This is a genomic window from Rhodobacteraceae bacterium S2214, from assembly GCA_025141675.1.
Classification (GTDB): domain Bacteria; phylum Pseudomonadota; class Alphaproteobacteria; order Rhodobacterales; family Rhodobacteraceae; genus Yoonia.
Map to the genome: position 1 here is coordinate 2496502 of CP081161.1, position 57671 is coordinate 2554172.

Sequence of the window (57671 nt, forward strand, 5' to 3'; positions counted from 1 at the left end):
GCGCACGAACTTGGGGCTATTCGGCTCGTCGACAAATCGACGGTCGAACAGGTCGCGGCGGAATTTCTCGAAGAACTGGATTCAATCGGTCTTGTCGCACCCGGCAGCACGCTGCAAGCGCTTGATGCGCTTGGTGACCAGATCAGCCCTGATCTGGCCGAACGGTTGCGCGCAGAAATCATTGCTGCCCAAAATGGTGATCCATGGCCAATGGTGACGGCCCTGTCAGAAGACGATCTTGTCACGTTGATGGAAGCCGAAAGCACGCACATCGGCGCAATTGTTCTATCCAAACTGCCGGTCGCGAAGGCCGCTGAAGTTTTAGGAAAACTGCCGGGTGAACGCGCGCGGCGGATCAGTTTTGGTATGTCCCAAACATCGTCCGTTTCCCCTGGTGCAGTCCTGAAGATTGGTAAGGCGTTGATGCGCGATCATTGTGAAAAAACGACGATCGCATTCAATCGTGGGCCGGATGCACGCCTTGGCGCGATCTTGAACACCAGCCCTGCCGCCACCCGCGAAGATGTGCTGACATCGTTGAATGGCGATGATCCCAAGTTTGCAGATGATGTCCGCAAGAACATTTTCACATTTGCAGACATCGCGACACGGATCAAAGGAACCGATATCCCTGTCTGTATTCGCGCCGTTGATGCGGACGAACTGAATGTCGCAATTTCAGCGGCACTTGCAGGGTCCGACGACGAAGCCGCGGGGGCCGAATACATTCTGGCGAACATGTCCCAAAGGATGGCAGGATCAATTCGCGAAGCGGTTGACGAAATGGGCCCTGTGAAACGCAAAACTGGCGAAGCGGCGATGAATGTCGTCACGACCGCGATCCGTACATTGGCCGAAGACGGCGGGATTACCTATCAATCCACGGACGATGAAGACGACGAATAGACCCTGACGCGGGATCGGTGATGGACAGTCTGCGCTATCCTCAGGTATCGTCGCCAAATGACAGATAAGACACCACAAATCGGCAGACGTTGGCACGACATGGGCGGCGATGCCGCTGGTCCGGTTCCAGATGCGTCACATGACTTCGCAATCTGGGAAAAGCGCGTTGATGCGTTGATGGTCTTGTGCTCCACCAAGGGGCATTTCACGGTGGATGGTCTGCGCCGTGTCCTTGAAGACATGCCCGTCGAGAGCTTTGATCAGATGACGTATTATGAGCGCTGGATCATGTCGATCAATCAAAACTTGATCGAAGGCGGTGTCTATACGACGGCAGAACTTGCGCAAAAGATGTCGGAAGTTGCATCGCGTGGTACCACCTACGGGGACGCGGCAAGTGAGTAGCTTCAGCGTTCAGGAACATGTGCGGGTAAAGACAGACATCCCACCTGGTCACGTCCGCACCCCCTATTATCTGCGCGGCAAAAGTGGCGTCGTTGAACGCACACTCGGGCCATTTGCAAACCCCGAAGACCTTGCCTACGGGATCGCGGCGCAACCGGGCCAATTGTTGCGCGTGCGTTTTGACATGGCCGAGGTTTGGGGCGACGCTGCCGAAAACCCGACGGACATTCTTGAAGCGGAAATCTACGCACATTGGCTCGAAAGGATCACTGACGATGCCACATGATCATCACGACCATGACCACCTATCGCCTTCAGGCCATCCTTATCGTCCAGATCAGGACACGACGCTCACCTACTGGCAACAGATGGAAATCGCGATCCGTGAGATTTTGATCGACAAGGGTGTGACAACACCCGCAGAGATCGCCACACAAATCGAAGCGATGGATGCGCGTAGTCCGGCAGACGGCGCGGCCGTTGTTGCCCGCGCGTGGGTCGATCCCGCCTTTCGTGAAAGGCTGCTTGCGGATGGGTCGAGAGCCGCAAGCGAGATGGGCTTCGATATCGGTCCGATGAAATTGATCGCCGTGGAAAACACGTCTGACGTCCACAATATCGTCGTTTGCACGCTATGTTCGTGTTACCCGCGAAACCTGCTGGGCCTTCCGCCGGATTGGTATAAATCGCGGGCATACCGGTCCCGCACCGTCCGCGAACCGCGCTCTGTCTTGGCTGAATTTGGCGTGACTTTGCCGGATGATGTGACTGTTCGGGTCCACGATAGCACCGCAGATATGCGCTACGTCGTGATCCCTGCCCGCCCCGCTGGCACAGATGACATGTCTGAGGCGGCGCTTGCTGCACTTGTCACCCGCGACAGCATGATCGGCACAGGTATCGCGCGGAGCCCGCGTTAACCCCAATGGCAGACCGCGCCCCTTCACATGCAGATTGGCTGACAGATCGCGTGTTGCGCGGCCTGTTGGGCACGGTCATGCAACTGCCCTATGAAAAGCGCGTCCGTGCGATGGGTCGTATCATGGCGAACGGGATTGGGCCGCTGACCAGCTACCGCACCCGCGCTGAAACAAACCTTGCGAGAATCTACCCTGATCAGTCACCTGCAGACCGTCGGGCGATGGCCACCGCCGTTTGCGACAACTTTGGCCGCACGCTGATTGAAAACTATTCTTGGCGGGAATTCGGGCAGCGGCTGTCGGATACGGTTCCGGTTGGCGAAGGTCTCGATGCGCTGGCACAGGCCCGCGAATCCGAGACACCTGTCATCTTTGTCACTGGCCATATCGGCAATCACGAAGCGCCCCGTCACGTGCTGACGCAAACCGGCCTGACCATCGGCGGGCTTTATCGTCCAATGGCAAATCCCTATTTCAACGCCCACTACGCCAAAACCATGTCGTCATGGGGCGGGCCTGTTTTTGCGCAGGGTCGCCAAGGCACCATCGGCTTCGCCAAACATCTGAAATCAGGCGGTATGGCGACGCTATTGTTCGACGTGGCCAATAGCGGCGGCATCAACCTGCCGTTTCTGGGGCATCCAGCGCGTACTGCGACCTCTGCCGCTGACCTTGCTTTGCGGCTGGGGGCAATCGTGATTCCCTATTTCGGTATTCGAAAAGACGACGGCCTGAGCTTTGACGTTCATGTCGAAGCGCCGATCGCGCCGGACACGCCAGAGATCATGATGACGGAAATGACTAAACGCTTGGAAGCACGGGTCACTGCGACGCCTGCACAATGGTTCTGGGTTCACAGACGTTGGAAGCAGCCGAAGGGTAAGCCTGCTGCTAGTTAATCAGTTTGGCTGCACCTGCGACCGGACCGTTTGTGCCACGTTGCACGATAACTGCGACTTGATCAGCGTCGGTCACATCGGCTTCGAAACTGATGGGTTCCACGCCGTCCCACTGTCCAAGAACAGTGATCGACTGCACGACGTTGGAATACTGGATTGTTTTTCCAGCGTTTTCACCACGTTGAATGTCGATAGATTGGACCGGCAAAATCTGCGCCAGTTGCACAACATAGCCATCTGGAGCCGGCGCATCGTCCATCTGGGCCGTAATGCTCAGCGTGTCTTCGGTCCACGTCAGGTCCACATCAACGGGCTGGTCTTCGATCCGGCGTGCGGCGATCAGATCAGCCACATCCATGCCACGTGCGCCGATAACGATGTCCTGCCCTGCAATCACGAACTGTGGCGTATAGATCGTCGTTTCACCTGCCGCGCGGGCATAATCCTGTTGGCGCTGGGTGTAAGCGGGATTGGCGAATTCATCGACCCAACCAATGTAATCCCAGTAATCAACATGTAACGCCAATGCGATAACGTCGTCACGTGCGGCCAATTCGGTCAGCATCTCATCTGCCGGCGGACAAGAGGAGCAGCCTTGCGACGTATAAAGTTCAACCACAACAGGCGACATATCGGCCAAAGCCGGTGCTGCAAAGCAGGTCGTCATCAAGGCGGCAGTCCGCAAAAGGTGGCGCATAGGGATTCTCTTCTTTTGGCTACGGACACACATCTAAGGATTAACTGGCACACAGGCCAATCAACCAATCGCGAGCAACATGTCATACTTGCCAGTGGCGACCCGAATGCCACGGTTTTTACAACCGTCGCGCGTCATTGTGTGCAACGGTATACAAATTAACCCTTGATCCTCCGCACCCCTTGGTGCAAAAGCCAATCAAGCCAAATCTTCCTCATTTGAAAGGGACAGCCATGACTGTAACCGTTGGCACAGATACAGCCAAAACCCGTAAAACCCTGACCGTTGGTGGCAAGTCCATCGACTATTATTCTATCGAAGCTGCAGAAGCCGCAGGCCTTGGCGATTTTTCCAAGCTGCCAGCCGCGTTGAAAGTGGTCCTTGAAAACCTGCTGCGTTTCGAAGACGGCGGTTTCTCTGTATCAACAGACGACATCAAGGCGTTTTCTGATTGGGCTGTCAAAGGCGGCAAGAACCCGATTGAAATCGCGTACCGCCCTGCCCGCGTTCTGATGCAGGATTTCACCGGCGTTCCAGCTGTTGTTGACCTTGCTGCGATGCGCGACGGTATTGTGGCGCTTGGCGGTGACGCTCAGCAGATCAACCCGCTGAACCCAGTTGATCTGGTCATCGACCACTCTGTGATGATCGACGAATTCGGCAACCCACGTGCGTTCCAGATGAACGTGGACCGTGAATACGAACGGAACCTCGAACGCTACACATTCCTGAAATGGGGTCAGAAAGCGTTTAACAACTTCCGTGTTGTTCCTCCGGGCACAGGTATCTGTCACCAGGTGAACCTCGAATATCTCGCGCAGACGGTTTGGACAGACACTGACCAAAACGGCGTTGAAGTGGCTTACCCTGACACGCTCGTCGGAACTGATTCCCACACAACAATGGTCAACGGTTTGGCCGTTCTGGGTTGGGGCGTTGGCGGTATCGAAGCTGAAGCTGCGATGCTTGGTCAGCCCGTGTCCATGCTGATCCCAGAAGTTGTTGGCTTTGAGCTGACAGGCGAAATGGTCGAAGGCACAACAGGCACCGACCTCGTGCTGAAAGTTGTCGAAATGCTCCGCGAAATGGGCGTTGTCGGCAAATTCGTTGAATTCTACGGCGAAGGTCTGGACCGTCTGCCACTGGCAGACCGTGCAACCATCGCAAACATGGCACCAGAATACGGTGCGACATGTGGCTTCTTCCCAATTGATGGCGAAACACTGCGTTACCTGCGGAACACTGGCCGCGACGAAGACCGGATCGCTTTGGTCGAAGCCTACGCAAAAGCCAACGGTTTCTGGCGCGATGCGGACTACGCACCAGTCTACACAGCAACATTGTCGCTTGATATGGGCACAATCGTTCCAGCGATTTCAGGTCCAAAGCGTCCACAAGATTACGTTGCACTGACTGGCGCGAAATCTGCATTCGCCAAAGAAATGGAAGAGACCTTCAAACGTCCAATGGGCAAAGAAGTAACTGTCGCCGGCGAAGACTACACAATGGAATCAGGCAAAGTTGTTATCGCTTCCATCACGTCCTGCACCAACACATCCAACCCATACGTCATGATCGGCGCTGGCCTTGTTGCACGTAAAGCGGCGGCACTGGGTCTGGACCGGAAACCTTGGGTCAAAACATCGCTCGCACCTGGTTCACAGGTTGTGTCCGAATACCTTGAAGCAGCTGGCCTGCAAGAAGATCTCGACAAAATCGGGTTCAACTTGGTTGGCTACGGTTGCACCACATGTATCGGTAACTCTGGCCCGATCCAGAAAGAACTGTCCGACGCCATTGCCGAAGGCGATCTGGTCGCGACATCCGTTCTGTCCGGTAACCGGAACTTCGAAGGCCGGATTTCACCAGACGTGCGCGCGAACTACCTCGCGTCCCCGCCTCTGGTCGTGGCCTACGCGCTGGCTGGCACAATGGACATCAACTTGTCCACTGATGCCATCGGTCAGGACAAAGACGGCAACGACGTCTTCCTGAAAGATATCTGGCCAACCAACCAAGAGATCAACGATCTGGTTGAACAGACAGTGACCCGCGAAGCGTTTATCAAGAAATACGCTGACGTCTTCAAAGGCGACGAAAAATGGCAGGCCGTTCAGACACCGGATTCTGAAACATACGACTGGCCAGCCGCGTCAACCTACATCCAAAACCCGCCCTACTTCCAAGGTATGTCCAAGGATCCAGGCAAAATCAGCAACCTGTCCGGCGCGAAAGTCATGGCGATCTTGGGTGATATGGTCACAACTGACCACATCTCTCCTGCTGGGTCATTCAAGGACACAACACCTGCGGGTCAGTACCTGATCGAACGTCAGGTGCCTGTGCGTGAATTTAACTCCTACGGCTCACGTCGCGGGAACCACGAGGTCATGATGCGCGGCACCTTCGCCAACATCCGCATCAAGAACGAAATGCTCGATGGTGTTGAAGGCGGCTACACAAAAGGTCCAGATGGCAACCAAGCAGCGATCTTTGACGCGGCAATGGCGCATCAGGAAGCAGGCACGCCGCTGGTCGTCTTCGCAGGCGAACAATACGGTGCTGGCTCTTCACGTGACTGGGCAGCCAAAGGCACAGCCCTGCTGGGCGTGAAAGCGGTGATCGCTGAAAACTTTGAACGTATCCACCGGTCCAACCTCGTTGGCATGGGTGTCATTCCGTTCGAATTCACTGGCGGCGACACACGTAAATCACTTGGCCTGACAGGTGACGAAACAGTTGCGATCTCTGGTCTCGACACAATCGAGCCTTTGCAAAACGTACCGGCGACCATCACGATGGGCGACGGCACCGTGAAAGAGATCACAGTCAAATGCCGCATCGATACAGCGGTCGAGATTGAATACATCGAAAACGGCGGTGTGCTGCACTACGTGCTGCGTAACCTCGCCAAAGCGGCCTAAACCCCGCTCTCTCGAAAAACGAAAAGGCCCGCGTCTGACGCGGGCCTTTTGCATTTCTTTTGGTCCTAAATATCCCCGCCGGAGGCATCAAACGCTGCGGCACACAACACAATCTAATGCGGACCGCACCACTGCAACCCGCGCGTCATAATCATGAAATCCTCAGCCTTGCTGAGGTCAATCAGGTCAAACCTATTCGGCCAGCGCGGCTTCTAGCGCAGGCAAGAACTGCTGTTCAACAACCGACCCGACCAGCGGGCCGACGTGCCGATGCAGGACAGTCCCATCGCCACCGATGATGAACGTCTCGGGCGGTGCTGTGACGCCCCAATCAATCGCGGACCGACCACGCGGATCAAAGCCCGTGGCAAAGAACGGATTACCATCGTCTTCCAAATATTCAGTCGCTTGATCCTGCAAATCGCGGAAATTGATCCCCGCGACGCGGTAACCAGCCGCATCGAGTTCCAGCAAATACGGGTGTTCAGCACGGCAAGGCGGGCACCAACTGGCCCAGAAATTCACGATTGTGACTTCGCCCGATTGCAGGTCGTCTACCGTCAACAATGGCTCGCCGTTGATCGCCTCTGCCGGCAATGCGGGCGCAGTTTGCCCGACAAATTGCGACGGCAATTGACCCGGATTTTCGCGGAACATCCCGCTGAGAAACAACCCTGCCAACCCTGCAAAAATCACAGGCGGTAGCACGAGCATCGGTGACACTTTAGCCATTCTTTTCAATCCGTTCCAACGCCGCCTTCACGCGACGGCCTTGCCATATAGATAGGCCGATCAAGCCCCCTAACAAGCCCAGCGAAATCCCGTAGGACATCAAAATCTCGAACGCATAGGCACCCAAATCCGGCATCATGCCCTCCTTGCCCGCGCTTCTAGCGCTTTGATCCGGCGCAACCGCACCTCCATGCGTGTCCGCAGCAAAACCAACGCCACAAACAGCAGCCCGAAGCCGATCATCGTGATCACCAGCGGTTGCCAGAACACGTCCGACACGTTCTCTTCTTTATCCAACGACAGCGACGCGCCTTGGTGCAGACCTTGGCTCCAGAATTGTGCGGCGTAGCGTGACAGGATCGCGAAAATTGACCCGACAAGGCACAGGATCGATGTCAGATCTGCCGCCGTGTCCGAATCCTCGATCGCGGACCACAGTGCCATGTAGCCGAGGTAGAACAGAAACAGGATCAGGAATGACGTTAGTCGCGGATCCCATTCCCAATATGTCCCCCAAATCGGTGATCCCCACAGTGCACCTGTAACCAAAGCGATCAGCGTCATCGTGATCCCGACAGGTGCCGCTGCCTTGGCTGCCAGTGCCGACACGTGATGCCGACGCACGATCCAGATCAACGACGCTACTAGCATCATCAACCACGCATTGATCGCCATTAGCGCTGCGGGGACATGCAAGTAGATGATCTTGACCGTCGACCCCTGCCGGAAATCATCAGGCGTGAAAAAGAACCCCCAGATCAATCCAACCGCTAGACATAGCGCCGCCGCCCCTGCCACCCAAGGCAGCACAGGTCGCGTCCAATCCATGAATTTCTTTGGATTTGCGTATTCCCACAATGACATCAGTACCATCAACTCCCTAGGCCATGGGCCTGTCTAACGCAGATTAACCCGCAATGCAGCAGCCGTAGCGAAGGGTAGCACTGCAATTGACCCTAATGTGATCACGCCGAGCAACATCAGCGGTGTCGTGGCCTGCATCCCGTCCGCCCCGCGCCTGACCGCATCCGCCCCCATGATCAGCGTCGGGACATAAAGCGGCAAAACCAGCAATGATAGCAACAGGCCACCGCGTCGCAGCCCCACGGTCAGCGCCGCCCCAAAAGTGCCGATCATCGACAGACCGGGCGTGCCGATCAGCAGTGAGATTACGAGGAACCAGTAGGCATCTGTCGGTAGGTGCAACAGAAACCCTAATACGGGCGCTGCAAAGCAAAGTGGCAGTCCGGTGGTGATCCAATGCGCCAGCGCCTTGATCAAGCTGACACCTTCCAAAGGCAGCGGTGATGTGGCGAGTAACGCCAGTGATCCGTCTTCAAAATCGAGTGCAAAAATCCGGTCGAGCGACAAAAGTGCTGCCAACAGTGCCGCGACCCATAGAATGCCCGGTGCGATCTTGCTCAGCAGCCCCGCCTCTGGCCCAACCCCAAATGGCACGAGCACCACCACGATCAGAAAAAACGCGAGCCCAAGGCCAAAGCCACCGCCTGCCCGAATGGCCAGTCGCAAGTCTCGCATCAGAAGCGCGATCACAAGCCCGCCCTCATAAAAACGCCTCGTCCGACGCCCCGTCGTTGTCGGTCTCAACGGCTTTGAACGGTGTCAGATCCAGTTCCGGCAGGTCCAGCCCGAGGTCGATGTGGGTGGCGATCACGGCCGCACCGCCTAGTGCCAAATGCTGCTCCGCCAAGAATTTCGCGAACATCTTGACGGAAAACCCGTCAAGCGACACCGTCGGTTCGTCCAGCAACAAAACGGGTCGCCCGACCACGGCCAAACGCGACAGGCCCAACCGGCGCTTTTGCCCCGCCGATAATGTCCCCGCGATCCGGTCTTTCAGGTCTGCGATTTCAAAGTGGTCGAAGGCTGCGTCGTCCAACTTTCCGCCGTGGACTTCAGCCCAGAACGCAAGGTTTTCGCGCACTGTCAGCGCATCTTTCACGCCGTCGGCGTGGCTTGCGTAGGCCGTTGTTTCGGGTTCCGCGATCACGTCGCCTTTCAGCGCAGGTTGCAGTCCCGCGATCGTCCGCAGTAACGTCGTCTTCCCGATCCCGTTGGGCCCGCGCAGCACCAATGCTTCGCCCACCTTCACCGCAAATCCAACATTTGCAAGCACAGCGATACCGCCGCGCGTACAGGTCAGATCACGGACCTCCAGCATTAAACCGGAATAAGGGCCACCGCGATGCGGCGCCCTTCGGACAACAAGACGTTATAGGTCCGGCACGCGGCAGGTGATGCCATCGCTTCGACACCCAATCCGGCCTCTTCCAATGCGTCGCGGAAATCGGTCGGCAGATGCGCAATTTCCGCCCCTGTCCCGATAAACACCACATCGATGTCGTCCTTGCGGGTCAGGATCGTTTCTACGTCGTCGTATCCGCCCCACGGGGCCACGCCACCAGAAAACGCACAGATTGCCCCTTCGAACATCTGTCCGCCGATCCGAAAGAAACCCGGTCCGTAGCTGTCGACTGGTTTGCTATCATCATACTGGATTTCGTTCAGGCGCATCTGCGATCCCCCTTAAGCGTCGATGTTGGCGTATTGGTTGCCGACAGTTGGCGCCTTCTTGGACCAGTCACGTTTGACGCCAAGCATCAACAGGGCTGCGGTCGCCACGAACACGGATGAATACGTCCCGATAAACACGCCCCACATCATCGCAAAGACGAAGCCACGGATTACGTCACCGCCAAGGATGAACAACGCAAGAAGCGCCAGCATCGTGGTGACGGAGGTCATCAAGGTCCGGCTCAGCGTTTCGTTGATCGAGATGTTCAGCACCTCTTTCAGCGGCTTTTGTTTGTACTTGCGCAGGTTTTCCCGCACGCGGTCAAACACAATCACCGTATCGTTGATCGAATAGCCAACGATGGTCAAAAGCGCCGCGATAATGGCTAGATCGAACTTGATCTGCAGTTCCGAGAAAATCCCAATGGTCAGCACCACATCGTGGACAAGTGCCAGAACAGCACCCACCGCGAACTGCCATTCGAACCGCAGCCAAATGTAGAGCAGGATCGCGCCCACAGCCATCGCCACGGCGATGAACGCGGTCTTGATCAATTCGCCAGACACCTTTGGACCAACGGATTCGACTGACGGGAATGTCACAGTGCTATCAATCGCCAGCAACGCGCCTTTGACCGCATCAATGGTTTCAACCGCGACACTTTCCTGACCGTCTTGAGCTTGGATGCGGATCATTGCGACGTTTTGGTCATCGGCAAAGTTTGGATCGAAGACTTCGGTAATCGACACATCGCCAAGGTCCAGCGGCGCAATCGCGGCACGGTATTCACCGACGTCGATTGTTTGCTCTGATTGGGTCCGGATGGATGTCCCGCCTTGGAAATCAATGCCGTAGTTCAGGCCCTGATACATGAAGGAACCAAAGGCCACGACAACCAGAACCGCCGACATTCCCAGCCACAATTTAGCACGGCTAAAGAAGTCGAATGCAGTGTTGTCCTTGACCAACTTCAAGAAGCCCTTGATCGGCAGGACCTTCGGTTTCTTACGGCCATACCAGATCACGATGATCGCACGGGTCACAAAGATAGCGGTGAAGACGGATGTGATGATCCCCAGCCCCAAGGTGATCGCAAAGCCCCTTACAGGACCGGACCCTGCAAGGAAAAGGATCAACGCCGTGATGAAGGTCGTGACGTTCGCATCCAGAATGGAAGACAGCGCCTTTTCATAGCCCAGCTCAATCGCGCGGGCCGATCCTTTGGCGGTTTTCATTTCTTCTTTGATCCGCTCAAAGATGATGACGTTCGCATCCACCGCCATACCGATCGTCAACACGATCCCCGCGATACCCGGCAAGGTCAGCGTGGCACCAATCATCGACAACAGGCCAAAGATCAGGCCGACGTTGATGATCAGGGCGACGTTCGCAAAGATGCCGAACAGACCGTAGGACAACGCCATGTAGATCAGAATACCCAAGCCCGCGATGATACAGGCGATTTTACCTGCATCGATGCTGTCTTGGCCCAGCTCTGGCCCGATCGTCCGTTCTTCGAGGAACGTCAGTTCCGCAGGCAATGCCCCTGCCCGCAAAAGAACAGCAAGGTTTGTGGATTCGGCGACGCTAAAGTCACCTGTAATGATGCCGGACCCGCCTGGAATGTGGCTTTGGATCGTTGGGGCGCTGATCACTTCGTTATCCAAAACAATCGCAAAAGGCGCGCCAATGTTTTCTAGCGTATAGTCACCGAATTTACGGGCACCCGTTGGGTTGAACCGGAAATTCACGGCAGGACGGCTGTTCTGATCGAACGCAGGCTGCGCGTCGGTGAGTTCCTCACCGGTCACCACAGGTGTCCGTTCGAGGATGTAATACACACCCGGTTCATCCAAGGACGGCACGATTTCGTTGCCTGAACCCGGCGCTTCGCCCGGATCGCTGACACGGCCTACGACGGGCTGGAATGTCAGTTGCGCGGTCGTGCCGATCAGTTCTTTGACTTCTTCGGCGGACCCGATGCCCGGGACTTGGATCAAGATACGCGATGTACCCTGACGCTGAATTGTCGGTTCGCGTGTGCCCACTTCGTCGATCCGGCGGCGAATAATCTCAAGCGATTGCAGGATCGTGCGTTCGTCTACCGCCTGCTTTTCGGCCTCGGACAGAGTTACGGTGAAGATATTGCCGTTGGCCGTCACTTCGATGTTGCTGGCACCTGCACCTGTCAGGCTGACAATTGGCTGGGCCAAACCGCGGACCAGTTCCAACGCACGGGCAACACCCGTTTCTTCGGAGATCGAGAACCGCAGCACATCTTCGGGTGCGTCTAGATCGCGTTGGACAAACCCAATCGCGTCACGTTCGGCGACCAACGTATCGCGGACTTCTGGCCACATGCCATCCATCACGGACGCGTAAACCTGTTCGACCTGCACTTCGGCAAGCAGATGCGCACCGCCGCGCAGATCAAGGCCAAGATTAACCAGACCGGACGGCAAGAAGTCAGGCCAAAGGCCGTAATCAGCCTCTAGCTCTTCGTTTGTTTGACCACCGTCGATCAGGACCGCCGCATCATTGTGCTTTTCCACGTTCGTGTAAAAGCCGTTGGGCAAAGCCAGCAAAAGGCCAACCGCGCAGGTCAGCCAGATCATGGTTTGCTTGAATGCAGAAATCTGGAGCATGTCAGGTGGCCTCCCCGGCCAAACGTATCGTCGTCGGTCGTATAGTCAGGCTTATTTGGCTGGTTCGGTCTTGTTCACAACAGTCGCGATTGTGGACCGTACAACGCGCACGTTCACGCCTTGTGCGATTTCAACTTCAACTTCGTTGCTGTCGTCTTTAACCTTTGTCACTTTGCCCATCACGCCACCTTGGGTGATCACCTGATCGCCGCGACGCAATGCAGATACCATTGCCTGATGTTCCTTCAGCTTCTTTTGCTGTGGACGGATCAAAAGGAAGTACATGATCCCGAAAATGAGAAGCAATGGAACGAGTGATTCAATACCCTGCATGGAGGTCCCCAGTCTGTTGAGCCGCCGCAGCGGTCGTCTGTTTATCTGTTGTCCGGACACACATTGCCCGAAGTCGCAGCACATTAGGTTGGAGGGCTAGGAATGGCAACGCGGATCGCTTGGTTTTCTTAACGCTTTTCACGGTTCACAGCCCCCTTTGTTTGAGGCATATGGGGGCACGATTTCAAATCTTCCAGACAAGGACAGAACAAATGCATGATATCCGCATGATCCGTGACAATCCCGCCGCTTTCGATGCGGCCCTGTCTCGCCGTGGAGATGCGCCCTTGTCGTCCGAGATTTTGGCGATTGATACAGCACGCCGCGAGAAAATTCAGGCCGCTGAAACGGCGCAAGCTGACGCGAACAAAGCCGCCAAAGAAGTCGGTGCCGCCAAGGGCCGTGGCGACGAGGATGAATTCCAGCGTCTGCGTGCGCTTGTGTCTGAAAAGAAGGCGCAAATCGCCACGCTGAACGACGAAGCCAAAGCCGAAGACCAGCGTTTGACTGACCTTTTGGCGACGATCCCGAACCTGCCGTATGACGACGTTCCCGAAGGCGCAGATGAAGACGACAACGTCGAAGTCAAGAAATGGGGCGAACCGCGCGAGATGAGCTTTGCGAAGGAACACTTTGAAATTCCAGCAGCAATTCCGGGTCTTGATTTCGCGACGGCTGGCAAATTGTCCGGTTCCCGCTTTGTGAACATGAAAGGCGCTGTCGCCCGCGTTCACCGCGCCTTGGGTCAATTCATGATCGATGTGCATGTCGAAGAAAACGGGTTGGAAGAGATTTCGACGCCAGTTCTGGTCCGTGACGAAGCCATGTATGGCACCGACAAATTGCCGAAATTTGGTGACGACAGCTACCAGACAACAAATGGCTGGTGGTTGATCCCGACGTCCGAAGTGACCCTGACCTATTCCGTCGCAGGTGACGTGCTGGAAGCCGCCGACCTGCCCCGCCGCATGACCGCCCACACGTTGTGCTTCCGGTCTGAAGCTGGTTCAGCGGGCCGCGATACGTCCGGTATGTTGCGTCAGCACCAGTTCGAAAAAGTCGAGATGGTGACAGTTTGTCACCCCGACACATCCGACGACGAACAAAAACGTATGCTGCGCTGCGCCGAGGATATTCTTGAACGCCTCGAAGTTCCATATCGCACGGTTCTGCTTTGCACCGGCGACATGGGCTTTGGCGCGCGTCGCACCTACGACATTGAAGCATGGCTGCCCGGTCAGAACACCTACCGCGAGATATCAAGCGTCTCTACCACGGGTGATTTCCAAGCACGTCGCATGAATGCACGGTTTAAACCCGAAGGCGGCGGCAAACCCGAATTCGTCCATACGCTGAACGGCTCTGGCCTTGCAGTTGGGCGTGCGTTGATTGCAGTGCTCGAAAACGGACAGCAGGAAAACGGTTCAATCAATCTGCCAACTGCCCTGCACCCGTACCTGCGTGGCAAAACGGCCATCACAGCCGACGGCACTCTCGTTTAATCAGGTGGTAGCAGCGGATCCTTTCCAAGGGTTCGCTGCACCGCATCCATGACTTTTGCCAATGTGCTAGGCCGATAATTGGCGTCACAGGCAATCCGCGCCTTCGTCACATCGGCCACTGTGATTGGGTCTGAAGGTCCTGCCCTGTCTTGGGACAAGAATCCTAACATACCGCTGAGCATGCCGGCTTTCTTGCTCATCACGGATTCACGCACGTTATAGCCTGCGGCGATTTTCTCGATGACCTCGGTCCGCATGTCCAATCCGGCAGTCCGCGCACCTTCCGCGATCCAACCAAAACTGGCGGCCGCCAAACCACCCTTTGCAACGCCGCCGCCAATCGTTCCGTGATCGCCCGGAAACCACTCCTGACGATACGGCCAATCGCCGACGGTTGCGGGGTCGAGGGTCACGTCGTCCTCGCCAGCCAACGCAAGTTTGTTCAGGCGGTCCAGATTATCCCATAGCGATGGCGGGAACGTCCGGCGGCGTTCGTCAATGGCAACCGCATGGCGGGCAGATGCGACACTGCGCGACAGATCGGTATCGTGAAACTGATATTTCCTGTTGAACAGCTTTGCTGCCGCCAAAAACCCCGGAACACCTAACGCACCAACCGTGTCCCAGACCCCCAAATAGGCAAGGTTCAGTTTAACACAAAGCCCCGCTTTGGTTTGCACACGCCAGTTAAACTCGGCCTCGCTGGTGGCGGTGTAGGGCGAAAAATCACGGCGGAATAAGAAACTTTCGGGATCGTCCGGCTTGGTTTCAGGATCGCGGGATCGGTATCGCGCCAACGCTTCTGGTATCCGCCCGACCGCATCGCGCGGCGGAATGCCACAAGACCGGATCATACCTGCCAGCGACCGCGCCGTATATGCGCCCCGTGAAAAGCCGAAGATGTAGACTTCGTCCCCCGGTTCATAGCAAAACACCAAGGCGCGGTAGACCTCTTCGATATTCTCGGTCAGCCCCCAACCAAGCGCCCCGCCCCCGAATTTATCCAGCGTTTTTGCAATCTTATTGCCGCCGCGCCCCGACCCCACGCCGATCTGGTAGATCACGTGCTGGGTCATTCCATCTTCGGCCGTGAGCCGCACCGCCTGCGCCATACGCACCACGTTCGTGGGATGTGGCGCATCATGCGTGTTCCACGTGCCGTCACAAAAAATCGCAATCCGTTTCATGATACGCTCCCTCTGGTTGCGTCAACGATCTGCGATTACCCCTAGGTCAACAAGTCCGAATTTCCTGACTTTTAAGTGAACCAAACAGCGGGCCGAGAGTATCTAGGGTATGATATATGCAATCCTCACAGTTCTTTTCACCGCGAGTTTCGTGATCTCGCCTGCTTTCACAACCTTTACAGGGTTTGAATCCAACCAACTGCCGATTCCGCAGATTGACCCACCGATTCAGCCTGCCGGTTATGCATTCAGCATCTGGGGCCTGATTTACGCGTGGTTGGTTGTGTCGGCCGTTTTTGGCGTCTGGAAACGCAGCGACGATCCCGCGTGGGACAAAGCACGCCCCTATCTGATCGCGTCGCTCGTTATCGGGACGCCGTGGTTATTTGTGGCAACGCAAAGCGCAATTCTGGCGACGGTGATGATTATCGCGATGGCGGTCACAGCGATCATTGCACTGCTGCGGGCGCCCGCGCTTGACCAGTGGTGGTTCCGCGTGCCTGTGGGCATCTATGCAGGTTGGCTGACAGCGGCGAGTTTTGTGTCCATCGGCAGCACGATGGCCGGTTATGGCGTTGTGTTCGGCAGCCTTGGCTGGGCGTACATCGGGATTATCGGTGCGTTGGTCGTGGGGCTAACTGTTTACAGTCAACGCCCCGCGCTCGAATACCTACTGACCATTGTTTGGGCGCTGGTCGGGATCATCGTTGCCAACCAAGGCGGTGAACAAACTGTGCTGTGGTTAGCCCAAGGCGGGATCGCCGCCTTGGTGATCGTTATGATTTGGAGCGGCCTTTCCGCTCGGTCGTCCCAGGCGTCGCCATATGCTTAGACAGGCGTGACGGCTGGTAGGACTTCTTGTCTTTATACGGGTTCTTGTCGCCCTGATCGCGCAGGTACAGTCGGATCGGCGTACCGGGCATGTCGAAATCATTCCGCAGCCCGTTGACCAGATACCGACGATAGCTTTCGGGCACGAGGTCGGGGAACGACGACATGACCACAAAGGCAGGCGGACGTGTCTTCACCTGTGTCGCATAACGCATCTTGATGCGGCGACCACCTGGTGCGGGCGGCGGGTGCTGTTCGAGCATACCGGTCAGCCAGCGGTTCAACTGCGCGGTGGTCGCACGGCGGTTCCATACTTCATGTGCACGCATGATCGCTTGTTGGAGACGATCAAGCCCTTTGCCCGTCTTCGCAGAGACCGTCACCAAAGGTGCGCCCTTTAGCTGCGGCAGCAGGCGTGCAAATTCTTCTTTCAGCTCTTTCAGCTTTTCTTGCTTGTTCGCCTCGATGTCCCACTTGTTGACAGCGATCACAACGGCGCGGCCTTCGCGTTCCGCCAAATCGGCGATCCGCAAATCCTGTTGTTCAAACGGGATGTCGGCGTCGAGCAGAACCACAACGACTTCGGCAAATTTTACGGCGCGCAGCCCGTCGGAGACAGACAGCTTTTCGATCTTCTCTTGGACTTTCGCCTTTTTGCGCATTCCAGCGGTGTCAAAAATCCGCATCGGCACACCGTCCCAGTCCTGCTGGACGGAAATCGCGTCGCGCGTGATACCCGCTTCGGGACCAGTCAGCAGACGCTCTTCACCGATGATTTGGTTGATCAGCGTTGATTTACCCGCGTTCGGGCGACCGACAACGGCAATTTGCAATGGCTTTTCACGGGTTGGAATGCGGACTTCGTCATCGTCGTCGTCAGACACATCCACGTCAACATCCGGCGCATCAGCGGCGGCACGTTCGGCGTTCGCATCATGGATCGGACGCAATACGTCCATCAGTTCGCCCATGCCTTCACCGTGTTCGGCAGACATCCGGATCGGTTCGCCAAGACCGAGCGAATAGGCCTCGAGGATCGTCGCGTCAGCGGCTTTGCCTTCGCCCTTGTTCGCGGCCAGAATAACGTTGGCGTTTTTCTTACGCAGGATTTCAGCGAAAACCATATCGGCAGGCAAAACCCCTGCCCGTGCGTCGATCATGAAAAGACACACATCGGCCATTTCAACAGCGCGTTCGGTCAGGCGACGCATACGTCCCTGAAGGCTGTCATCGGTCGCATCTTCCAATCCGGCAGAATCAATCACCGTGAATTTGAGGTCGGCAATCCGGCCAGCCCCTTCACGCAAATCACGCGTTACCCCGGGTTGGTCATCGACCAAAGCCAGTTTTTTCCCAACCAAGCGGTTGAAAAGAGTGGATTTCCCGACATTGGGACGGCCCACGATCGCGAGGGTAAAGCTCATTTCATTTCTCCTAGCCGGAGCGGCAACAGATGTCGCTTACCGGAAAGCGTGCAATTGCCCTGTTTTCGAGACGACGTAAAGGGTCTGTCCTGCAACAACCGGGTTTGACGCAGCACCACCTTCAAGCGGGATAGCCCCAACAAGCGCGCCAGACACCGGATCAAACTGCCGGATCACCCCGTCGGACGACGCGACGATCAGACGTCCGCCCGCTAGGACGGGGCCGTAATGCGCCACAACTTCGTTGGAACTGCCGAAAGTGCCAGCCTCTAGCAATCCGGGCAGTTGGACCTTCCAGACGGGTGTCCCGTCGCTGTCGTTCAAACGGACAAGTTCGTTCAGGTCGTTGACCGCAAAGACCGCATTGCCAACAGGCCAGACAGGGCTGACTGCGCCTTCTTGGGCTGTCCAAATCCGGTCGCCGTTGGACACGTCCAGTTTCACGATCTGACCCGCAAAGTTACCGACGTAAACGTCATTGCCTTTGATCACGGGATCACCCGCAATATCGCTGATCGTCGCCGCAGCACTGCCCGTCCGCGCACCGCTGACAACAGTTGACCACCGACGCAAACCGCCTTCTGGGAATGTCGCGACGACTTCGCCAGACGGGAACGGGAACACGGCAATGCCGCTATCAACTGCAACGCCTGCACCGCCACCAAACACGCCAAGCGCCGGTGTCGCCGAAAGCTGCCAACGGATGCGGCCGCTGTCCACTTCCAACGCCCAGCCAGTCCCGTCGCGGCCTACGATATAGGCCAGATCGCCAAAGACAGTCGGTGCAGATACGCCGGGTGCGTCAAGGTCTTGCGTCCAGACTTCGCCACCAGTGGCAGCATCTAGCATCACAACTTCGCCAAAGCCCGTGGTCACAAACACACGGCCTGCCGCAATCGCCACACCACCGCCAGACGCATCACGCGCCCCGTCACTGCCCGGTGTCAGGTTCACTGACCAAAGCCGCGTCCCGCTGGTGGCAGTCGCTGTCACATTTGCACGCGCATCAAGCGTGTAGATCACACCGTTAGAGACAACGGGGTCCGCTGTAATACGGGCCCGCCGGCTGTCGCCTTCGCCGATGGAAGTCGCAAACACCTGACGCGGTGCGCCAGACAAAGCGGGATGGGTGAGCTGATGCGAAGCGTTACCGTTGCGATGTGTCCATGACGCATTCGCGACTTGACCGGGCAACGAAATCGGCAATGCCTGATTGACGATATTCTGCTGCGGGCGAATGTCGAAACGTTCTCCCGGAAGGATCACGTCTGTTTCTCCACAGCCAAGCAGGACTGCAAAGGCGCACACCGCGCTAAATCGGAAATACCCTGTCACGACGATTGCCCCTTCGCGATCTTATTCTTAGTCACCCGCAGCTTATTCAGCGGCGGCTGGTTCTACTTCTTCGCCAAGCGCCACCATCAAGGTTTGCGCACGATCACGCAAGCCCCGAGACACTGCCGCGTCTTCCAAAATCGCACGCAATCCGTTAGCCGCAGCGTCGGTGTCGCCTGCCGCGACATCCATCATCGCGATTTGCTCCAGCGCGAGCAAACGATACGGCATTCCGGGTGTTGCGAGGGATTGCAGCATTTGGCGACGCGCTGCTGGATCTTCGCCTTCGATCGCAATCGTGGCGGATTTAAACGTTGCTACATCGCGGTAAGCCTGCGGGATCACGTCGCTTGCCGCCAACGCATCAAGCGTGGCCTTGGCCGCAACCAGATCACCGGAACTTTGCTGCGCTGCAGCCGTTAGCAATCCTGTGACGGCTTCTGCTGGTCCATCTGTCGTGACCGCAGCCAATGCTGTTGCCCGTTCAGCGACATCGTCATTTGCAAGTGCTTCGATCAGCGCATCACCTGCCGCTTGTGCAGCCGCACGATCCTGCGCTTTTGTCCATTCAGAATAAGCAGCCCCGCCAACCAAAACGAGGATCAGCGCAATCGCGATCCACCCGTATTTCTTGACGTATCCAAACAACTGGTCGTTACGGACTTCTTCCGAAACTTCGTTGATAAAACTATCGGTATCGCTCACGGTATCCCCCTCAGTGCGCCGCATCTTTGCGCGGGCGCAAACTGCCTTGTGCGGGGTACATATCGCGAAGGCTGGCGGATTGCCAAGGCCCCACAGACCCATCGGCGAATTTGTGACGACACAAAGGGTTGCGGCGGCGCAGAAAACGACCTTGCGGCAACTTGGCAAACACCCTAAAACTGAACTAATTAGTTTAGTGCTCTTTTATGAAACCAAAACGCCCCTACTTACGTAGAGTTAATTAGATACGGCAATACACACAGTTGCGTCCAAAATTACGAAAGCCCGACTATGAAGATCATTCCATTCATCACCGCAATTCTGGTGGCGGGCATCCTTGGATTGCTCATCCTTGAACGGGACCGTGTCATCGCATTTGCCCAAGGGCCAGCAACTGAAACAACTCAGGTCGTGGAGACCACGGAGGAAGCAACCGAAGAAGAACCGGTCGCAGATGCGCCCCGCGATCAAATTGTCCGTGTTGTGGCCTTAGCGTCTGAAGCCCAAAACATTGACAGCGCCGTGATTTTGCGTGGCCGGACCGAAGCCGCACGGCAGGTCAACGTGGCTGCCGAAACATCCGGTCTTGTGGTATCCGAACCCCTAAATAAGGGCGGCTATGTCAACATGGGCGACGTTTTGTGCGAACTTGATCCGGGCACACGCAGCGCCAGTCTTGCCGAAGCAGAAGCCCGCTTGGCAGAGGCACGTGGCCGTGTTCCTGAAGCACAAGCATCAATCGCCGAAGCAGAGGCGCGCGTGCGCGAGGCCAACCTGAACGTCGAAAATGCACGCCGTCTGAATGAACGCGGTGTCAGTTCCGAAACCCAATTGATCAGCGCCGAAGCCGCAGCAGAAGCCGCGACCGCAGGCCTGCAACGCGCCCAATCCGGTATCGCATCTGCACAAGCAGGTATCGAAGCCGCCCAAGCGGGTGTCGCGTCCGCAGAGGCGGAAATCGACCGTCTGACGATTGTGGCCCCGTTCAGCGGGTTGTTGGAAACCGATACCGCAGAGCTTGGCACCTTGATGCAGCCCGGTGCCGCCTGCGCGACTATCGTGCAACTTGATCCGATCAAACTGGTCGGTTTTGTCCCCGAAATTGACGTGACCAAAGTCACCGTTGGTGCACGTGCTGGTGCAAAGATCGCGACGGGCGCGGATGTTGCAGGTGAGGTGACGTTCCTGTCCCGCTCTGCCGATGAAACGACCCGCACGTTCCGCGTCGAGGTTGAAGTGCCAAATACCGACAATGCCATCAGTGCAGGCCAAACCGTCGAAATCGTCGTGGCCTCGGACGGGCGTCAGGCCCATCTTGTGCCGCAGTCATCCTTAACTTTGAACGATGACGGTGCCCTTGGTGTCCGGACCATCGCCGAAGACAACAAGGCGCTGTTTATGCCCGTGACCTTGCTGCGTGATACAGCCGAAGGCGTCTGGGTCACCGACCTGCCTAACGCTGTGAACATCATCACCGTCGGTCAAGAATTTGTCATCGACGGCGTGACCGTCGACCCCACTTTTGCGGAGGTTGAAGGATGAACGGATTAGTCGATTGGGCTGCATCCCGCGCCCGCATGGTTCTTGCCTTCATTGCCCTCTCGCTTTTGGCGGGGGGTTTTGCGTATGTGGGCCTGCCCAAAGAAGGTGAACCCGACATTGAGATCCCCGCGATCTTTGTCTCCGTCCCCTTCCCCGGCATTTCGGCAGCAGATTCGGAAACGCTGCTGGTCAAACCGATGGAAACCGAACTGTCCGATCTGGACGGATTGAAATCCATGTCCGGCACCGCCTCTGAAGGCTACGCAGGTGTCGCACTTGAATTTGAATTCGGCTGGGACAAGACCAAGGTCTTGGCAGACATCCGCGACGCGATGAACAAAGCCGAAAGCGCTTTTCCAACTGGTGCTGACAACTATTCAATCAACGAAATCAACTTCTCTGAATTCCCCATTGTCATCGTGAACCTGACGGGCGACGTCCCTGAACGGACGCTGCTGAGGGTCGCAAAAGACCTGCAAGACCGTCTTGAAAGCATGGACGGCGTGTTAGAAGCCGGGCTTGCTGGCCAGCGCGACGAAATGCTGGAAGTCGTGATCGATCCGCTGCGTCTAGAAGCCTACAACGTCACCGCGGGCGAACTGATCAACGTGGTGTCCAACAACAACCTGCTGATCGCCGCGGGTGAAGTTGAAACGGCCCAAGGCACGTTTGCGGTCAAAATCCCATCGTCGTTTGATGACCCGCAGGATGTCTATAACCTGCCCGTCAAGACGAATGGCGACCGCGTCATCACGCTTGGTGATCTGGCGCTGATCCGCCTGACCTTTGAAGACCGCGCAGGCACCGCCCGCTTTAACGGCGTGAACACAGTTGCCTTGCAGGTTGTAAAACGCAAAGGGTTCAACCTGATCGACACGGCGGCGGAAGTCGCCGTGGTTGTTGAAGAAGAACGCGCAAGCTGGACCCCCGAACTGCAAGCTGCCATCGACGTAGGCACATCCAACGATCAGTCGCGCGCTGTTGCGTCCATGGTCAGCCAGCTCGAAGGGTCGGTACTGACCGCCATCGCGTTGGTGATGATCGTGGTTCTGGCGGCTTTGGGTACCCGCCCTGCAATGCTCGTTGGCTTTGCGATCCCGACCTCTTTCCTATTGTGTTTCGCCCTATTGGCCGTGATGGGGATCACCATTTCCAACATCGTGATGTTCGGTCTGATCTTGGCGGTGGGGATGCTCGTTGATGGGGCGATTGTTGTCGTGGAATACGCAGACAAACGGATGCGTGATGGCGCAGGCCCGATGGACGCCTACACAGAGGCCGCAAAGCGGATGTTCTGGCCCATCGTGTCATCCACTGCGACCACGCTTTGTGCGTTCCTGCCAATGCTGTTCTGGCCGGGTGTGCCGGGGCAATTCATGGGTATGTTGCCCGTCACACTGATCTTCGTTCTGTGCGCGTCTCTTGTCGTGGCGCTGATCTACTTGCCTGTGATGGGCGGGGTCACAGGCCGGATGAGCCGCATGTTCGGCTGGGCGTCTGACTGGATGCGTGCGCACCTTTGGTGGGTCGTGCGTGCAGCCCTTGTGCCTGTCGCAATGATGGTCACGTTTACCGGCGCTATGCTGACACTGAACCCTGCGTATTTGTCAGGCGAGGCTGTGCAAACCTCAGGCTTTTTCGCGTCCTTACCGGGCATGTTACTGTTCGTCCTTGGCGCGATCCTGACATCCATCACGCTCGGTTCTGCCACGTTCACCCGCAAACAGCGGATGATCAAAGCGGGCTATCGCCGGTCGCTGTTCGGGCGTTTCATCCATTTCATCGCGGGTAATCCGATCATGCCGATTGTGGCTGTCGGGGCTGTTGGTTTCTTTGTGATGTCCACATTCACGTACTTTGGGGCCAACAATAATGGCGTTGAATTCTTTGTGGAATCCGAACCGGAACAGGCCATCGTCTACGTCCGTGCACGGGGTAACCTGTCGCTGGAAGAAAAAGACCACCTCGTCCAACAAGCGGAAGCCGTTGTCCTTGGCCACCCCGGCGTGCTGAACGCGTTTTCATTCGCGGGCGAAGGCGGGCTGAATTCGAACACGGGTGGTGCTGAGGGCCCACGTGACACGATTGGCCAGATCCAGCTGGAAACGATCCCGTGGGAAGACCGCGCTGACCGCCCTGATCTGGACGGGGATATCGTGCTCGCAGAGCTTCAAGAAGAATTGAACCTGATCCCCGGCATTCAAACCGAAATTTTGGCCCAAGCCCGTGGCCCTGCCGCTGGGAAGCCAGTGCACCTGCGGATCAAAGGCGAAAACCTTGATGACCTGAAAACCGCCACGGCCCTTGCCCGTGCGCAGTTTGAAGGAACACCGGGTCTGACCCAGATCGAAGACACACTCCCCCTGCCCGGCATCGACTGGCAGATCGACGTGGACGTTGAAAAAGCAGGCCGTTACGGGGCTGATGTGGCGTCGGTTGGTGCGATGGTGCAGATGGTCACGCGGGGTATCCTGCTTGATACGATGCGCGTGGATAGCTCGGATGAGGAAATCGAAATCCGCGTCCGTCTTCCTGAAAACGATCGCGTCTTGTCCACGCTTGATAGTTTGCGCGTGCGGACTAATGCGGGACTTGTTCCGCTGTCAAACTTCATCACACGGACGCCTGTCGCGAAGCTGGCGCAAATCGACCGTGTGGATCAGAAACGGTATTTTGACCTGAAGGCAGGCGTTGAGTCTGGCTTGACACAAGTTACTGATACGACTTCAGGCGATCCGATTGCCGTTCTTCAAAAAGTTGAAACGAACACTAATACAACGGTCTTAATTGATGATGAGCATTATGAGATCATATCGCTTTCTCCAGGCGTTTCACAAAACCTTAGCGATCTGGTGACGATAACAGTAGTCGATGGCGAAGAACGCGAAAACATGTTGGCCTACGACGGCGCGATTAAAGCAACACCAATCACCGCGAACGAACGGATCGCGGGGCTATCCGAATGGCTCGACACCAATCCCCTGCCCGCGGGCGTCGATTGGGAATGGACCGGCGACCAAGAAGACCAAGCCGAATCCGGTGCATTCCTTATGAACGCTTTCATGGGCGCGTTGGGTCTGATGTTCATCATTCTGCTCGCGCAGTTCAACTCAATCTACAACTCGATCCTAGTGCTGTTGGCCGTGGTCATGTCCACTGCTGGCACGCTGATCGGGATGTTGGTCATGGATCAGGCGTTTTCGATCATCATGACTGGTACGGGGATCGTCGCCTTGGCGGGGATCGTGGTAAACAACAACATCATCCTGATCGACACCTATCAGGAATACAGCCAATACATGCCGCGATCAGAGGCGATCACACGCACCGCCGAGGATCGGATTCGTCCGGTTCTACTGACCACCATCACGACCATGGCGGGTCTGGCACCGATGATGTTCGGGCTCAGCCTCGACTTCATGAACGGCGGCTATTCTGTCGATAGTCCGACGGCGCTGTGGTGGAAACAGCTGGCAACGGCGGTGGTATTTGGCCTTGGTATCGCGACGATCCTGACGCTGGTCTTCACACCGTCCATGCTGGCCTTGCGAGTTTGGGCCACGACCTACGCGCTGTGGTTCGCACGCCTGTTGGCCCGCCTGTCGATGGGTCGCGGCAGCAGCTACGCACGCGATTGGGCACTGCGCCGCGAGGCAAAGCGCATCAAAGCGCCAGAGGTCATCTGGACCGAAGATGAAGACGTCGTTGCGCCGGAACAAGAAGCTGAAACGCCGGACGAAAAGCCGAACGTTGTGTTGGCGCCGGTTCAAGCCGCTGAATGAATAATTCAAATGGGCCGCATCACGCGGCCCTTTTGCTATCCAAAGATGCTGGAATAGACGAAGAACGGCATCGACAAGGCCCCGCCGACAAGGGGCAATCCGAACAGCACAAACAGCCCATCGCGGCCGATAACCCCCAGCATTGTCAGCGCGATCCCCGCACCTGCGATGCTTGACGAAAACGGTACGAATTCGAGTACGGGCAAAAAGACGCCCGCAACGGCACAGATCCCAAACAAGACGTGCTGCCCCGCCCTGCCCACAACACCGCGCAGGCGGGCCCGACGGAATTTGTCAAAGAAAGTACCAAATCGTTGCAACGTCGATTGCAGCTTTGCGACGCGATCTGCGGTCACAGTTTTCCGCATTAGAAATTCTGGCAACCATACGGTCTGGGTTCCAATCGCAGCCTGCCCTGCAATCACGAAAATCAGCATACCAAACACAGTCGATGCAAAAGGCACCCCGCTGAGCGGTGACGCAAGCACAAGCGCGGACATCAGCAGCACAGTCGAAAACGCGGTGCGCCCGAACTTTGATATGACGTCCCCGAAGGTCGCGTCACCATTCTGCGTCACTTCGTCGAGTTGAGACGCGATGTCGTCGATTGGATGTGCGGCGGCGTCATTTGCCATGGAATGCCTCTAATAAAGTCTGCTTTATGCAGGAACTTCTTCATCCGCCTGTCGGTTCCAAAGATGTGCATAACGGCCATCGGTTGCCAGCAATGCATCATGCGTGCCCCGTTCAACGATCACGCCGTTTTCCAGCACGACAATCTGATCTGCATCCGCAATCGTCGACAGGCGGTGGGCAATCGTCACAACAGTGCGCCCGTGCGACATGGCCTTCAGTTCAGCCTGAATTTCCATTTCGGTTTCCGTATCAAGCGCTGACGTGGCTTCATCCAACAAAAGGATCGGCGGGTTCTTGAGCAACGTTCGCGCAATCCCGACACGTTGCTTTTCACCGCCCGACAGCTTTAGCCCCCGTTCGCCAACAGTCGTCTCGTAGCCGTCAGGCAGCGACATGATGAAATCGTGGATCTTCGCAGCCTTCGCTGCCGCAATGATGTCGTCCTCGGACGCGTCTGGCCGCCCGTAAGCGATGTTGTAATGCACGGTGTCGTTGAACAGGACGGTATCCTGCGGGACCACGCCAATCTGCGCGTGCAGACTGGTCTGCGTCACATCGCGCACGTCTTGCCCGTCGATTTTGAACGCGCCTGCGTTAACGTCGTAAAACCGGAACAGCAAACGGCCAATGGTGGATTTTCCGGATCCGGACGACCCGACAATCGCAATCGTCTGGCCCGGTTCAACGTCAAGGCTGACGCCTTTCAGGATCGGGCGTTCAGCGTCGTATCCGAATTCAACCGCATCAAGACTGATCGCCCCACCTGTCACAACCAATGGCTTGGCATCGGGTTTGTCATTCACCTCGGCTGGCTGTTCGAGCAGGTCAAACATGTCGCCCATGTCGATCAAAGCTTGGCGGATCTCGCGATACACAGTGCCGAGGAAGTTCAGCGGCATCGTAATCTGGATCATGTAGGCGTTCACCAGCACGAAATCACCGACCGTCAGCGTCCCGTTTTCAACCCCAATCGCCGCCATCACCATCACGCCGACAAGACCACCCGTGATGATCAACGACTGACCAAAGTTCAAAAACGCGAGCGTGTAGTTCGTTTTCACTGCCGCTTCGGCGTATTTGCGCATCGCGCTGTCGTAACGCGCCGCTTCCCACTGCTCCGCGCCAAAATATTTGACGGTTTCAAAGTTCAACAGGCTGTCGATGGCTTTTTGGTTCGCGTCCGTGTCTTGGTCATTCATGACCTTGCGGATTTTGACGCGCCATTCAGTGACGGCAAAGGTGAACCAGACGTACAGACCAATCGTGACGACCACGACCACCAGATACCACACGTCGAATGTCACAAACAAAACGCCTGCAATCATCAGCAGTTGCAACACCAGCGGCCCGACAGAGAACAGCAGGAACCGCAACAGGAATTCGACACCCTTCACACCGCGTTCGATAATCCGGCTTAACCCGCCGGTTTTGCGAGTGATGTGATACCGCATGGAGAGCCGGTGGATATGTGTGAAGGTTTCCAGCGCCAATTGACGCAACGCCCGTTGGCCGACACGCGTAAAGATCACGTCGCGCAACTGCTGAAAACCAACGCTCAAGAGCCGCGACAGACCGTAAGCCAACGTCAGCCCGACTGCGCCCAATCCCAAATAGGTGGCGACACCGGGGTCTTCAGGGGCCATGACATCCACGGCTTGGCTGAAAAACTGCGGGGTCAGAACGGCAATGATCTGCGAGGCGAACAATGCCACCATCGCGGCCACAACGCGGACCTTTACTTCGGTGTTTCCAGCTGGCCAAAGATACGGGACAACCCGTTTGATCACGTTCCAACCCTGAATCTTGGCGTTATTCAAGTTGGCGTCTGTCTTCGTCAATTGGCGCATAAGCTGGTCTCCGAATAGCTACCAAGACTTAACAGGCAGGGCGGGAATGACCAGTGCTTACTCAGCGCTTTCGGGAATGCGGAACACTTGTCCGGGATAAATAAGATCAGGATCGCGGATCAGGTCGCGGTTGGCTTCAAACACCGACACATAAAGGATCCCGTCGCCCCATTGTTCTTCGGCAATCGCCCACAGCGTGGCCCCTGGCTGCACCGTTTTCACCGCAATATCGAAACCGTCGGCTGATGTTTCCTCGGCCAAGATTGCGGCCACGGCTGCCGGTTCTTCTTTCTTGAACGGCGTTTCAATTCGAGACTGCACAACGCCATCGGCGTCAACTTCGTCAACCCGCAATGTGTAGATTCCGGTGTCGACCTCGGGCAAATCCGTCCGCCAATCACCTTCAACCGAAATGCGCGACACCGTGACGGGCTGGTTATCCAGATAGATGCGGACAAACCCACCAGCAGACGCACCGCGCCCTGCAAGCAGAACCTCGCCTTCGGGATCATAAGTGATTGTGTCGAGGGCGATGTTTTCCGTCAGGTTTGGTTGATCCGGCGCCGCCCCCACATCGGATGGCAGAACCCGCACACCTTCTGCGTCGGCGATCAGTGTTGGCGGTGCTGTAATCGCGCCGCGCGGTTCCTCTGCCCCCGCAGAGATCGCAGGGGCCACGCCAGCGTCAGGCGTCACACCTGCGACAACCGTAGACCCAATCGCGATTTGATCGTTTGTTGAGGACGCAATTTCAGGGGCCGTGTCAGAGGTATCATTTTGATCCAACGTGGCGACTTGATCCGCAGCAACAACCGTATTCTCTTCGGACACGCCGGCTGCAACCGCGATTTCGGCGGGCGGCACGATGATGCTTTCCGCCGACGGCGTCGCGGCACCGCCTGGATCAGCGACAAGCCGTAGTCTGCGGGGTTGATCAGATGCGGCGATCAGAAGCACCGCACCAAATGCCCCATCAGCGCCTGCTGTCACTGTCTCAACCACGTCGTTGCCGAGCATAATCGCGACAACTTGGTTCGGCTCCGCCTGCCCTGCCACGACGGCGGTATCGTCAGGACTGCGAAAAAACGTATCGATCGTCGGGGCCATGACGATGGCGGGATCCAGTGCGGCGGCCGTTTCCGGCGCGGTATCAGGCAAGACCGCGTCATCCTCTATCGCATCAATCGCCGCGTCCGGTTCGGCGACGATAGCAGCAGCCTGCGGTTCATTTCCGGATGGCCGCACGGGTGGCGCAAACCAAACGGCAGCGGCCCCGATAGCACCTGCGGCAACGACGCCGCCCGCGATTGCAAATGCGTTTGATGATCCAGCAGCCAAGTCTTTGTTCCTTTTCACCCCAAACGCCCCCCATGACGTCTGATTGGTTGAGAGAGCCTAGCAACAGAGTTATGACCGGTCAAAGGCCCTGACATGACGAAAGCTTGAATTATGACATCGAACTCACATTCTGTTTGCGTTTACTGCGGCTCGCGCGACGGTGCAGACACCGCATATGCAACTGCGGCGGAAGACACGGGCGCAATGCTCGCGGCAAACGATTGGCGGCTGGTTTACGGTGCGGGTGACGTCGGGCTGATGGGGCGCGTGGCCAATGCAACGCAGGCGTCCGGTGGGCGGACATTTGGCGTTATCCCGACGCATTTGCTGGACTGGGAAGTCGGCAAGCGCGATCTCGACACGTTCATCATTACTGAGACGATGCACGAGCGCAAAAAAGTGATGTTCATGAACTGCGACGCGGTAGTTGTCTTGCCAGGTGGTGCCGGATCGCTGGACGAATTTTTTGAAGCGTTGACTTGGCGGCAGCTCGGGCTGCACGAAAAACCGATCTACCTGTTGAATATCAACGGGTTCTGGAACCCGCTCAAGGCGCTTTTGGACAATGTCGTAGGACAGGGGTTTGCGGAAAGCAGTATTCTCGACTTCGTGTCCATCGTTGATGATGTGCCTAGTTTGGAAGACCAGCTAAAGACCGCGTTCCGCGCCTAAGAAAAAAGGCTGGCGCGCAATGTTGCGGCCAGCCTTTCGATCTTATTTGTCTTTATCGACATCTTCGCTCGGATTGATCCGTTCCGGACCGCGGCGCGTCGCAGAGGCACCTGTCGCACCCGTGTGATCGTTGTCTGCGTTGCCATGGGCACCCGCGACATTGCCTTTTTCATCGGCATCGACATCGGCACGTGTGATTGGCGATTTCTGTGTATCGGACATATCAGGCTCCTTTATTCAATAGCGTTGCATGAACAACGGCCCTGCCCGCATTCCGTTCCACAAAAAAACCCGCCGCATTGCTGCGACGGGTTCTGATTGTCACTGTGGATCAGATCACATGCGGGATGCGACGTTTTCCCAGTTCACGAGGTTATCGAGGAAGTTCGTCAAGTACTTCGGACGCGCGTTGCGGAAGTCGATGTAGTAGGAATGTTCCCACACATCACAGCCCAAAAGCGCTGTCTGGTTGAAGCAAAGCGGGTTCACACCGTTTTCTGTTTTCGTGATTTTCAGGCCGCCGTCTGCGTCCTTCACCAACCACGCCCAACCAGAGCCGAACTGACCAGCACCAGCTGCAGAGAACTGGGATTTGAATTCGTCAACGGAACCGAAGCTGTCTTTCAACGCGGCTTCCAGTTCGGATGGCATTGCGGATTTACCCGGCCCCATCATTTCCCAGAACTGGTTGTGGTTCCAAAGCTGGGAGATGTTGTTGAAGATGCCGTTTTGGGCAACTGCGTTCGCGTCGTATGTGCCTTTGATGATCTCTTCGAGAGATTTGTCAGCCCATTCTGTGCCTTCAATCGCCTTGTTGCCGTTGGTGACATAAGCGTTGTGGTGCAGGTCGTGGTGATACTCGAGCGTCTCTTTGGACATGCCAAGGTCAGCCAAAGCGTCGTGTGCGTAAGGAAGATCAGGAAGTTCGAAAGCCATATTGGAGCCTCATTAAGCTAGATTTTCGTTACCCCGTAACAAAGCGCAAAACGGCGCGGCGTCAACCCGTCGCACCGTAATCAGCCAAACTTAGCGTAGATAACCGACGGGTCCCGCCGCTGCAGATGCCGCGAGCAGGTCGAACGCATAATCCGCGACCGACCTGAAACAGATGACGTGGATCGTGGTTTCGTCTGCCTTCCAGAAAGCCGCAGCCACCTGCCCCAGTCGCGAACGACGAAAGTCACCAACCGCGAAAGTGTCGGGATGCATGTCCACCGGTGCGAGCTTCGCAATCACCTCGTCGGCGTAAGTGCCCGACACCACGATCCGCGCGCGTGCGTCGGATACGTTTGAGGCCAGAAAATGCTTTCCGGCCATGGCTGTGTTCAGCGTTTCCAGCCCTTGCTCAACATGAAGATACGGCACCAGCAACAACGCCTCATCCGGTGACATCCAGCCGAACCCGTTGGCACCTTTGACGGCCATCTGACCCATTGCAGGTGCGTCTGATCCGGTCACCGATTTGCAGGCCTTGACCAAAGCCTTGTCTGCCAGATCACCACGGACGGAAATCATCCCCTGCAGGCCCGCATCCTTGACCGTCACGGCCCCATCGGCCCTGCGGCCATTCAAAGCGCTGATTGCATTAGACATCCTGCTTTTCCCCCGCTTTGTCATAGAAGACCTGATCGACGATTTTCGCTGCGATCGGTTCGCCACCGATATTGGTAAACTTGATCGTTTCGCCCATCCGGTCCGGCCCTTTGTGGACCAATCCCATCGCGATACCGCGTTTCAGTGTGGGCGAATAATAGGTCGATGTAACGCGCCCTTCGGTGTTTTGCTGGCCGTTTTCATTCGTACCATCCGCAATCGCGTAGGCCCCATCAGGCAGCACAGACCCGTCGAGCGTTTCCAATCCAACCAATTTCCACCGGTTCGGATCAGCCATGTGCGACCTCTGCTGCGCGCGCTTGCCAAGGTAGTCGGTTTTCTTTTTCGACAACGCCCATTGCAGGTTCAGATCCTGCGGGATCACGGTCCCGTCAGTTTCGTCCCCGATCATGATAAAGCCCTTTTCGGCCCGCATGATGTGCAACGCTTCTGTCCCGTAAGGCATGACGTTGAATTCAGCACCGGCATCTAACAGCGCATCCCAGAACGCGCGACCCTGCCCCGCATCGACCGCGATCTCATAGGACAATTCTCCTGAGAAACTAATGCGATAGACGCGGACCTTAAAGTCCGACAGCGTGCCGTCTTTCCATTGCATAAACGGCAGTGCGTCTTTGGACACGTCCATACCCCCGAGCTTTTCGAGAACCTTGCGCGCGTTTGGACCTACAACAGCGACTTGCGCCAATTGCTCGGTCACGTTGGACACATAGACCTGCCAGTCCCACCATTCGCACTGCAGCCAGTCTTCCATCCACGCGTGAATGCGTTCGGCCCCGCCCGTCGTTGTGTGGCACAGCCATGTCTGTTCATCGATCCGCGCGACCACGCCGTCATCCGACAGGAACCCGTTTTCAGTACACATCAGACCGTAGCGACATTTGCCCACAGGCAGCGACGACATCAGGTTCGTGTACATCATATCAAGGAATTTGCCGGCATCTGGACCACTGACAACCAGCTTGCCAAGCGTGGATGCGTCCAACAGGCCAAGGCTTTCGCGTGTTTGCGTGACCTCGCGGTTCACCGCGTCATGCACAGTTTCGCCGTCCCGCACATAGGCGTAGGGACGTTGCCATTGGCCGACCGGCTCAAAATCCGCGCCATTTTCGGCGTGCCAATCATACATCGGCGTTTTGCGGATCGGTTGGAACAGTTCGTCCCGCGCGACACCGGCGATAGATCCCATCGAAATCGGTGTATAGGGCGGGCGGAATGTGGTCGTGCCGACATCGGGAATATCGCTATTCAGCGCTTTAGAAAGCACGGCGAGACCGTTGATATTGCTCAACTTCCCTTGATCCGTCGCCATACCTAGCGTCGTGTAACGCTTTGCATGTTCGACGCTTTCGAACCCTTCTTGCGCCGCCAATTGTACGTCGGACACCTTCACATCGTTCTGGAAATCCAACCACGCTTTTGACCGCAACGCGTGGCTGGCCCCTTGCGGCATCAACCAAACGGGCAATATCGGTTCCTGCGCTTCGTCGTAGCCTTCAGGTGCTTGGCCTGCGCGCCCTTCAGCGCCCGCCGCCATCGCGGCGGCACGTCCTGCCGCAAAGCCATCTGCCAGCACCTCTGCTGTGAACAAATGCCCGTTTGCCACACCTGCTGGTGTCACAAAACCTGAACCATTTCCGTCGGTTGGCGGACGATCTGCGTCCGGACGGAACATCGCGTTATCCGCGTCCCATGTCAGTTTACCACCGCAATGCGACCACAGATGCACGACAGGCGACCAGCCGCCGGACATCGCTACGCAATCGCAGTCGATCTCTTCCAGAACGGCGCCTTCACCTGCCTGGCCGCAAATCGCGACGCCGGTGACGCGCTTGCCGCCTTTCACCTTTGCAATGCCCTTGCCTGTCTCGACGCGGATGCCTGCTTCACGAGCCGCACGGGCCAAAGGGCCATCGGCGTCGGGCCGTGCGTCGATGATCGCGGGCACGTCCAGACCTGCGTCTTTCAACACGAGCGCTGTCCGGTACGCGTCATCGTTGTTCGTCACGATGACCGTGCGATCCCCGATGGAGACGCCAAAGTTCACGACGTAATCGCGCACAGCCCCAGCAAGAAGAACGCCCGGCAAATCATTGCCCGCAAACGATAAAGGCCGCTCAATCGCGCCAGTTGCCGTGACAACCTGCTTGGCCCGTACCCGCCACAAACGATGCCGCGGCGCGTCGGTGCCGCCTTCGTTCAGGTGTTCGTATCCCAGAATATAGCCGTGATCATAGACGCCCGCGCCCATACAATTCAGGCGCATCGTGACGTTTGGCATCGCGGACAATTCAGCCACGATCTGGTCAATCCAAGCCGTTGCAGCCATGCCTTCGATCTGCGGTTCGTCCACTGCAGCGCGTCCGCCCCAAGCGGCGGTTTGTTCCATCACCAGCACCCGCGCACCTTTGCGCGCGGCAGCTAAAGCACTGGAAAGACCCGCGATTCCGCCACCGATGACCATTACGTCCGTATGAGCGTGGAAGTGTTCGTAGGTGTCGCCATCTTTGCCGATGGGCGCTTTGCCCAGACCCGCTGATTTACGGATGATCGGTTCATAGACATGCTTCCAGAACGGACGCGGGTAGATGAACATTTTGTAGTAGAAACCGGCTGGGAGGAACCGCGACAGTTTGGTGTTGATCGCGCCCACGTCGAATTCCAGAGACGGCCAATGGTTCTGCGATTGTGCTTTCAGACCTTCAAACAACAGCGTCGTTGTGGCGCGTTGGTTGGGTTCAAAATGCGCCCCATCGCCCATATTCATCAACGCGTTCGGTTCTTCAGCGCCCGATGCGACGATGCCGCGTGGGCGGTGATATTTGAACGACCGCCCGACCAGCATTTGGTCGTTGGCAAGAAGTGCCGAGGCGAGCGTGTCGCCTTCAAATCCCTTTAAGTGCTTGCCGTTAAACGTAAAAGACAGCGCCTTGGATGTATCAACAAGGCGGCCTGCAGTTGCCAGACGTGTGCTCATGATAAGTCTCCCCATGACCAACCGGGTCGTTTGGCTGTGATCGCGGCGCGGATATCAGCGGGTGGTTCCGTGGTTTGGGCGGAATAGGTCCCGAACACTTCAAGCGTTGCTGTGCAGCGTGCAGCCAAAAACCATTTGCCGCAGCCGTAGACATGCCGCCAGCGTTCGAAATGCACGCCTTTGGGGTTCTGGCGCACGAACAGGTAGCCTTCGAAGTCTTCGTCGGACGATTCTGGTCCGTAGCGCTTCACATGCGCTTCGCCGCCGCCGTGCAGATCTGTTTCATCGGCATCAACGCCGCAATATGGGCAATGCAAAGTCAGCATGGCGAGACCTCAAGATGTGGGGTGTGATTTGCGTGCACAATACGTGCACAAGGCGTGCACCGCGTGGTCGCGCGAAAAAGAGCGGATGCGTAATTGCATCCGCCCTTCAGAGGTAAGGTGACGTGAGTGGTCGTAGGGCGAACCCTAGTCTGGGGCTTGTGCGATCTGCGATTGGGGCGCGGAGGCACGGTCACCATGGGGTGGTCGGATCGTGTTTTCGACAAACGCGTAGCCAACCAATCCAACGATAGACAGAGCGATGATGAAAAGGCTGTTGGTACGGCCTTTGCTAGATCGATTCTTGGGTGTGCTAAAATCAACCATGACGTGCGCTCCTCTATCTGAGTAACACCTTGCGCTGTATTCACTGTCGTAATCAACTGCGTATTCGCAAAACGCGTTTTGCGGCACCTTTCAGCCGATCGATTATAAAAACGTGCGCGGCGCGCTGCCGAGATAGCGACATTTCGGTTGGATTGCATGCGCATCAGTGAGCCACCCCTGCTGCGACAGATTCATCAATGAATTTGCCTTCACGGAAACGGTACATGGAAAATTCGTCGGTCAGCGGCGATGCGCCCTTTGCCATCAATTCCGCCATGGCCCAGCCGGACCCCGGAATCGCCTTGAACCCACCAGTCCCCCAGCCGCAGTTCACAAAGATACCGTCAACAGGCGTCGCGGACAGGATCGGCGACCGATCCCCTGTCACGTCTACGATTCCGCCCCACTGCCGCAGCATCTTAAGCCGCGAGATCATCGGGAAGGTTTCGACAAGCGCCCGCACGGTTTCTTCGATATGGTGGAATGATCCGCGTTGGGTGTAGTTGTTGTAGCCGTCGGTGCCGCCACCAATCACCATTTCGCCTTTGTCCGATTGCGACAGGTAGCCGTGCACGGTGTTGGCCATGATCACAACGTCCATGCAGGGTTTGATCGGCTCGGAGACCAACGCCTGCAGCGCCACCGATTCGATGGGCAGACGGAACCCTGCCTTTTCAGCCAGCACAGATGCGTGGCCAGCCACCACCATGCCAAGTTTGTTGCAGCCAATGTCGCCTTGTGTCGTTTCAACGCCCGTGACTTTGCCGTTTTCACGTTTGACGCCTGTGACTTCGCATTGCTGGATGATGTCCATGCCCATGTCGGAACAGGCCCGTGCGTAGCCCCATGCGACCGCGTCGTGCCGCGCTGTGCCGCCGCGTGCCTGCCATAGCCCACCCAGAACCGGATAACGCGGACCGTCTATATTGATGATCGGGCAAAGTTCTTTGACGCGCTCTGGTTCGATCCATTCGGTTGTGACCCCTTGCAGCGAATTGGCGTGTGCCGTGCGCTGGTAGCCGCGAATCTCGTGTTGGGTTTGCGCCAGCATGATCACGCCGCGCGGACTGAACATGATGTTGTAGTTCAGGTCTTGAGACAGCCCTTCGTAAAGGCTGCGCGCCTTTTCGTAGATCGCAGCAGATGGGTCTTGCAGGTAATTGGACCGGATGATCGTCGTGTTTCGTCCTGTGTTGCCGCCGCCGAGCCACCCTTTTTCGATGATCGCTACATTGGTGATGCCGAAGTTCTTACCAAGGTAATAGGCCGTTGCAAGACCATGCCCGCCAGCGCCCACGATGATCACATCGTAATGCTTTTTCGGCGGACGCTTTGCCCACGCCCGATCCCAGCCAGTGTGTTGGCGCATCGCTTCGCGCGCGATAGCAAAAGCAGAATAGCGTTTCATCGGTGCAGCCTCATCCTGAATAGCGGTCTTAAAAGTGTTAGTGGGACTTTGGCCGAAACAAAAGGATACTCCACGCGGCAATTCGACGTCATTTTACGACATCGCTTTTGTTACTGTGTGCATGCTGTTGGAACCGTGATGTCGCAGCCCCTTTTCGTGCCGCCCTTGGGACGTTAGGTAGGGTGAAATTGAAGGGCTTCATATCATGCTGTTTTGGATCATCTGCTTTGTGCTGACATGTGTGGTTAGTGTGATTGTCATCACGCCGCTGGTCCGCCCCCCCAAAGAAACCGTCGAAGACCCGCAGGTCGCGCTGTACAAGGCGCAATTAGAAGAAGTTGACCGCGACGTCGCCCGCGAAGTGATCGCGCCAGAAGACGCAGAACGGGCAAAGACCGAAATTGCGCGGCGATTGATTGCGGCGTCGGGCGAGGATCATACGACAACGATAAGCCGGTTTGGCAAGCCGGCCGCTATCGGAACAGGTATTGTTCTGCTGGCGCTATCCGGTGGCATTTATACGCAGTTAGGTGCGCCGGGGTATCCTGATCTGCCGTTGAAGACCCGCATTGCCAATGGCGATGAATTCCGCGCGAACCGACCAAGTCAGGCCGAAGCAGAGGCGAACGCCCCTGCCCTGGAGACCCCTGATTTTCCTGCTGAATACGTCGAATCGATTGATAAGTTGCGCGAACTGGTGCCGTTGCGCCCTGATGAAGTTCAGGGCTGGGAATTGCTTGCCTATCACGAAAGCCAAATGCGGAACTATCCGGCGGCTGCGACTGCCCAAGGTCAGGTGATCGCGCTGAAGGGTGATGATGCCACTGTTGATGAGCTGACCGTCTTGGCCGATTTGCTGGCGGCTGCCGCGGATGGATATGTTTCGCCACAGACAGAAACGATTGCGCGGCGCATCTTGCAGCTTGATCCGAACAATATCGCGGGCCGCTATTATCTTGGTGCGATGTATGACCAAACAGACCGCCCGGATCGCGCGTTGCAGCTGTGGCGTAGCATTCTGGATCGTGGTGCAGCCGAGACCTTCCACCTTGCGCTTGCGCGTCGCTTTGTGGGCGATGCGGCGGTGCGCGCCGGTACGGACTACACCCCGCCACCCGCGACCGAAGTGGCCCTTGAAGACGTCATTGGCAACGAAGACCTGTCCGAAGACGACCAATCCGAGATGATCGCGGGCATGGTCAGCCGTCTTGCGGACCGATTGGCGACACAGGGCGGCCCTGTCGACCAATGGGCCCGCCTGATCGTGGCTTACGGTGTGTTGGGGCAAATGGACGATGCGCGCGACATCCTCGCGGAGGCCCGCGATGTGTTCGGGGCATCCGATGAAGCGATGGGGCTGTTGGATCAAGCCGCAACGCGCGCAGGAGTTGCCGAATGATTTGTGAAACATCAGAGGATTTTCTGGCCGCTTTGCCCGATTTCGGCGCGGTTGCGGGGCTGGACCTTGGGACCGTCACGATCGGAGTTGCGGTGTCGGATGGCATGCGACAGGTCGGCACCCCGCTTGAGACGATCCGGCGCAAGAAATTCGGGCTCGACGCTGCGAAACTGCTCGAGATTTGCGCCAAGCGGGACATCAAAGGTCTTGTTCTTGGCCTGCCGATGAACATGGACGGATCGGAAGGGCCGCGCTGTCAGGCGACCCGCGCATTCGCCCGCAATCTTGAGAAATTGACAGACCTCCCAATCGCTTACTGGGACGAACGTCTGTCCACAGTTGAAGCTGAACGTGTGTTGATCGCCGCAGACACATCACGCAAACGCCGCGCGGACGTCATTGATCACGTGGCCGCAGGTTTCATCCTGCAGGGGTTGTTAGACCGCCTGTCCTACATGAAGAGATCAACATGAGCGACGAGATCTGGAAACGCGCTGAAATCGACAGCCCATGCGTGAAGGTCTGTGTGATTCATCCCGAAACGCGGCTGTGCACCGGTTGCTTGCGGTCGATTGACGAGATTGGCGCGTGGTCTGGCATGACGCCTGAGGCGCGTAAGCTTGTGATGGATGCCCTGCCGGATCGGGCTAGTCTGATCACGAAACGGCGTGGTGGACGTGCGGCAAGGCTTGCCCGCGATTAAGCGTGTGGGAAGACAAAGCAGCGGTCGCGGCGGATCATGATCCACAATGGCGTGCCAGCTTTTGGTAGAAACACGGATGGCACGCGCGCCTTGAGCACCGACCCGTCGTAGTCCATCACGAATTCGACCAGACTGTCAGCCCCCATGAACCGCGCGCGGCGGACGATGCCGCGTGCTGGTGTGCCTTCGGACGGCGTTGGGTTGGGCCCGCGTCCGCCGCGATCAAAGTCGATTTTCAAGTGCTGCGGGCGAATGACGATGTCCACTTTGGTGCCGTCAACAAAGCCCGGCGCCAAGAATTGCCCAAACGGTGTATCCGTTAGCGCCCCTTGAACTTTGCTGGGGATCACGTTGATATCGCTGAAGAAAGCTGCAGCTTCGCGGTCCGCAGGCGCGTTGTAGATGTTGTAAGGAGCGCCGCGTTGCACGACAACGCCGCCCCGCATCAGGGCGATTTCATCGGCCATGCGCATCGCTTCACCCGGCTCGTGCGTGACAAGTAGAACGGCGGTCCCTTCTTCTTTCAGAACCTCAAGCGTTTCGTCGCGGATGTCGTCGCGCAGGCGGTCATCAAGGCCGGAAAACGGTTCGTCCATCAACATGACGCGCGGGCTTGGTGCGAGCGCGCGGGCGAGTGCGATACGTTGTTGTTCGCCGCCGGACAGTTCGTGAGGATAGGCATCGGCGTGGCGCGACATCCCGACTTTGGCGAGCAATTTGGTCACGCGATCAGCCACTTCGGCCTTGGGGGCGCGCAATCCAAAAGCGACGTTTTGCGTCACGCTAAGGTGTGGGAAAAGCGCGAAGTCTTGGAACATCAGCCCGATTGACCGCCCTTCTGGCGGGATCGACATGGTGCCATCGCAGACCAATTGACCATCCACGTAGATGCTGCCGCTATCTTGGGTTTCGACGCCCGCGATCATCCGCAAAGTCGTCGATTTGCCGCAGCCGGACGGTCCCAGCAAACAGGTGACCTGCCCCGGCATCACGCTGAGCGACACATCGTTCACGACCGCGCGTCCTGCAAACGCCTTGCGCAGGTTCCGAATTTCAAGACGCGGAGTGGTCATGTGGGGCTAATCCCTAGTGAAACGATTGGTCTTTGCGTCCCTAACAACAGGCGTTCGCGGGGGCAAGTCAGGTGAGCGCAAAAGGTAGGCTGGCGCGAATGCGACCGTTCACCTGTAAATGGATACGGTGGGCACCGGGATACAAGGTAAATGTCGTCGCGTTATCCTTGAATGTGTGCTTTTTCTTGAGCGTCACTGGCACATTTGCTTTGAGGTCTAACACCTTGAACTTGGATACTTTTGGTGCCGTCGTCCCGTTTGATTTCACAAAATCGATCACGTAGTCCACGATGATTGGCGCATCTGATTTGCTCGACAGTGTTGTCGTAATCTCCAAGGCCTCACCACGTGCAACCGTCTCAGACGAAATCGCGAAATTCACCACGTCAACCGCTGCATCGGGTGCATAACCCAGATGCGCCATTGCCCCGGGATGACCCGCCTTGATCAAGCCACGCAGGGCATGTTTGGCCATCCAGTTCAGCTCTGCCGTGGTTTGTGTGCCGGTATCGCGCCAGTCAGACAATTGATCCAGAACGACATCCGGTTCCTTTTTGGTGATATCATTCAGATGGTTAGCGACCGATCTTGTCACGTATCGTGTGGGGTCGTTGTGCAACTTATCGAGCAGCGGCAACGTGTGGTCCTGCGTTACCCCAATGCTTTGCCCCCAAGGCAGCTTTGGCCGCGTGCCTTCGCTCACAAGTCGGCGCACGTGGTAATTCGGATCAACGGCCCAGTCCTGCATGCGCTCTAACACCGCAGCTTCGTGGGTGTTGAGAAAGGCGCGGATCGAGAATTCCATCGAGAAGCGCTTTGTGATGTCTTCCAGCAGATCCAAAGACGTTGAAAGGTGACCCTCAAGCCCATGATTTTCAACATAAACACCCAAAGGTGCGTAGATGAAATGGCCGAAGTCATCGTCGGTCTTGTCTGTGCTTAGCGGCGGTGGCATTCCGGCTTGGATCGCGTCAGCCGCCGCCTGAAAATCTGTGGGTAGATGATCGGCGAGCACCTCTGCGATCCATGCGATCCGCGCCTTTAATTCCAACGGCCCGAGGCCAGCCATGACCTGATCAACAAACGGCTGCGCTTTGAACACGCCCGCGTCGGCAAAACCGTTCGCCAGACGCGTGACCGTGTCGGTGTTGAACAAGTCGTCCTTTAGGCTGTACCCCGCTGCCATTTTACAGCGTCGCGTTCACGGCGCCGCCATCCAGCAGGATGTTCTGACCAACCATAAAGCCCGCATGCTGCGAACACATGAACGCGCAGGTCGCACCGAATTCGGCGGATGTGCCGTAACGACGGGCCGGAATTGTTGCTTCGCGTTGCGCTTGTGCCGTGGCGAGGTCGATGCCTTGCGCTTTCATCACGCCTTCATCAAGGCTGGCCGCGCGGTCCGTCGCGTGGATACCCGGCAGCAGGTTATTGATCGTGACACCGTGTTCGGCGACCTGCCGTGATGTGCCAGCGACAAAGCCGGTCAGACCCGCACGCGCTGTGTTGGATAAGCCGAGCTGCGGAATCGGCGATTTGACGGAAACCGAGGTGATGTTGACGATCCGTCCCCACCCCTTTGCGATCATGCCCGGCAAGGCCGCCTGCATCAGTGCGATCGGCGTCAGCATGTTCGCGTCGGCGGCTGCAATGAAATCATCGCGGTTCCAATCGGACCATAAGCCCGGAGGTGGGCCACCTGCGTTTGTGACCAGAATGTCGATGTCGCCTGCGGCTTCCAGAACGGCGGCGCGGCCTTCTTCGGTTGTGACGTCCGCGGCGACGGTCACGACGTCAACACCATGTTCCGACCGGATCGCGTCAGCCGTTGCTTCCAGAGCCTCAGCGCCACGCGCGTTCATCACAAGGTTCACCCCTGCGGCGGCGAGCGCTTCTGCGCAGCCACGCCCCAAGCCCTTTGACGATGCGCATACCAATGCACGTTTCCCAGAAATTCCTAGTTCCATGTGAAGTCTCCCAATCTGCTTGATGAATGGCTAGCACCGTCGCACCCGTCCAGCAATGCTGCGAATGTGTTACGGTCGCGTTGACCTTATCCTGCCGCGCACGTAACCTATCGATTAAAGTTTGAGTAACCCATCTTCCCGAGCATTCTGCATGTCCCAATCGACTAACCCACTGACAAAACAAACGATTATCGTTTATCGGGCGGCTGATCTGTTGGTGACAGAGGGCGTTGCCGAAGGCGACACGCTTTCGTTTGCAGATGAATTAGTCATGGACGACACTTATCAGCTGCACAGGTCAGCGCGGCGCGGTCGGTTGACGATGGCCGTCAACGAAGATGGCCCCGGTTTTTTACTGATGGAAGACAGCCAATTCGGGACCTCGGGCAACCAAGTCATTCTGGATTCCTGCATCACCGTCATGGCGCCCGACGGGACAACCTTTGAAGGGTTGATCTTCGTTGAAATCGAAGCGGATGGCGTCGAGGATATCTACTTCTTGCCGCTTGCCAACATTCAGACCGATACGGATTACCGTTTGGTTGGTATTGATCGCCAATCCGCCGTGACCCGTTTTGCCGAAGTCGCCTGTGTGTCCTTCACACGGGGCACGCACATTACGATGGCGTCCGGCAGGCAGACCCCGATTGAAGACCTGAAGGCCGGCGACAAAGTGTTGACGCGTGACGATGGCCCGCAAGAAATCCAGTGGATCAGCCAGACCACATTGCGCGCCATTGGCCGCTACGCCCCTGTCGTGATCAAGAAGGGCGTTTTGCATAATGAAAACGATCTGATTGTCAGCCCTGACCATCGGCTGTTTGTGTATCAACGTCAGGATCGTCTTGGCGCCGGTCGGTCAGAGGTGTTAGTGAAGGTCCGTCATTTAATCAACGGCGAGACCGTATATCAAAAAGACGATGGTTTTGTAGACTATTTCCAGCTGTTGTTCGAAAATCACCAGATCATCTACGCCGAAGGGATCGCTGCGGAATCTCTGCTGATTGATCCCAGAACACGGGCTGCTTTGCCTGAAGGTGTGAACCCGTCTGGCGCCGGTCACGCGCATCGCCCGCATCTGGATTACGAAGTACAGGAAGGCTTGCTGTCGCAACCGGATGCCGTTGAATTGTTGCGCAAGGCGTCCTCGGATTAACGATTAAGGCACCCGCCCCGCTTGGAAACTGCCCGACAATGGCGCGTTGCGACCCAGTTGTTGTGCGATGCCGCTGATGCGCCCTGCGATGGCGCTTTGGTTGTCCTCTAAAACCTCGCCAGCCATTTGCCCCGAAATCAGATAGCTATCAGTTCCGGACCGAAGTGATCCTGACAACTGGCTGGACATTAATAGGGCTGTGTCAGTGTCGTTTAGGCTGCCCCCGCTTAGGAACAACTGCCCTGTGACCGCCGACCCCGATGCCGTTTCAAAACCTGATGCGAAACCCGTGACCGGCTCTGCCCCCCCATCGAAGTCGACGTCGAGCGACATGGTGCCAGTTAAATTTACGGCAGTCGATAATACGGGCACAAAGGCCAGCGTCGTTGGCCCCCGATAAGAGGCGGTCCCAGTGGGTGTCGGATCAGGTTCGGGTTCAATGAACTTGGGTAGTTCGTCGATCGGATCAACGACCGAATTGCCACCGCCGCCGCTGCAGGCAGTTAGGAGAAGAATGAGAGGAAGTGTCAGATACCGCATACCTCTTGGTCGGGTATTTTGGTTAACAAATCCTTACGTTGTGACGACGCCCCATCAATCCGTCACCGTCGCATGTTCCAAGAACGCCTGCATCGTTCCCAGTTGCCGGAAGTGAAGCCGCGTCGCTTCAGCCTCTTGTTCGTCAGAGATACCGATGTGGCCACTTTCGGTGCGTGCCTCAATCGGCCATCCAAGCACGCGGTGCATATCCAGCGCGATATAAGTCATGTCGCCATAGGGCCGTTTGGGATCAACGGTTGGCCCTGCGATGTCCCCCGCTTCGAACGCGCCGTACATATCGTCTTCGTCCGGCCATTCCCATTGAGCCGCCTTGGCAAGCGCGATGTCAGCGTCCGTGACGGTCATCGTCATGTCAGGCGAAATCGCAAAAAGCGTGTCGGCATTGTCCAGTCCGCGTTTGCTGCGCGCAAGCCCATCTGCATCCATATTGGACAATGGATATGTCCCTGGTTTCAGCTCTGCCGTGTCCATGAAGATCGACAAAGCCGGCCGCAAAGCCACCATGAAATGCGCGATCGCAATGTCGTCCGCGTCACCGATCAAGGTCCGGATCAGATCAGGCGCTTTGCCCCCCGTAAAGCTATGCGATGGCACGCATTGCGGCGCACCGGATTCCGTGCCGTTCCAATCCAGTCGCATCCGGCGGATCATTGCGATGTGGTCGTCCGTCAATTGAGATGCGACAGGGTATAAAAGGTCTGAGGACGGCGAAAACAACGTGTCTTGTGCAGCATCGCTTAGCGACGAGTTTGGGCCTGCCATGGCTGCACGGGTGACGGCGTCGATTTGGTCGGAATCGCCGCTACGGACAGCTTTGAACGCCTGCAATAAGAGACGGAGTTTTGTGAACATCTGATACCTCGTAGATTACTACCAATGAGCATTTCGGAATCGTACGGCAGTGGCAAGCGCGATCGCATCGCCACGCGTCGTTTCCACGCCTGTTGGGGCTGAAAATGCGATGGAAGGAATGCGACATATTAGGGCGAAGTAGATACGGGCGCGAAAGCAAGTGGATGTGGATTTTTAATTGGAGATGTCCGCTTTGCGGGACAAACCGGACTTATGCAGGCGCGGCTATTGCTGACGCAGCATTTTCTCGCATGTGCGGAAGCCTGATCGCTGCTCCACCGTCGGCGTCACCGAACCGGTCGTTCTTACGAGTAAAACTAGTCTAGATCGCGCCGCATAAATCCTAGCGCGATCGCGAAGGACCAATTTTGCGACGGTAACACAGGACCGCTTTGCATTGGCGAACGGTATAACCGCTCGCCAACAGGTTCAGATGTCGATTCTTTCTGCAATGTTTAACGCATCTTCCAGCTCGACACCTAAATAACGCACGGTGCTATCGACCTTCGTATGGCCAAGCAGAAGTTGCACAGCGCGAAGGTTGCCCGTTTTGCGGTAAATCTCAGCAGCTTTGGTTCGACGCATCGAGTGTGTCCCGTATCCGCTGGGTTCCAAACCTATCGGCGTTACCCAATCACGCACAATTCGACCATATTGACGTGTTGAGATATGCGGGCGGTCATGGAAACGGCTCGGAAACATAAAGCGGCACCCGATCATCTCAGGCGACCTTACCCATGCAATGACGGTATCACGAGTGTTTTCAGTCAGTTCGAACTGAACGGGTTTCTTGGTCTTACTCTGGATCACTGATACCCGCTCGCGAACACGGTCCTCTTTGGCCAAATCGGCCACGGCGAGTTTGACCAGATCGCAGCCGCGTAGCTTGCTATCGATTGCAACGTTGAACAGTGCAAGGTCACGAAGATAGCCCGCAAGTTCTAGACGGGCGCGGATGGCCCACACCTGTTTCGGAAGCAGCGGTCGTTTCTGACCGATGATCCGACCTTTATTCCATGCATTGTGTTTTGGGGTGACTGCGGGAAGTTGGACTCTTGGCATAATATGCCCTCCTATCCACCCTCCACACCCTGACATCAGCACCGCGCTGACGAAGACAACATAGCATTCGTTCGAATGATCGTCGTGAAACGGAACTCTCATGCAGTAACTCTGCAATTGCATCTGGCTGCTACGAGCCCAAATCGACCAGTACAGCGCCTTGCGACAGCGTCAGAGCACGGCGATCATTTGACAACATCTTTGCACTCTCTCAACGACAAATCTTTGTCTACCCGTAGACGCATTAGGTGCTGTGAACGAAATGTCGCTCAGGACAAAGAAATGGACCGCACAGCATGCTCGACAGCGGCTTTCGTCTGTTCCAGATCCTCTTCGGCGATCGCAAGTGACGGGTAGAGCTTACCCGGGGACTTGAAAATCCCATGCTGACGCAGCGTGCTATTGTAGGTCGCGTTGCGTGCGGGATCATCATGCTTGGCGGAGCGGTAGTCGCGACAGGGACTGGTCGTGAAGAAGATATCGAACAATGTTTCATCCCCGCAAATTTGGTGCGGAATACTTGCGGCATCGAGTGCGCTGCTTTGCATGTCCTGCAATGCGCGACCAACTTCGCGCAAGCGGTCATAGCTGCCTTCGCGTCTGAGGATTTCCATGGTCTTGAGGCCCGCCGCCGCTGCAATCGGATTGCCCGATAGCGTCCCAAGTTGCATGAGCCATCTGTCACCGCCCACGATGGATTTGTCGAAATGCTGCATGATCTCGGCGCTGGCTCCGAGGGCGGCGAGCGGGAACCCGCCGCCAATGATCTTGCCAAGTGTGCAAATATCGGGCGTCACGCCATACCGCTCCTGCGCGCCGCCATAAGCCAGCCTGAACCCTGTGACGATTTCATCAAAGATCAGCAAGACGCTGTACTTGTCACACAGATCGCGCAGGCCTTGAAGATAACCGGGGGCGGCGGGAATGATCCGTTGCAGAGGTTCTGCGATGATGGCTGCGACGTCGTCGTGTTCGCTCAGCAAAGTCTCAACAGCTGCTAAATCGTTGAACGGTGCGATCAGCATCTGGTCCGCGACGCCCTGTGGGATACCCGCGCTGTCTGGCACCGCTTGAGGAAAATTGACGCGCTCGGCGGGTGCAAGGCTCATCTGGGCCTCCGCGCTCATTCCGTGGTAACCGCCTTCGAACTTCAGGATTTTATCTTTGCCAGTATAGGCGCGCGCAAGACGAATAGCGTACATGTCGGCCTCGCCGCCTGACGCAACAAAACGGACCTGTTCGCAACATGGGACCGCATCCACAATGGCCTCTGCCAGCTCGATACCTTTGGCGTTGTTGGCAAAGAAGGTCATACCTTTGGGAAGTTGTTCCAATACAGCTTCCATTACCTCGGAGTGGCCGTGGCCAAGCAACATCGGGCCAGACCCGATCAGGTAGTCGATATATTCGTTGCCGTCTTCGTCCCAAACGTGGCTGCCGTCGCCGCGCGCAATCACAATGCCGGGATCGAAATTGCCAAATCCGCCTGCGGGCAAAACTGCGCGGGCGCGTGTGATCCATTCAGATTGTGATGTCAGTTTTTGCATGGTTTAGGCCAGTTCAAGTATGGGGGATCCAAGGGTGTCTATATCGGGAGTGACGCCAAGGCCGGCGCCTTCGGGCGGGGCAATGCGGCCATCTTTGCGGGTCGGGCAATCAGGTGCTACGCGCGGGCTGACGTAGGACGACAGATCACAGGTGTTCAGCAATGCGCCCCGCGGGGTCGAAGCCGCGAAGTGCAGCGACGCGGCGGTAACGATGTCAGACCCCCACGTGCATTCGGCACAGATTTCCGCACCCAGATGCAGGGTCAGATCACGGGCGCGACGCATGGCGGACAGCCCTCCAAATTTCGACAGCTTCAGCGCGACCGCGTCCAACACGCCAAGCTCATGTGCACGCATCAAGGATGCTAGATCATATGCACCCTCATCGATTTTCATCGCCAATCCAGTGGCCTGCCGAACGGCGGCACAATCCTCAAGTGTTTTGCACGGCTGCTCTAACATGACATCAAGATGCGCAACCGCGCGGCCTGTGCGCGTGGCCTGCAATTTCGTCGCGCCGCAATTCCAGTCGCCGTAGACCAATGGCCCGTCACCTACTGCCTCGCGTACTTTGGCCAATCGTTCCGCATCCGCCTGCCAGTCTGCATCCGCGCCGAGTTTGACCTGAAATTGACGGATGCCCGTATCGTAGGCGTCACGGGCGATCCGCGCCATCTCGTCCGGTGCGACGCAGGTGATCGAATGGTAAAGCGGCATGTCGGCGCGGGTTCGCCCGCCAAGCAGGGTATAAAGTGGCTGCTCGGTCGCTTTGCCGAACAGATCCCAAAGCGCCATATCCACGATGGATTTTGCGTGCAGGTGGCCTTGCAGGAATCCATCCAGTGTGCGCATCGGCGCATCAACTCCAAACGGTGATGTCCCAAGAATTTCCGGTGCCATTTCGGTAACTGCGCTCGGCACACCATCGGCAAAGGCTGGCAGGTAGTGCGGGATCGGGCAGACCTCTCCCCAGCCTTTCAACCCGCTGTCCGTGTCTAGGCAGAGCACATGAGTTTTGACCGTGTCGCAAGTCTTTCCCTCGGCCATGTAGTAGGTTTCGTGGCTGGTCAGATCGACGGACCAAAGGGAGATGCCTGTCACCTTCATGGATACACCGCCACTGGATCACCAAGCGCATCCTCATCGGGATGAACACCAAGGCCCGCGTCTTCGGGTAAATGGAGATGACCATCAACATTGCGCGGGCCACGGCCACCGGCGATATCGACGGTCAGCATATCCTGACAGGCCCAGACCGCGTGACAATTGGCGTCCGGTATCGTCGCGGCCAAATGCAGCGCTTCGGTGTCCGCCAGAACGGAGCCGCCCGTTGCCATGACGAACATGTCGATCCCGTGGGCCAAAGCGACATCACGCATCCGCGCGGCTTTGGTCAACCCGCCAACACGGTTGAGCTTGATGCCGAAAATCTCGGCCAGCCCATCGCGCGCGATGCGGGTCGCGTCTTGAAGAGTAACCAGAGTCTCATCGACCGAAACGGGGGATGCATGTTTGCCAGCAATCGCCGCGATATCATCCAGCGTTTCGCAAGGTTGTTCGAACATCACGTTCAAGTCTTCGGTTGCCGACATGACCCGCAGTGCCTGCTGGCGTGTCCAACCACGATTGACGTCATAGAGCACAATCTCACCATCCCGGCGGATGTCTTCGACATCGCGAATGCGGGCAATGTCACGCTCCACATCCCCGCCGATTTTGACGGAATGGGCGACATAGCCGCGCTGGCGGTAACGGTCGATCACAGCCCGGGTCTCCTCAACCGTCTTCGCGCCAACGGACGAGGCTATGGGGCGCGGAGTTCGTGATCCGCCTCCCATCAGATCGGCGATTGGCAGACCCGCAGCTTGGCCAGCGATATCCCAACACGCCATGTCTATAGGGCTTTTGGCATAAAGGTGCCCGGGCAGTGCGAGGTCCATCGCACGTTCGACATCCAGAACACGCCGCGGATCGAGCCCAATGATAAAAGGTGCCATCGTCTCGATGCCGGCACGTATGCCTGGCCCATGGGCGGGCACGTAGGTGTGCCCCCAAGGTGTGCCTTCGCCCCACCCGATGAACCCCGCATCAGTTTCTACTTTGACCAGCGTTGCATCCAAGACACCGAACTTTAGCCGACCGCCAGAAAGCCAATAAGGATGCTCCAGCGGCAGGTCGACCTGATAGACCGAAATACGTGTGATCTTCATGGTGTCACCACGATGTTGCCGGTGTGTTTCTTGGCAATGAAGGCTGCCTGAGCTTCGCGCAATTGACCCAGCGGATAGGTCGCCGCCAAGGCAGGTTTGATTTCGCCATTTTCGATGTATCGGATCAGGTTTGGCATGACCTCGGGCGTGATCACGGTAGAGCCGGTAAATGTCAGATCGCGCAGGTAGAAGGTGCGCAGGTCGAGGTCGACCATGGGACCTGCAATCGCACCCGAACAGGTGTAGCGCCCGCCGCGTTCCAGCACGTCAATTAACGTTGACCAGTATGGGCCGCCAACAACATCTGCCACGACAGTGATCTTGTCGTCACCCAAGGCCGCGCGCAGATCATCAGGCGCGCGGGGCAGGATCATGTCGGGGCCCAGCAACGCGACATCTTCCTGTTTGGCGTCAGACGCCATGGCGATCACGCGCGCCCCGCGGCGTTTGGCCAGCTGAACCAGCGCGCCGCCAACGCCACCCGATGCGCCGGGAACCAGCACAGTGTCGTTTGCACGGACGTGGGCGCGGGTCAGCATGCCTTCGGCCGTGGAATAGGAACACGAGAAGGTCGCCAGTTCTGCGTCGGTCAAATCCGATTGAACAGCGAGCGCGTTGCGCGACGGGGTCGTGGTGTATTGCGCAAATCCACCGTCGCGTTCCGACCCGAAATAGCCCGTCTTGTTCATGTCTTCGGGATCGCTCGCATCACGCAACCAACCGTCGGTGATCACGCGCTCGCCGATGCGCAACGGATCAACCTCTGCGCCTACGGCGACAATTTCCCCGCAGACATCGGCACCTTGTATGCGTGGAAAGGTGATTGGCGCGCCGCCCCAAGTGGGGTCGTCTTCACCCACTTCTTCAAACGCGCCACCCGTCGTCGCATCCGTCACTGTCTTGGAATACCAACCCGAGCGCGTGTTAACATCAGTGTTGTTCAGCCCGCATGCTCCGACGCGTATCAGAACCTCGTCCGGCGCGGGGTCCGGGCGGGGCCAATCCTCGTGCAGGACCATTTGATCCAGATCGCCATGGCCCATTGTAACCATCGCCCGCATTGTCTTTGGTAGTGTCATGGCGCGTCTACGCGTGGTTTTAGGCTTTCAGGATCATAGGCAGGTTCGCCCAAAACGCGGGCCGCACGGGGTTTGCCGTGGATCACCACCTCAAGCGCGGTATCGGGTTTGGCGGCTTCGGGTTTGATGTAAGCGAAGGCAAGAATTTTTCCGACAGTGGGGCCGTAAACCACCGACGCGGTCGAGCCGACAACTTGCCCGTTCAACATCACAGCCTCGCCACCGTGGCCGTCGGCCTTTCCATCCGGCTCGATCTCCAGATAGGCGCAGATCCACGGCAGATCGGTGTTCAGTGTCTTGTCGCGCCCAAGGTAGTCCTTGTCAGAGCGGGCAAATCGCAGAACATCTGCCTCGGCCAAGGTCACCTCATTGGTCAGCTCGCCAGCGCCTTTGAACCCTTTCTCCATGCGCATCACGTTCATCGCAAAGCTGCCGTAGTTAGCGATGCCATAGGCCTCGCCTGCGGCCCAAAGCGCGTTGAAGACATCAAGGCAGGCTGCACTTGGCATATGGAATTCCCAACCAAGCTCGCCCGCGTAGGACATCCGAAAGGCCCAAACGCTGTGTCCAGCGACCGTAATCTCCTGCGCGGATAGCCAGCGGAAGCCTGCGTTGCTTAGATCAGCATCCGTGCATTTCTGTAACACCTCTCGCGCCCGTGGTCCGTTTAAGGACAGCGCAGACCAGTCAGACGACAACGCCGTGATTGTGACGTCTTCATCCGAACGGTTCTGGTTCAGGTGATCAAGGAGACGTTGTTCGAAGAATGCGGCACAAACGAGATAAAATCGATCCTCAGCCATCCGCACGATCGTCGTTTCCAACTCAATCCGTCCAGCGCGGTTCAGCATGTGCGTTAGCGTGATCGACCCCACCTTTTGCGGCATGCGGTTCGCTGTGAGGCGATCAAGCAGCGCATAGGCGTCCGGCCCTTCGACGACGACCTTGGTAAAAGCGGTGACGTCCATGATGCCGACGTTTTCGCGCACGGCTTTGACTTCCGCAGCGACCACATCGTCCACAGCGGTGCGATTGAAGGAATAGTGATCCTCTTGTGCCACGCCATCGCGGGCAAACCAGCGGGGGCGTTCAAAGCCGTAAACTTCTTCGTGAACCGCGCCCTTGGACTTTAGCAATTCATAAAGAGGTGACGGCTTAATCGGCCGCCCTGCCAATCTGTTGAAATGCGGAAACGGAATTTCGTGGCGCAGGCAATAATCCTCCTCAGCCTTAACCACCTGCCAATCCTTCGTGGCGTAGCTTCCGAAGCGGCGCGGGTCATACTCGCGCATGGAAATATCGGCGGCTCCATTGACCATCCATCGGGCCAGTTCGCGGGTCAAACCGGGCCCCCAGCCGATCCCGATTTGCGTGCCACAGCAGCACCAGTAGTTCGTCACACCGGGGGCTGGCCCGATCAGCGGGTTACCGTCAGGCGGGTGGCTGATCGCTCCGTGGACTTCGCGCTGAATGCCAAGTTCCGCAAAGATTGGCATGCGGTTTAGAGACTCCTCAAGATAAGGCATGACGCGATCATAATCGGCATCAAACAACCAGTTTTCGTAGTCCCAAGGGCAGTGATCATGCCAGACGGAGTTCGGGTTCTCCTTCTCGTAGATCCCGATCAGCCCGCGCTTCTGCTCCATCCGGATGTAGCCCGACACCTTCTTGTCGTCGCGGATGACGGGGAGTTCGGTATCCAGCGCTTCGAACTCTGGCACTGGCTCGGTCACAAAATAATGGTGCGTCATCGATGTCATCGGCAGTTGCAGGCCCGACCATTCGCCCATCTGGCGGGCATAGGTTCCGCCTGCATTGACGACGTGTTCACAGGTGATCGTGCCTTTGTCCGTCTCAACCTGCCACTCACCTGAGTGCAATTGCGTGATATTGGTCGCGCGGCACTGGCGGATGATTTTCACACCCTTCTGGCGGGCACCCGCAGCCATCGCCATAGTAACGTTGGTCGGGTCGACGTGGCCATCGTCTGGCGTGTGCAGCGCACCTAGGACACCGTCGAGATTGTAGAACGGATGCAACTCGGCAACCTTGTCCGGCCCCACCAGTTCGATGTTGAACCAAAGCGAACGCCCCACCGACAGCGTATGGCGCAGCCAATCCATCTCGTCCCCAGTATAGGCCAAGCGGAACGACCCGCAGCCGTGCCATGTCACTGGCTGGCCGGTCTCTTTTTCCAATCCACTGGAATAAAGCCCGATGTTGTAATCGACACATTTGCCCAACCCAAAACTGGAGGTCGAGTGGGTGATCTGCCCTGCTGCGTGCCATGTGCTGCCGGACGTCAGTTCTGCCTTCTCAAGCAGCACGGTGTCTTCGCCCCATCCCTCGTGGCCGAGGTGATATGCAAGGCCTACGCCCATGACGCCGCCGCCAACAATGACAACGCGTGCGTGGCTTGGAAATTCATTCGCCAATGGAATGTCCTCTTATGAGTCGTTTTTCTCTCGACAGGCTAATTGGACAAATCTACCATCGTCAATCATGAATGGGACAAATGTATCAAATACGATTCTCGAGCGTCTGGCAGGCGAGCTCGCTGAACTGACACCTGAGGCGCGTAAGGCCGCAACCTATGTATTGGAGAACCCCCGCGATGTGGGGGTTTCGACAGTGCGCGAGATTGCCGAGGCCGCAAACGTAAAGCCCAACACCGTCGTGCGCATGGCGCGGCAGGTTGGCTTTGAGGGGTACGAGGATTTCCGCGCGCCATTTCGCGAGGCGATCCGGCGCGGTGCGGCAGACTTCCCTGACCGCGCGCGCTGGTTGCAAGATATCCGCAAGTCGGGCGACCTTGGCGGGCTTTACGCCGATATGGTGCGTGACGTGCTGGGCAACATTGAAGAAACCTTTGCCGATATCTCAACCCAAGACCTGAAAGAGGCAGCCGAGGCGATTTGGGCTGCTCGTAACGTGTTCACTCTTGGCGTTGGCGTAAACAATTCCGTCGCACGCAACTTCACCTATCTTGCGTCAACCGGCATGACCGAATTCCACGCCATCCCACGTCCGGGATCAACGCCGGTCGATGATTTGGCATGGGCAGATAGCCGCGACGTACTCATTGCCATCACCTGCAAACCCTATCGCTCCGAAGTGGTGGAGGCCGTTCGCATCGCACACGAACAAGGTATGACCATCGTCGCGCTTTCTGACAGCCCCGCCAGCCCGATCATTCGGCTGGCAAGCCACGGGTTTGTCGTCTCAGTGGACACGCCGCAATTCTTCCCGTCCTCCGTCAGCATCATCGCACTGCTTGAAACGCTGCTGTCCTTTGTCATTGCCGTCGCGAGCGATGAAATTCCCGAGCGCGTTGCCACTTTCCACAAACGCCGCCATGAACTTGGCCTTTACCATTCGGAGGACAAATGATGGCCTCAAGCAGCGAAGCGGTAGGCATGGAAAAGGATCCGATCCGATCATTGGCCGCGCGCTACTACACCGATCCAAAGGTTTTTGAGATTGAGAACGCGGGGCTGCTGGCCCAGACATGGCAATTCGGCTGCCACGCCTCTGAGTTGTCCAATACTGGCGACTACGCCACCTTCGAGATCGCCGGAGAGAGCCTGTTTGCGATCCGCGGGCGGGATGACAAGATCCGCGTCTTCTACAACGTCTGCCAGCACCGCGCGCATCAATTGGTCAGCGGCACGGGCACAACACGGGTCGTGGTTTGCCCCTACCATGCGTGGACCTATGAACTTACCGGAGAGTTGCGCGCAGGCCCCAATATCAAGGCCGTCGAGGGGTTCGACAAGTCCAGCGTTTGCCTGACCGAAGTCCGCGCAGAGGAATTCCTCGGCTTCGTTTTCGTGAACCTCGACCCAAACGCCGCCCCGATGGAAGAGTGGTTTCCGGGTGCCCGCGCCGAGCTGACCGAATGGGTGCCCAACTGGGCTGACCTCAAGCCGCTGGAATGGGTTGATATACCGGAAAACTGCAACTGGAAGGTTTCAGTCGAGAATTATTCCGAATGCTACCATTGTTCTTTGAACCACCCGACCTTTGCCAATGGTGTGGTGAAGCCCGAAACCTATGACATCCAACCCCAAGGCAAGTGCTTGCGCCACACAACCGAGTGTCAAAGCCTTGAGGATATGACCTATGACGTTCATTCTGGCTTCGCGCATCAATACGAGTATTCCAGCTGGTTCCTCTGGCCAATGTTTTCGTTTCAGGTCTATCCGGGCAATGTGCTGAACACGTATCACTGGCGCGCCATAGATGCGGATCACGTGGTGGTTTGGCGAGGGTGGTATTCGGTGGGCGGCGTGGATGACCCCAAAGTGCGGCAACTGGCCGTGCAGGACCGCGAGACCACGGTGGAGGAAGACATTCATCTTGTAGAAAGCGTGCAACGCGGGCTTGGCTCACGCGGATATAGGCCCGGACCGCTCGTAATCGACCCGTGCGGCGGGGTGAATTCTGAACATCCGGTGATGCACCTACAGCGCTGGATGCGTGAGGCAATCGATGGCTGATTTGGTTATGCCCGATAAATGGACAGCTGAGCAAAAGCTGTTCCCCCATCAAGTTGGGTTTACCAGCCCACCTTTTGATTTTGACGCAGCCCCCTCGGACTTTCTTCGCATGGCCCCTGACAGCGTCGGCGTTCATGGTTGGATGCTACATGTGCCGGACTACGTGCACGGCTTGGATCAGCGCAAACAGAACTTCGGCATGTTGGAAGACTTCGTGCACTGCATGGCCCGCAATGGCGTCGATGTCTGCGGACAGGTCGGGTCGAACTGGGTTCATGCCAGCGGTTTGGGCGTCGAAGGAATACGCCAACACTGCGCCGATCTGTCGGACAAATATGAGACCCGTTTTCACATGGCTGGCTACGCTATGGTCGAAGCCTTACGCGCGATGAACGTCGAAAAGGTTGCGCTGAACGCCGCCTATCATTGGCCCGACTGGTGGCAGGGCACTGCGGGTTTCCTCCGCGAAGCCGGATTTGATGTTCTTTGGGCTGGCAATTTTGTCGATCAAAGATGGTTTCCAGACCAAGAGGCCGTGAACGCAAAACGCTGGATCTTTGACGGCGATTTGTTCGACAAGAGTTTCGCTTTCGTCGCCGAGCAAGCCCCAACAGCCGATGCTTATCTGATCAACGGTATGTGTAATTTCCGCAGTGGTCCGAACGGGCTGCCACAACGCCCACTGCATCTTGCCCGCGATACGGAGGCCAAGCTGGGCAAACCGGTCATCGGCCATGACACGGCGCTGTATTGGCGGATCATGAAGGACCTCGGTATCGCTCCAACCACGCCGCAAAGCATACTGTTGGAGAGCCTGCATGCATAAGATTGTCGCCCTTTGGGCGATCCCACGCTCCACCTCAACGGCGTTTGAATGGATGATGCGCCAACGGGGTGACCTTGACTGCCTGCACGAACCCTTTGGCGAGGCTTGGTATCAGGGCGAAGACCCGCTCTGGCCCCGCTACAAAGTAGGCGAGAAAACCACGGCAGGTCTGACCATTGGAAGTGTTTGGGAAGACATTCAAGCGCGCGCCAAGAAAGGGCCTGTGTTTCTCAAAGACTTCCCCCATTACATCAACCACATGTGGACGCCTGATTTCCTGTCCCATTTCACCCACGCCTTCCTGATCCGTGATCCTGCTAAAACGATATCGTCCATGTTCAACAAATGGCCTGACTTCGATGAACTCGAAGTTGGATTTCCCGAACAGCGCGCTCTGTTCGATCTGTTATGGGCGTTGAACGGCACCCCGCCGCCTGTGATCGACAGTGACGACCTGCTGGAAGACCCCAATAAAATGGTCGCGGCATTCTGCGATGCTGTTAGCATCCAGTTCATGCCAGACGCCATGTCTTGGCAGCCGGGCGGTGACCCGTCCGCGCATAGCTGGTGGGATGGTGGATCGTTTCACGCCAACCTCGCACAATCGACAGGCCTGACGCCGCAGGTGCGCCGCTATCTCGAAGTGGCGGAGGCCCCTGAACGCGTGCGCCGCGTCCACAGGCGAATGAAGCCACATTACGATCACCTTTTTCAGCATCGGATCAAACCCTAATGAAGACCTATTGGCAGAACTACATAGATGGGGTTTGGGTCGACGGCGGCGCGGGGCGGATCGATGTAATCAACCCCGGCACAGGCGAAAAGCTGGCGGAACAAGCTCTTGCTGATGCGGGCGACGTGGACCGTGCTGTCATGGCCGCCCAGCGTGTGCATCTGTCCGGTGCGCTTTCTGATCTGCGGCCTGTTGAACGTGGGCGCATGGTGCAGGCTATGGGCCGGTATCTGATCGAACATATCGATGAGATCGCGCAAGTTCTGACGCTGGAACAGGGCAAACCACTCTGGGAGTCGCGGATCGAAGTGGAAGGCGCCGCACGGTATTTCGAATACTATGGCAATCAGGCCGAAACGGTTGAAGGGCGCTCGATCCCGCTTGGCAAAGGCTACTTTGACTTCACGACCTATGAACCCTTTGGTGTTTCGGCCCAGATCATCCCGTGGAACTACCCCATTGAAATGACCGCGCGATCTTTGTCTGCCGCTTTGGCCACGGGTAATGCTTGCGTGATCAAAACGCCTGAACTGACCCCGCTTAGCAACGCGTGGCTCGCCCATGCAGCCGAGGCTGTGGGCCTGCCCAAGGGCGCGGTCAATATCCTGTGCGGTCTTGGAAGCGAGGCGGGTGCTGCGCTGTCAGTCCACCCGCACGTCAACCAGATTGTGTTCACAGGATCTGTCCCGACCGGCGTCGCCATCGCCACCGCTGCGGCCAAAAATGTTGTGCCATGCGTGTTAGAGTTGGGCGGAAAGTCCGCCGCTATCGTTCATGATGACGCCGATCTGGACGCTTTTGAAAATGATGTTCGCTGGGGCATCTATTTCAACGCCGGGCAAGTATGCTCTGCCATGAGCCGTGTGATCGCACATGACAGCATCCACGATGAACTGGTCGAACGCATGGTCAGCGTGGCGCAATCGTTAACCGTCAAGCCCGGCATCGACCAACCCGAATTCGGCCCGACAATGGGCGCGATGGTCTCTGAGGCGCAGCGCGACCGTGCCGCCGACATGGTCGGGGCAGCTCAACGCGAAGGCGCGCATGTCGCCACTGGTGGTCGCAAAATGAACATCCCCGGTGCGTTTCTTGAACCAACGATTGTGACGAACGTCTCCCCCAATATGACCATCGCAAATGAGGAAGTCTTCGGGCCGGTTCTGTCCGTCCTGAAATTCACGTCCGATGAGGACGCCATCAGAATCGCAAATGGAACACCCTATGGTCTTGTCGGCGGCGTTTTCACCCGCGATCTCGATCGCGCAACGACGGCTGCTCGTAAGCTGAGGGCTGGCCAAGTCTTCGTCAATGAATGGTATGCTGGTGGTGTCGAAACACCGTTTGGGGGTTATGGCAAATCAGGATACGGCCGAGAAAAGGGCCGCGAAGCCCTCTGGAACTATGTGCAGACCAAGAACGTCGCGATCAAGCTTCGATGAGCGCGCAGCGAGAAAAACGAATTCACAGGTTGGGCTCACGGCGGACATTCTCCCCGCGACGCACCGAGGTCCGCATCGCGGGACTTTCCCGACATTCGTTTTTTCTACTTTGCTG

Annotated in this window: 54 protein-coding genes (1 of these 54 running past the window's edge); 20 read left to right on the forward strand and 34 right to left on the reverse strand. The window is 57.1% G+C overall.

What is annotated here, in order from left to right; genetic code table 11:
• The 5 genes in view from K3729_12520 to K3729_12540 are tightly spaced (at most 57 nt apart) and all read left to right on the forward strand, a layout consistent with a single transcriptional unit that may run on beyond the window.
• Positions 1-906 carry the 3' portion of a flagellar motor switch protein FliG gene (locus K3729_12520; GenBank protein UWQ98277.1) on the forward strand. 153 nt of this gene lie to the left of the window's left edge, so only the last 906 of its 1059 coding nucleotides appear in the window; its start codon lies off the left edge, out of view; it ends in the stop codon at positions 904-906.
• Positions 907-963: 57 nt separating this feature from the next.
• The gene (locus K3729_12525) at positions 964-1311 is read left to right on the forward strand and encodes a nitrile hydratase subunit beta (protein ID UWQ98278.1); all 348 of its coding nucleotides are present in this window, start codon (positions 964-966) and stop codon (positions 1309-1311) included.
• Positions 1304-1597, forward strand: coding sequence for a nitrile hydratase subunit beta (locus K3729_12530; protein ID UWQ98279.1), 294 nt, complete (start codon positions 1304-1306; stop codon positions 1595-1597). Before K3729_12525 ends, K3729_12530 begins: the two co-directional genes overlap by 8 nt.
• On the forward strand, positions 1587-2231 hold the full coding sequence (gene nthA, locus K3729_12535; protein UWQ98280.1) for a nitrile hydratase subunit alpha: 645 nt from the start codon (positions 1587-1589) through the stop codon (positions 2229-2231). The genes K3729_12530 and nthA overlap by 11 nt, the downstream gene beginning before the upstream one ends.
• A gap of 5 nt (positions 2232-2236) precedes the next feature.
• Complete coding sequence (locus K3729_12540; protein UWQ98281.1) at positions 2237-3130, forward strand: lysophospholipid acyltransferase family protein; 894 nt, start codon at positions 2237-2239, stop codon at positions 3128-3130.
• On the opposite strand, the gene K3729_12545 is transcribed toward K3729_12540, so the two are convergent.
• On the reverse strand, positions 3123-3827 hold the full coding sequence (locus K3729_12545; protein UWQ98282.1) for a DUF1223 domain-containing protein: 705 nt from the start codon (positions 3825-3827) through the stop codon (positions 3123-3125). The genes K3729_12540 and K3729_12545 overlap by 8 nt on opposite strands.
• 233 nt (positions 3828-4060) lie before the next feature.
• On the opposite strand from K3729_12545, the gene acnA reads away from it, so the two are divergent.
• Positions 4061-6751 (forward strand): aconitate hydratase AcnA, encoded by a 2691-nt coding sequence (gene acnA, locus K3729_12550; protein ID UWQ98283.1) that lies wholly within the window; start codon positions 4061-4063, stop codon positions 6749-6751.
• A gap of 192 nt (positions 6752-6943) precedes the next feature.
• Here the strand turns inward: acnA and K3729_12555 are convergent, their stop codons facing one another.
• From K3729_12555 to yajC, 8 genes are read right to left on the reverse strand one after another with little or no spacing between them, the layout of a single operon-like run.
• The gene (locus K3729_12555) at positions 6944-7483 is read right to left on the reverse strand and encodes a DsbE family thiol:disulfide interchange protein (protein ID UWQ98284.1); all 540 of its coding nucleotides are present in this window, start codon (positions 7481-7483) and stop codon (positions 6944-6946) included.
• Positions 7476-7622 (reverse strand): heme exporter protein CcmD, encoded by a 147-nt coding sequence (gene ccmD, locus K3729_12560; GenBank protein ID UWQ98285.1) that lies wholly within the window; start codon positions 7620-7622, stop codon positions 7476-7478. The genes K3729_12555 and ccmD overlap by 8 nt, the downstream gene beginning before the upstream one ends.
• On the reverse strand, positions 7619-8347 hold the full coding sequence (locus K3729_12565) for a heme ABC transporter permease (GenBank protein ID UWR01045.1): 729 nt from the start codon (positions 8345-8347) through the stop codon (positions 7619-7621). The genes ccmD and K3729_12565 overlap by 4 nt, the downstream gene beginning before the upstream one ends.
• A gap of 33 nt (positions 8348-8380) precedes the next feature.
• The gene (gene ccmB, locus K3729_12570) at positions 8381-9037 is read right to left on the reverse strand and encodes a heme exporter protein CcmB (GenBank protein ID UWQ98286.1); all 657 of its coding nucleotides are present in this window, start codon (positions 9035-9037) and stop codon (positions 8381-8383) included.
• 10 nt (positions 9038-9047) lie between these two features.
• On the reverse strand, positions 9048-9665 hold the full coding sequence (ccmA, locus tag K3729_12575) for a heme ABC exporter ATP-binding protein CcmA (GenBank protein UWQ98287.1): 618 nt from the start codon (positions 9663-9665) through the stop codon (positions 9048-9050).
• Positions 9665-10018 (reverse strand): Mth938-like domain-containing protein, encoded by a 354-nt coding sequence (locus K3729_12580; GenBank protein ID UWQ98288.1) that lies wholly within the window; start codon positions 10016-10018, stop codon positions 9665-9667. The genes ccmA and K3729_12580 overlap by 1 nt, the downstream gene beginning before the upstream one ends.
• A gap of 12 nt (positions 10019-10030) precedes the next feature.
• Positions 10031-12664, reverse strand: coding sequence for a protein translocase subunit SecD (gene secD, locus K3729_12585; protein ID UWQ98289.1), 2634 nt, complete (start codon positions 12662-12664; stop codon positions 10031-10033).
• 51 nt (positions 12665-12715) lie between these two features.
• Positions 12716-12997, reverse strand: coding sequence for a preprotein translocase subunit YajC (yajC, locus tag K3729_12590; GenBank protein UWQ98290.1), 282 nt, complete (start codon positions 12995-12997; stop codon positions 12716-12718).
• Positions 12998-13209: 212 nt separating this feature from the next.
• Here yajC and serS point away from each other — a divergent pair, with 212 nt between their 5' ends.
• A complete protein-coding gene (gene serS, locus K3729_12595; GenBank protein ID UWQ98291.1) occupies positions 13210-14499 on the forward strand; it encodes a serine--tRNA ligase in 1290 nt (429 codons plus the stop codon).
• Here the strand turns inward: serS and K3729_12600 are convergent.
• Positions 14496-15686: a DUF2235 domain-containing protein gene (locus K3729_12600; GenBank protein ID UWQ98292.1), complete on the reverse strand. Its 1191-nt coding sequence runs from the start codon at positions 15684-15686 to the stop codon at positions 14496-14498. The genes serS and K3729_12600 overlap by 4 nt on opposite strands.
• A gap of 109 nt (positions 15687-15795) precedes the next feature.
• Here K3729_12600 and K3729_12605 point away from each other — a divergent pair, with 109 nt between their 5' ends.
• Positions 15796-16518 (forward strand): tryptophan-rich sensory protein, encoded by a 723-nt coding sequence (locus K3729_12605; protein ID UWQ98293.1) that lies wholly within the window; start codon positions 15796-15798, stop codon positions 16516-16518.
• Here the strand turns inward: K3729_12605 and der are convergent.
• The 3 genes from der to K3729_12620 are packed head-to-tail and all read right to left on the reverse strand — an operon-like array spanning position 16463 to position 19981.
• Positions 16463-17941 (reverse strand): ribosome biogenesis GTPase Der, encoded by a 1479-nt coding sequence (der, locus tag K3729_12610; GenBank protein UWQ98294.1) that lies wholly within the window; start codon positions 17939-17941, stop codon positions 16463-16465. The two genes, K3729_12605 and der, sit on opposite strands and share 56 nt — an antisense overlap.
• 36 nt (positions 17942-17977) lie before the next feature.
• Positions 17978-19276: a PQQ-like beta-propeller repeat protein gene (locus K3729_12615; GenBank protein ID UWQ98295.1), complete on the reverse strand. Its 1299-nt coding sequence runs from the start codon at positions 19274-19276 to the stop codon at positions 17978-17980.
• A gap of 42 nt (positions 19277-19318) precedes the next feature.
• Complete coding sequence (locus tag K3729_12620; GenBank protein UWQ98296.1) at positions 19319-19981, reverse strand: hypothetical protein; 663 nt, start codon at positions 19979-19981, stop codon at positions 19319-19321.
• Positions 19982-20272: 291 nt separating this feature from the next.
• On the opposite strand from K3729_12620, the gene K3729_12625 reads away from it, so the two are divergent.
• Complete coding sequence (locus K3729_12625) at positions 20273-21523, forward strand: efflux RND transporter periplasmic adaptor subunit (protein UWQ98297.1); 1251 nt, start codon at positions 20273-20275, stop codon at positions 21521-21523.
• On the forward strand, positions 21520-25305 hold the full coding sequence (locus tag K3729_12630; protein ID UWQ98298.1) for an efflux RND transporter permease subunit: 3786 nt from the start codon (positions 21520-21522) through the stop codon (positions 25303-25305). Before K3729_12625 ends, K3729_12630 begins: the two co-directional genes overlap by 4 nt.
• A 35-nt stretch (positions 25306-25340) precedes the next feature.
• Here the strand turns inward: K3729_12630 and K3729_12635 are convergent, their stop codons facing one another.
• From K3729_12635 to K3729_12645, 3 genes are read right to left on the reverse strand one after another with little or no spacing between them, the layout of a single operon-like run.
• Positions 25341-25940 (reverse strand): exopolysaccharide biosynthesis protein, encoded by a 600-nt coding sequence (locus K3729_12635; protein ID UWQ98299.1) that lies wholly within the window; start codon positions 25938-25940, stop codon positions 25341-25343.
• 24 nt (positions 25941-25964) lie between these two features.
• Positions 25965-27788 carry an ABC transporter ATP-binding protein/permease gene (locus K3729_12640; GenBank protein UWQ98300.1) on the reverse strand — a complete coding sequence of 608 codons (1824 nt, stop codon included), beginning with the start codon at positions 27786-27788 and terminating at the stop codon, positions 25965-25967.
• A 57-nt stretch (positions 27789-27845) separates the two neighbouring features.
• On the reverse strand, positions 27846-28895 hold the full coding sequence (locus tag K3729_12645) for a LysM peptidoglycan-binding domain-containing protein (protein UWR01046.1): 1050 nt from the start codon (positions 28893-28895) through the stop codon (positions 27846-27848).
• Positions 28896-29237: 342 nt separating this feature from the next.
• On the opposite strand from K3729_12645, the gene K3729_12650 reads away from it, so the two are divergent.
• Positions 29238-29798 carry a TIGR00730 family Rossman fold protein gene (locus K3729_12650; GenBank protein UWQ98301.1) on the forward strand — a complete coding sequence of 187 codons (561 nt, stop codon included), beginning with the start codon at positions 29238-29240 and terminating at the stop codon, positions 29796-29798.
• 42 nt (positions 29799-29840) lie between these two features.
• On the opposite strand, the gene K3729_12655 is transcribed toward K3729_12650, so the two are convergent.
• The 7 genes from K3729_12655 to K3729_12685 form a co-directional block, all read right to left on the reverse strand.
• A complete protein-coding gene (locus K3729_12655; GenBank protein UWQ98302.1) occupies positions 29841-30020 on the reverse strand; it encodes a hypothetical protein in 180 nt (59 codons plus the stop codon).
• Between the two features lie 114 nt (positions 30021-30134).
• On the reverse strand, positions 30135-30734 hold the full coding sequence (locus K3729_12660) for a superoxide dismutase (GenBank protein ID UWQ98303.1): 600 nt from the start codon (positions 30732-30734) through the stop codon (positions 30135-30137).
• 90 nt (positions 30735-30824) lie between these two features.
• Complete coding sequence (locus K3729_12665) at positions 30825-31391, reverse strand: sarcosine oxidase subunit gamma (GenBank protein UWQ98304.1); 567 nt, start codon at positions 31389-31391, stop codon at positions 30825-30827.
• On the reverse strand, positions 31384-34389 hold the full coding sequence (locus tag K3729_12670) for a sarcosine oxidase subunit alpha family protein (GenBank protein UWQ98305.1): 3006 nt from the start codon (positions 34387-34389) through the stop codon (positions 31384-31386). Before K3729_12670 ends, K3729_12665 begins: the two co-directional genes overlap by 8 nt.
• Positions 34386-34715, reverse strand: coding sequence for a sarcosine oxidase subunit delta (locus K3729_12675; protein ID UWQ98306.1), 330 nt, complete (start codon positions 34713-34715; stop codon positions 34386-34388). Before K3729_12675 ends, K3729_12670 begins: the two co-directional genes overlap by 4 nt.
• A 144-nt stretch (positions 34716-34859) precedes the next feature.
• Positions 34860-35039, reverse strand: a complete 180-nt coding sequence (locus K3729_12680) for a hypothetical protein (protein ID UWQ98307.1) — start codon at positions 35037-35039, stop codon at positions 34860-34862.
• Between the two features lie 163 nt (positions 35040-35202).
• Positions 35203-36447, reverse strand: coding sequence for a sarcosine oxidase subunit beta family protein (locus K3729_12685; protein ID UWQ98308.1), 1245 nt, complete (start codon positions 36445-36447; stop codon positions 35203-35205).
• 205 nt (positions 36448-36652) lie between these two features.
• Between K3729_12685 and ccmI the strand changes: the two genes are divergently transcribed.
• The 3 genes from ccmI to K3729_12700 are packed head-to-tail and all read left to right on the forward strand — an operon-like array spanning position 36653 to position 38549.
• Positions 36653-37846, forward strand: coding sequence for a c-type cytochrome biogenesis protein CcmI (gene ccmI, locus K3729_12690; GenBank protein ID UWQ98309.1), 1194 nt, complete (start codon positions 36653-36655; stop codon positions 37844-37846).
• Positions 37843-38319 (forward strand): Holliday junction resolvase RuvX, encoded by a 477-nt coding sequence (gene ruvX / locus K3729_12695; protein UWQ98310.1) that lies wholly within the window; start codon positions 37843-37845, stop codon positions 38317-38319. The genes ccmI and ruvX overlap by 4 nt, the downstream gene beginning before the upstream one ends.
• On the forward strand, positions 38316-38549 hold the full coding sequence (locus K3729_12700) for a DUF1289 domain-containing protein (GenBank protein UWQ98311.1): 234 nt from the start codon (positions 38316-38318) through the stop codon (positions 38547-38549). The genes ruvX and K3729_12700 overlap by 4 nt, the downstream gene beginning before the upstream one ends.
• Here K3729_12700 and K3729_12705 read toward each other — a convergent pair.
• The 3 genes from K3729_12705 to K3729_12715 form a co-directional block, all read right to left on the reverse strand.
• Entirely contained in the window at positions 38546-39622 is a 1077-nt protein-coding gene (locus K3729_12705) for an ABC transporter ATP-binding protein (protein UWQ98312.1), read from the reverse strand. The genes K3729_12700 and K3729_12705 overlap by 4 nt on opposite strands.
• A 67-nt stretch (positions 39623-39689) precedes the next feature.
• Positions 39690-40808, reverse strand: a complete 1119-nt coding sequence (locus K3729_12710; GenBank protein UWQ98313.1) for a hypothetical protein — start codon at positions 40806-40808, stop codon at positions 39690-39692.
• A gap of 1 nt (position 40809) precedes the next feature.
• Positions 40810-41589, reverse strand: coding sequence for an SDR family oxidoreductase (locus K3729_12715; protein ID UWQ98314.1), 780 nt, complete (start codon positions 41587-41589; stop codon positions 40810-40812).
• 151 nt (positions 41590-41740) lie between these two features.
• On the opposite strand from K3729_12715, the gene K3729_12720 reads away from it, so the two are divergent.
• A complete protein-coding gene (locus K3729_12720) occupies positions 41741-42745 on the forward strand; it encodes a Hint domain-containing protein (GenBank protein ID UWQ98315.1) in 1005 nt (334 codons plus the stop codon).
• 3 nt (positions 42746-42748) lie between these two features.
• Here the strand turns inward: K3729_12720 and K3729_12725 are convergent, their stop codons facing one another.
• From K3729_12725 to K3729_12760, 8 genes are all read right to left on the reverse strand, one after another.
• The gene (locus tag K3729_12725; GenBank protein UWQ98316.1) at positions 42749-43285 is read right to left on the reverse strand and encodes a hypothetical protein; all 537 of its coding nucleotides are present in this window, start codon (positions 43283-43285) and stop codon (positions 42749-42751) included.
• 54 nt (positions 43286-43339) lie between these two features.
• The gene (locus K3729_12730; GenBank protein UWQ98317.1) at positions 43340-44158 is read right to left on the reverse strand and encodes a hypothetical protein; all 819 of its coding nucleotides are present in this window, start codon (positions 44156-44158) and stop codon (positions 43340-43342) included.
• Between the two features lie 429 nt (positions 44159-44587).
• The gene (locus tag K3729_12735; GenBank protein UWR01047.1) at positions 44588-45220 is read right to left on the reverse strand and encodes a tyrosine-type recombinase/integrase; all 633 of its coding nucleotides are present in this window, start codon (positions 45218-45220) and stop codon (positions 44588-44590) included.
• A 269-nt stretch (positions 45221-45489) separates the two neighbouring features.
• Positions 45490-46767, reverse strand: a complete 1278-nt coding sequence (locus K3729_12740) for an aminotransferase class III-fold pyridoxal phosphate-dependent enzyme (protein UWQ98318.1) — start codon at positions 46765-46767, stop codon at positions 45490-45492.
• Between the two features lie 3 nt (positions 46768-46770).
• The gene (locus K3729_12745) at positions 46771-47874 is read right to left on the reverse strand and encodes a mandelate racemase (protein ID UWQ98319.1); all 1104 of its coding nucleotides are present in this window, start codon (positions 47872-47874) and stop codon (positions 46771-46773) included.
• Entirely contained in the window at positions 47871-48977 is a 1107-nt protein-coding gene (locus K3729_12750) for a mandelate racemase (protein ID UWQ98320.1), read from the reverse strand. Before K3729_12750 ends, K3729_12745 begins: the two co-directional genes overlap by 4 nt.
• A complete protein-coding gene (locus K3729_12755; protein UWR01048.1) occupies positions 48974-50038 on the reverse strand; it encodes an alcohol dehydrogenase family protein in 1065 nt (354 codons plus the stop codon). Before K3729_12755 ends, K3729_12750 begins: the two co-directional genes overlap by 4 nt.
• 14 nt (positions 50039-50052) lie before the next feature.
• The gene (locus tag K3729_12760; GenBank protein ID UWQ98321.1) at positions 50053-52491 is read right to left on the reverse strand and encodes an FAD-dependent oxidoreductase; all 2439 of its coding nucleotides are present in this window, start codon (positions 52489-52491) and stop codon (positions 50053-50055) included.
• Positions 52492-52558: 67 nt separating this feature from the next.
• On the opposite strand from K3729_12760, the gene K3729_12765 reads away from it, so the two are divergent.
• From K3729_12765 to K3729_12785, 5 genes are read left to right on the forward strand one after another with little or no spacing between them, the layout of a single operon-like run.
• On the forward strand, positions 52559-53446 hold the full coding sequence (locus K3729_12765) for a MurR/RpiR family transcriptional regulator (protein ID UWQ98322.1): 888 nt from the start codon (positions 52559-52561) through the stop codon (positions 53444-53446).
• Between the two features lie 26 nt (positions 53447-53472).
• Positions 53473-54555 (forward strand): aromatic ring-hydroxylating dioxygenase subunit alpha, encoded by a 1083-nt coding sequence (locus K3729_12770; protein ID UWQ98323.1) that lies wholly within the window; start codon positions 53473-53475, stop codon positions 54553-54555.
• The gene (locus K3729_12775) at positions 54548-55381 is read left to right on the forward strand and encodes a hypothetical protein (GenBank protein ID UWQ98324.1); all 834 of its coding nucleotides are present in this window, start codon (positions 54548-54550) and stop codon (positions 55379-55381) included. The genes K3729_12770 and K3729_12775 overlap by 8 nt, the downstream gene beginning before the upstream one ends.
• Positions 55374-56114, forward strand: coding sequence for a sulfotransferase family protein (locus K3729_12780; protein ID UWQ98325.1), 741 nt, complete (start codon positions 55374-55376; stop codon positions 56112-56114). Before K3729_12775 ends, K3729_12780 begins: the two co-directional genes overlap by 8 nt.
• Positions 56114-57556 (forward strand): aldehyde dehydrogenase family protein, encoded by a 1443-nt coding sequence (locus K3729_12785; protein ID UWQ98326.1) that lies wholly within the window; start codon positions 56114-56116, stop codon positions 57554-57556. The genes K3729_12780 and K3729_12785 overlap by 1 nt, the downstream gene beginning before the upstream one ends.
• The last annotated feature ends 115 nt before the right edge of the window (positions 57557-57671 follow it).

Coding starts and splice junctions, on each gene's coding strand:
- K3729_12525 (UWQ98278.1), top strand. CDS start 964: ATGACAGATAAGACACCACAAATCGGCAGACGTTGGCACGACATGGGC.
- nthA (UWQ98280.1), top strand. CDS start 1,587: ATGCCACATGATCATCACGACCATGACCACCTATCGCCTTCAGGCCAT.
- K3729_12540 (UWQ98281.1), top strand. CDS start 2,237: ATGGCAGACCGCGCCCCTTCACATGCAGATTGGCTGACAGATCGCGTG.
- K3729_12545 (UWQ98282.1), bottom strand. CDS start 3,827: ATGCGCCACCTTTTGCGGACTGCCGCCTTGATGACGACCTGCTTTGCA.
- acnA (UWQ98283.1), top strand. CDS start 4,061: ATGACTGTAACCGTTGGCACAGATACAGCCAAAACCCGTAAAACCCTG.
- K3729_12555 (UWQ98284.1), bottom strand. CDS start 7,483: ATGGCTAAAGTGTCACCGATGCTCGTGCTACCGCCTGTGATTTTTGCA.
- ccmD (UWQ98285.1), bottom strand. CDS start 7,622: ATGATGCCGGATTTGGGTGCCTATGCGTTCGAGATTTTGATGTCCTAC.
- K3729_12565 (UWR01045.1), bottom strand. CDS start 8,347: ATGTCATTGTGGGAATACGCAAATCCAAAGAAATTCATGGATTGGACG.
- ccmA (UWQ98287.1), bottom strand. CDS start 9,665: ATGCTGGAGGTCCGTGATCTGACCTGTACGCGCGGCGGTATCGCTGTG.
- K3729_12580 (UWQ98288.1), bottom strand. CDS start 10,018: ATGCGCCTGAACGAAATCCAGTATGATGATAGCAAACCAGTCGACAGC.
- secD (UWQ98289.1), bottom strand. CDS start 12,664: ATGCTCCAGATTTCTGCATTCAAGCAAACCATGATCTGGCTGACCTGC.
- yajC (UWQ98290.1), bottom strand. CDS start 12,997: ATGCAGGGTATTGAATCACTCGTTCCATTGCTTCTCATTTTCGGGATC.
- serS (UWQ98291.1), top strand. CDS start 13,210: ATGCATGATATCCGCATGATCCGTGACAATCCCGCCGCTTTCGATGCG.
- K3729_12600 (UWQ98292.1), bottom strand. CDS start 15,686: ATGAAACGGATTGCGATTTTTTGTGACGGCACGTGGAACACGCATGAT.
- K3729_12605 (UWQ98293.1), top strand. CDS start 15,796: ATGATATATGCAATCCTCACAGTTCTTTTCACCGCGAGTTTCGTGATC.
- der (UWQ98294.1), bottom strand. CDS start 17,941: ATGAGCTTTACCCTCGCGATCGTGGGCCGTCCCAATGTCGGGAAATCC.
- K3729_12625 (UWQ98297.1), top strand. CDS start 20,273: ATGAAGATCATTCCATTCATCACCGCAATTCTGGTGGCGGGCATCCTT.
- K3729_12630 (UWQ98298.1), top strand. CDS start 21,520: ATGAACGGATTAGTCGATTGGGCTGCATCCCGCGCCCGCATGGTTCTT.
- K3729_12635 (UWQ98299.1), bottom strand. CDS start 25,940: ATGGCAAATGACGCCGCCGCACATCCAATCGACGACATCGCGTCTCAA.
- K3729_12640 (UWQ98300.1), bottom strand. CDS start 27,788: ATGCGCCAATTGACGAAGACAGACGCCAACTTGAATAACGCCAAGATT.
- K3729_12645 (UWR01046.1), bottom strand. CDS start 28,895: ATGGCCCCGACGATCGATACGTTTTTTCGCAGTCCTGACGATACCGCC.
- K3729_12650 (UWQ98301.1), top strand. CDS start 29,238: ATGACATCGAACTCACATTCTGTTTGCGTTTACTGCGGCTCGCGCGAC.
- K3729_12655 (UWQ98302.1), bottom strand. CDS start 30,020: ATGTCCGATACACAGAAATCGCCAATCACACGTGCCGATGTCGATGCC.
- K3729_12660 (UWQ98303.1), bottom strand. CDS start 30,734: ATGGCTTTCGAACTTCCTGATCTTCCTTACGCACACGACGCTTTGGCT.
- K3729_12665 (UWQ98304.1), bottom strand. CDS start 31,391: ATGTCTAATGCAATCAGCGCTTTGAATGGCCGCAGGGCCGATGGGGCC.
- K3729_12670 (UWQ98305.1), bottom strand. CDS start 34,389: ATGAGCACACGTCTGGCAACTGCAGGCCGCCTTGTTGATACATCCAAG.
- K3729_12675 (UWQ98306.1), bottom strand. CDS start 34,715: ATGCTGACTTTGCATTGCCCATATTGCGGCGTTGATGCCGATGAAACA.
- K3729_12680 (UWQ98307.1), bottom strand. CDS start 35,039: ATGGTTGATTTTAGCACACCCAAGAATCGATCTAGCAAAGGCCGTACC.
- K3729_12685 (UWQ98308.1), bottom strand. CDS start 36,447: ATGAAACGCTATTCTGCTTTTGCTATCGCGCGCGAAGCGATGCGCCAA.
- ccmI (UWQ98309.1), top strand. CDS start 36,653: ATGCTGTTTTGGATCATCTGCTTTGTGCTGACATGTGTGGTTAGTGTG.
- ruvX (UWQ98310.1), top strand. CDS start 37,843: ATGATTTGTGAAACATCAGAGGATTTTCTGGCCGCTTTGCCCGATTTC.
- K3729_12700 (UWQ98311.1), top strand. CDS start 38,316: ATGAGCGACGAGATCTGGAAACGCGCTGAAATCGACAGCCCATGCGTG.
- K3729_12705 (UWQ98312.1), bottom strand. CDS start 39,622: ATGACCACTCCGCGTCTTGAAATTCGGAACCTGCGCAAGGCGTTTGCA.
- K3729_12710 (UWQ98313.1), bottom strand. CDS start 40,808: ATGGCAGCGGGGTACAGCCTAAAGGACGACTTGTTCAACACCGACACG.
- K3729_12715 (UWQ98314.1), bottom strand. CDS start 41,589: ATGGAACTAGGAATTTCTGGGAAACGTGCATTGGTATGCGCATCGTCA.
- K3729_12720 (UWQ98315.1), top strand. CDS start 41,741: ATGTCCCAATCGACTAACCCACTGACAAAACAAACGATTATCGTTTAT.
- K3729_12725 (UWQ98316.1), bottom strand. CDS start 43,285: ATGCGGTATCTGACACTTCCTCTCATTCTTCTCCTAACTGCCTGCAGC.
- K3729_12730 (UWQ98317.1), bottom strand. CDS start 44,158: ATGTTCACAAAACTCCGTCTCTTATTGCAGGCGTTCAAAGCTGTCCGT.
- K3729_12735 (UWR01047.1), bottom strand. CDS start 45,220: ATGCCAAGAGTCCAACTTCCCGCAGTCACCCCAAAACACAATGCATGG.
- K3729_12740 (UWQ98318.1), bottom strand. CDS start 46,767: ATGCAAAAACTGACATCACAATCTGAATGGATCACACGCGCCCGCGCA.
- K3729_12745 (UWQ98319.1), bottom strand. CDS start 47,874: ATGAAGGTGACAGGCATCTCCCTTTGGTCCGTCGATCTGACCAGCCAC.
- K3729_12750 (UWQ98320.1), bottom strand. CDS start 48,977: ATGAAGATCACACGTATTTCGGTCTATCAGGTCGACCTGCCGCTGGAG.
- K3729_12755 (UWR01048.1), bottom strand. CDS start 50,038: ATGCGGGCGATGGTTACAATGGGCCATGGCGATCTGGATCAAATGGTC.
- K3729_12765 (UWQ98322.1), top strand. CDS start 52,559: ATGAATGGGACAAATGTATCAAATACGATTCTCGAGCGTCTGGCAGGC.
- K3729_12770 (UWQ98323.1), top strand. CDS start 53,473: ATGGAAAAGGATCCGATCCGATCATTGGCCGCGCGCTACTACACCGAT.
- K3729_12775 (UWQ98324.1), top strand. CDS start 54,548: ATGGCTGATTTGGTTATGCCCGATAAATGGACAGCTGAGCAAAAGCTG.
- K3729_12780 (UWQ98325.1), top strand. CDS start 55,374: ATGCATAAGATTGTCGCCCTTTGGGCGATCCCACGCTCCACCTCAACG.
- K3729_12785 (UWQ98326.1), top strand. CDS start 56,114: ATGAAGACCTATTGGCAGAACTACATAGATGGGGTTTGGGTCGACGGC.